The sequence below is a fragment of the Streptosporangium vulgare genome (genome assembly GCF_042428775.1).
In the GTDB taxonomy this organism is placed as follows: Bacteria; Actinomycetota; Actinomycetes; order Streptosporangiales; family Streptosporangiaceae; genus Streptosporangium; species Streptosporangium vulgare.
On the sequence record NZ_JBHMBS010000023.1, the window covers coordinates 1 to 56719 of the forward strand.

Below are 56719 nucleotides of genomic sequence, written 5' to 3' on the forward strand. Positions count from 1 at the left end.
CCAACCACGGCTGCACAGCAGCAGACAAACGGCCACTGAAGACCACCGACCCACCACCGGCGACCTCCGTCACCGCACTCAACAACGGATGATCGATCGCCCCCAACCCAGCCGCACTCATCTCCCCGACCCCGGCACGCACCGGAATCCAGAACCGCTCCCGCTGGAAGGCATACGTCGGCAGATCCACCCGCGCCCCCTGGGCGAGGACCGCCGCCCAGTCAACGGCCACACCGTGGGTGTGAAGTCGGCCCAGCGCCTCAACCAGCGCCCGGACCTCATCACGGTCCTTACGCGCGACCGCGACGAACACACCATCCTCGACACTCTGCTGAGCCAGCGCGGTCAACGTGGTGTCCGGACCAACCTCCACGAACACGTTCGCCTGGCAGGCGGTGACGCCGTCGGCGAAACGCACCGCTTCACGGACGTGCCGCACCCAATACCCCGGGTCGGTCAGCAGACCCGGCTCCGCCAGACGACCCGTCACATTAGAGACGACAGGGATACTCGGCTCGGCGAAGGTCAGAGCGGAGACGATCTGCTCGAACTCCGCCAGCATCGGCTCCATCAGCGGAGAGTGGAAAGCGTGCGAGACCCGCAGCCGTCGAGTGCGGGCGCTCACCAGGCCCGCGATCTCCTCCACCGCGACCTCGCTGCCGGAGATCACCACGGCTTCCGGGCCGTTCACGGCGGCGATGCCGACGTCCTGGCGGCCCTCCAGCAGCGGAAGGATCTCCGCCTCGGGAGCGGCGATGGCCAGCATCGCCCCACCCTCCGGCAACGCCTGCATCAACCGGGCACGGGCGGTGACGAGGGCACACGCGTCGGGCAGCGACAGCACACCCGCCACGTGAGCAGCCGCGATCTCTCCCACCGAGTGCCCCACCAGCACATCCGGAGCCACACCCAGCGAGGTGAGCAGCCGATACAGGGCGACCTCGAACGCGAACAGCGCCGGCTGGGTCGTCCCCGTCTCGGCCAGTACCTCCTCCGGACCGGAGAACATCGCCTCACGCACCGACCCGGGCAACAGCGCGCAGACCTCGTCCAAAGCGTCGGCGAACACCGGGAAGGCAGAGGCCAGCTCACGCCCCATGCCCACCCGCTGACTACCCTGACCGGCGAACAACATCGCCAACCTGCCACCACCGGCCGCTTCCAACGCCGCCGCCGTACCATCGGCCAGAGCCCGCAGGCCCGCCACCAACTCCGCCCGATCCGCACCCACCACCGCCGCGCGCTGCTCCAGCAACGCCCGGCCCGTCGCCAACGACCAGCCGACATCGGCCGGCTCCAGCTCAGGCCGCTCCTCCACCCAGGACGCGAGCCGGGAAGCCTGACCCCGCAACGCCTCGGGAGACTTGGCCGACAACAGCCACGGCATCACCGGCAGCCCGGCAGCGTCGGCCTCGACCTCGGGCTCGGCCTCAGCCGGGCCCTGCTCGACGATCACATGCGCGTTCGTGCCGCTGACGCCGAAGGACGACACCGCAGCCCGGCGCGGACGGTCCTCCACATCCCACGCACGCGCCTCGGTCAACAGCTCCACCGCGCCCGCGGACCAGTCCACATGCGGCGACGGCGAATCCACGTGCAGCGTCTGCGGCAGCGTTCCGTGCCGCATCGCCATCACCATCTTGATGACACCACCGACACCGGCGGCGGCCTGGGTGTGACCGATGTTCGACTTCAACGATCCCAGCCACAGCGGCCGGTCCTCAGACCGGTCCTGGCCGTAGGTGGCGATCAGCGCCTGCGCCTCGATCGGGTCACCCAGCCGGGTACCCGTACCGTGCGCCTCGACCACGTCCACATCCGCGGCCGACAGACCGGCGTTCGCCAGCGCCTGGCGGATCACCCGCTGCTGCGACGGACCGTTCGGGGCGGTCAGCCCGTTGCTCGCACCGTCCTGGTTGACCGCGCTGCCCCGCACCACCGCGAGCACCCGGTGACCGTTGCGCCGCGCGTCCGACAGCCGCTCGACGAGCAGCATGCCGACACCCTCGGCCCAGCCGGTGCCGTCCGCCGACGCGGAGAACGCCTTGCACCGCCCGTCCACCGACAGACCACGCTGCCGCGAGAACTCCACGAACGTCGCCGGGGTCGCCATCACGGTCGCACCGCCGGCCAGCGCCAGATCGCACTCACCCGAACGCAGCGCCTGCACGGCCAGGTGCAGCGCCACCAGCGACGACGAGCACGCCGTGTCCACCGTGACCGCCGGACCCTCGAACCCGAACGTGTACGACACCCGGCCCGAGGCGATGCTGCCCGAGTTGCCGGTGCCCATCAGGCCTTCCAGCTCGCCCGGCACGTCCGAGAGCTGGGGCGCGTAGTCGTGGTACATCACACCCGCGAAGACACCCGTACGGCTGCCACGCAACCCCACCGGGTCCAGACCCGCCCGCTCGACCGCCTCCCACGACGCCTCCAGCAGCAACCGCTGCTGCGGATCCATCGCCAGCGCCTCACGCGGCGAGATCCCGAAGAAGCCCGCGTCGAACTCGCCGGCGTCGTGCAGGAACCCGCCGGAGCGCGAGTACGAGGTGCCCCGGTTGTCGGGGTCGGTGTCGTAGAGCCGCTCCAGGTCCCAGCCGCGGTCGGTCGGGAACTCCCCGATCGCGTCGGCACCGGCGGCCACCAGGTCCCACAGGCCCTCGGGCGAGGACACCCCACCGGGGAACCGGCAGGCCATCCCCACGATCGCGATCGGCTCGCGCGCCGCGTCGGTGAGAGAACGATTCTGCGCGCGCAGCCGTTCGGTCTCCTTCAGCGAGGAACGCAGGGCCTCGATGAGTTTGGTGTCGTTCGCAGTCATGCTCGCCTCGTACTCTTCGCGCTATCGAAAGTGGGACTACGCGCTCGGGATGCTTTCGGTGATCGTCCGCATCACCGCTGGGGCGTGGGAGTTCAGGTAGAAGTGACCGCCTCGGAAGACCTGCATGTCGAAGGCCCCGCTGGTGTGTTCCTTCCAGCGGGCCGCCTCGTCCAGCGAGACATGGGGGTCGTTGTCACCGACCAGCACGGTGACGGGCGCGTCGATCTTGATTCCGGGCTGGCATCGGTAGGTCATGATCGCCTTGTAGTCGCCGCGCAGCGAGGGCAGGATCATGCTCACCACCTCGGGGTCGTTCAGCATGCGCAGGTCGGTGCCGCCGAGCCGCCGCACCTCGGCCAGGAGCGCCTGGTCGCCCTCCTTGTGCACCGTCTCGTGGCGTGTGCAGGAGGGCGCGCGCCGGCCCGACGCGAACAGGACGAGCGGTGAGATGCCGTGCGTCAGCAGCCTTCTGGACACCTCGAACGCGACCACGGCGCCCATGCTGTGACCGAAGAAGGCCATCGGCCGGTCGGCCAGCGGGACGATCTCCTCGACCAGCCGGTCCGCGAGCGTCGCGATGTCGTCGATGCACGGCTCGTGGCGGCGTTCCTGCCTGCCCGGATACTGGACGGCCAGCACGTCCAGCCGTGAGGAGAGCTGTCTGGCGACGGGGTGGAAATACGAGGCCGAGCCCCCCGCGTGCGGGAAACAGATCAGGCGGGGGGCGGACGGCGGCGCGGCCTGGAACGAACGCAGCCACGTTCCGGTTTCGGTGATCACTTGCACTCCTTCTCCTGGTTCACCGGGAGGACCATGAATTCGGCGCCTCGAAGACCCCCGGCTCGTCCCAGGGAGGGAGATGAACGGAGGCGTCGCCGTCCTGAGGCCGGGTCGCGGAGGTGCGCGACAGGGCCGCCATCACCGCGGCCACCTCTTCCTGGTCGGGCTCACCGCGTACGAACCGGAACATGACTTCGTCGTCGCCGGCCATCACATCGGCAGGTTTCCGTGCTTGCGGTACGGGACCTTCGCGTTCTTCGCGCGAAGCATGGCGAGCGACCGGGCGAGGACCGCCCTGGTCTCGGCCGGGTCGATCACGTCGTCCACCAGGCCGCGCTCAGCGGCGTAGTAGGCGTGCATGAGCTCCTGCCGGTACTCCTTGATCATCTCGGTGCGCATCAGCTCGGGGTCGTCGGCCGCGGCGATCTCCTTGCGGAACACGACGTTCGCCGCGCCCTCGGCGCCCATGACGGCGATCTCGTTCGTCGGCCAGGCGAAGGACAGGTCCGCGCCGATGGAGCGGGAGTCCATCACGATGTAGGCCCCGCCGTACGCCTTGCGCAGGATGACCTGGATGCGGGGAACGGTGGCGTTGCAGTACGCGTACAGCAGCTTCGCCCCGTGCCTGATGATGCCGGCGTGCTCCTGGTCCTTGCCCGGCAGGAAGCCGGGCACGTCGACCAGGGTGACCAGCGGGATGCTGAACGCATCGCAGAACTGGACGAATCGCGCCGCCTTCTCCGAGGCGTCGATGTCCAGCGCGCCGGCCAGCGAGGAGGGCTGGTTGGCCACGATCCCCACCACGTGGCCGTCGATCCTGGCCAGGGCGCAGATGACGTTGGTCGCCCACAGGGTGTGCACCTCGAAGAAGTCACCGAGATCCACGATCTCCCTGATGACCTCGCGGATGTCGTACGACCTGCTGAGCTCGACGGGCACGATGTCGAGAAGGGCGTCGCAGCGCCGGTCGGCCGGGTCGGACGTCGGCAGGTCGGGCGGCGCCTCGCGGTTGTTGGCCGGCAGGAGGGAGAGCAGGTAGCGGACCTCCTCAAGGCAGTCCGCCTCGTTGTCGTAGACGAATCCGGCGGCTCCCGAGAGCGTTCCGTGCACCTGGGCGCCCCCGAGCCCGTCGTGGCTGATCCGCTCGCCGGTCACGGCCTCGACCACGCTCGGGCCGGTGATGTACATCTGCGAGATGCCGTCGACCATGAAGGTGAAGTCGGTCAGCGCCGGCGAGTAGGTGGCGCCGCCGGCGCACGGGCCGAGCATCACGCTGATCTGCGGGATGACCCCGGAGGCCCGCACGTTGCGCTGGAAGATCCCGCCGTAGCCGGCCAGGGCGGTCACGCCCTCCTGGATCCTGGCGCCGGCCCCGTCGCTGAGGCTGACGAGCGGCGCGCCCGTCGCCGTCGCGAGGTCCATCAGTTTGTGGATCTTCTGGGCGTGCGCCTCGCCGAGCGAGCCGCCGAAGATCCGGAAGTCGTGGGCGTAGGCGAAGACGGTGCGGCCGTGTACGGTGCCCCACCCGGTCACGACGCCGTCGGTGTACGGCCGCCGGTTCTCCATGCCGAAGCCGCTGGCGCGGTGCCTGCGCAGCTGCTCGATCTCGGTGAAGCTGCCGGGGTCGAAGAGAAGTTCCAGCCGTTCGTCGACGGTGAGCTTGCCCTTGGCCCGCTGCTGCTCCGTGGCCGACTGGACATCACCGCCGCGTGCCTGGTCCTTGAGCATTCCGAGTTCGGCGACCCTCTCCCGCAGCGAGAGAGGTGTTTCCAGGCCGCGTTCTGTGGTAAGAGTCACGTTGCGTATATCCTCTCGGCCAATAAGCAGGGATATTCGACAATGCGCCATTCATTGCGTGAACGGATGCCCCGCCTCATTCACGCCTCATTCCAGCGGATGAGACGGCGACGCAGCTACCGAGACTCGCCCCTAAAGATCGAACCGGTATTCCCCTACGAAATCCCCTAGGACGGCCGGCGAGGTAAGGGTCCGACGCCGGGCGGCACGAGCCCCGTCGGCGAGTGGATTCCAGCCGGCGACGCGGTACGGCCGAGGGCGATGCGGTGCGACCGGGTCAGCCGCCGTCCGGAGGCCCGCAGGCCGGAACCCCGGGCCGGGCGCCGCGGGCGTGACGCGCGTTCACCTCGGTGTTTCGCGCGGCCCCGTTCGCGACCGCGCGTGCTTCGAGGAGGTCTCCACCGGCCGCCCGCGCGAGGGGAAATGGGCGGCCACCGCGCGGCTAGTGGATTCTAGGGGTTACTCGGCCTCCCCGATCTCGCGAACAATGGTGTCGCTTGGCCGTATATGAGCGTGTGCTCCATGCGAGCTCTCAGCACGTTAGGAGAAACCGTTGGACTTTGGCCTTTTCTATTTCGCTGACGAGGCAAGGGCAGGAACCGATCAGTACCGGCTGTTGCTGGAAGGGGCCCGATTCGCCGACACCCACGGTTTCTCCGCGGTGTGGACGCCGGAACGGCACTTCCACGAGTTCGGTGGCCGCTACCCCAACCCCGCCGTCGTCGGCGCGGCCATCGCGGCCGTGACGGAGCACGTCGCGATCCGCGCCGGGAGCGTCGTGGCCCCGCTGCACCACCCGGCGCGCATCGCCGAGGAATGGGCGGTCGTGGACAACCTGTCCGGCGGCCGCGCCGGCATCGCCTTCGCGACCGGCTGGCACCTGAACGACTTCGCGCTCCGGCCGGAGAACTACGGCGACCGCAGGCAGGTCACCACCGAAACGGTCGACACCGTGCGGCGCCTGTGGCGGCAGGAGTCGGTGGAGCTGAGCGACGGCGCCGGCGAGCCGATCAAGGTCCGGACCCATCCGGCCCCGATCCAGCCGGAACTGCCGACCTGGCTCACCAGCTCGGGCAACCCCGGGACGTTCCGCCAGGCGGGCGAGCTCGGCGTCGGCATCCTCACGCACCTGCTCGGCCAGAGCCTGGACGAGCTGGCGCACAAGGTCGCCGACTACCGCGAGCACTTCGCCAGGAACCACGGCGGCACCGGCCATGTCGTGCTGATGCTGCACACCTTCCTCGGCGAGGACCGGGCCCGCGTGCGCGAGGTGGTCCACCAGCCGTTCACCGACTACCTGCGCAGCTCGATCGGGCTGGTCATGAAGGCGGCCGAGGAGCTGATCCCCGGCCTGGACCCGGACTCGATGGACCCCGAGGACATCGAGTTCCTCCTGGAGGTCTCCTTCGACCGCTACTTCGACACCGGCGGCCTCTTCGGCACGGTCGACGACGGCATGGCCATGCTGCGCTCCCTGGAGGGGATCGGCGTCGACGAGATCGGCTGTCTCGTCGACTTCGTCCCCGACACCGACACCGTGCTCGGCGGCCTCGACCATCTCGACCGGCTCAAGCGGGCGTGGGAAGCGCGGTGAGTGATGATCGATAGCCTGAGAATGCGACGTGTGCTCGGCCGGTATCCGACCGGGGTGGTGGTGATCGCCGCGATGTCGGACGGCGAGCCGTCCGGTTTCACGGTCAACTCCTTCACCTCGGTCTCCCTCGACCCGCCGATCGTGGCCTTCTGCGCCGCGCACACCTCGACCACGTGGCCGCGGATCAGGGCCGCGGGCGCCTTCACCATCAGCCTGCTGAGCGCCGGGCAGGAGGCGGTGTGCCGGTCGTTCGCGACCAGGGGCGCCGACCGCTTCTCCGGCATCGGCTGGTCCGCGAAGGAGGGCGGCCACCTCGCGATCGACGGCGCGCTGGCCTGGATCGACTGCGTCCTGGAGACGAGCCACCTCGTGGGGGACCACGAGCTGATCCTCGCCAGGGTGATCTCACTGGCCGCGAACGACGACGACGGGGAACCGCTGGTCTTCCACCAGGGACAGCTGCACCGGGTGTGCGCCGACGCCCTGGCGACGCCCTGCCGGACCCTCCAGACGATCTCGTGATCCCTGCCCCGTACCCCGTACAAAGCCCAGGCCCATACCCGGACCTGGGCTTTTACCGTTCCTCCCGCCCACGGCCCGCGGGCGGCCGCTGAGGGGCGGTGCCCGCCGACGGGAGATCGACTCCGGAGCCGAAGCGGGGAGACGACGCGTTTCCGAGCCGCCCTCGACGTACGATCGGTCAATGACCGAAATGACCGAAACCACGCCCGGCTGGCTCTCTCCCGAAGAACTGGAGTCGGCCCGCGCGCGGATGCCGATTCTCTACATCGACGCCGTACCGGTACGGGTCGACGAGACGGGAGTGGTCACGCGTATCGGCCTGCTGCTGCGCATCGGAGCGGACGGAGCGGTCAGCCGCGCCCTCGTCTCCGGCCGCGTGCTTCACCACGAGCGCGTCCGTGACGCGCTCATGCGCCACCTGGAGAAGGACCTCGGCCCGACGGCGCTGCCCCGTGTCCCCGCCTCCCCACAGCCGTTCACCATCGCCGAGTACTTCCCGACCCAGGGCGTCACCCCCTACCACGACCCCCGGCAGCACGCGGTGTCCCTGGCCTACGTCGTCCCGGTCGCGGGTGACTGCCGCCCCCGGCAGGACGCCCTCGACCTCGTCTGGTTCACCCCCGAGGAGGCCTCCTCCCCGCTGGTGCAGCAGGAGATGCTCGGCGGGCAGGGCGTCCTGCTGAAGCAGGCCCTCGCACACGTCGGCTGCCTTTCCTGACCCCTCGTCCCCGGCGTCCGGGTGTACGGCCTTCCTCGCCACGCTGCCCGTCCCAGTCCCGGACCCGATGTCGAGGAACCGTCGCACACCCTGACGCGCGATTCGGCCATGCCCTCACCGCCCGCCCCTCGTTCTCGGCGAGAGATGCGAGGAACCCACAAGATCCCAGATCTTTGTCGGCGGATATCATCTTTCCTGATCTTCGTATCGGGCATGTGGCAGAATCTGATGAATGCGGTTCCATGCTGACCTGCACATCCACTCGAAATACGCTCGGGCCTGCAGCAGAGACAGCGATCTGGAACACCTGACATGGTGGGCGCGGCGCAAGGGCATCGCGCTGATGGGCACCGGTGACTTCACGCATCCGGCGTGGTTCGAGCACCTGCGTGAGAACCTCGTGCCGGCGGAGCCGGGGCTGTTCCGGCTGCGCGAGGAGATCGACCTGGACGCCCTCGGGCCGCCGCCCGCCGGCGCGCTCCCCGGCCAGGCCGGCCAGGTGCGGTTCATGCTGTCCACGGAGGTCTCCACGATCTACCGGCGCGGCGAGCGCACCCGCAAGATCCACCACCTGGTCTACATGCCGGGCTTCGAGGAGGCCGCGGCGTTCAACGCCAGGCTCGACCGGATCGGCAACCTGGGCGCCGACGGGCGGCCCGTCCTCGGCATGGACTCCCGCGCCCTGCTGGAGATCACCCTGAGCAGCGGCGACGGCGCCTACCTGGTGCCCGCCCACGTCTGGACGCCATGGTTCGGCGTCTTCGGCTCGAAGTCCGGGTTCGACACGATCGAGGAGTGCTACGGCGAGCTCTCCGGACACATCTTCGCGCTGGAGACCGGCCTGTCCAGCGACCCGGCGATGAACTGGCGGGTCTCCGCCCTCGACCGCTACCGGCTGGTCAGTCATTCCGACGCCCACTCACCACCCATGGTCGGCCGCGAGACGACGGTGTTCGAGACCGACCTCGACTACTTCGCCGTCCTGCGAGCGCTCCAGACCGGGACCGGGTACGCGGGAACGACCGAGTTCTTCCCCGAGGAGGGCAGGTACCACGTCGACGGGCACCGCAAGTGCGACATCCGGATGGACCCCGAGGAGACGCGCGGGCGCGACGGGATCTGCCCCGTGTGCGGGAAACCGCTCACGGTGGGCGTGCTGAACCGGGTCCAGGAACTGGCCGACCGGCCCGAGGGCTTCCGGCCGGAGGGCGTCGCGGGCTTCCGCAACCTCGTACCGCTGCCGGAGATCGTGGGCGAGATCCTCGACGTGGGATCGAAGAGCAAGAAGGTCCTCAAGGAGGTCGACGAGCTCACCTCCGCCCTGGGCCCCGAGCTGAGGATCCTGGAGGACGTGCCGGTCGACGACATCGCGGCCCACTCGCCGCCGCTCGCGGAGGCCGTCGGGCGGCTGCGCCGCGGCGAGGTGATCCGGGAACCCGGGTACGACGGCACCTACGGCGTGATCCGGCTCTTCGAACCGGGCGAGCTGGAGCGGGCGCGCGAGGACATCGCCCCGACGCTCTTCTAGGCCCTCACAGGGTTTCCGTACGGCTTCCGTACGGCTTCCGCGGAGCTTCCGTAAAGCCCCATACGGCTCCCGCACGGTTTTCCGGCGCCCCGTTCACCGAAGCGCGCTCATCCTGGCGAGGGTGGCGGCGAAGAAGGACCGCGGAGCCTGCGCGGCCACCACGAACGCGTCCGCCGCGGTGTCCACGTCGGTGAGGCGGGGCATCAGGGCGACGCTCAGCCCGGCCTCCCCCAGCCTCCGCAGCTGGACCTCACCGGCGGTCGGCTCCGACATCAGGACGCCGAGCAGGAGAGCGGGGTCGGGAGCGCGCAGCCCGAGCAGCCAGAACCCGCCGTCCGCCGCCGGGCCGAACACCGCGTCGTAGGCGCCGAGCAGGGAGAGGGCGTAGACCAGCATGTCCGGGGTGACCTGCGGGGTGTCCATCCCGATGAGCACGACCGGTCCCGGCAGGAGCCGGTGGGCGTCGTCGAAGGCCGCGGCGAGCCGCTCGTCCGGCCCGTCCCCGCGCTGCGGCAGCACCGTGAACCCGTGCGGGAGCCAGGGCCCCGGGGCGCCGTCGAGCACGAGCACACGCCGGGCGACCGGGACCCGGGCGACCGCGCGCAGCGTGTCCTCAAGGGCGGCGGCGGCCAGTGCGGCGGCCTCGCCCGCGGTGAAGGGCGGGATCAACCGGGTCTTGACCTTCCCGGAGACCGGCTCCCCGGCGATCACCACGACCTGCCCTCTGGGCAGCCCGCCCTGGGACGGTACGCGCCGCGACGACTCACCCCGGGCTCCCTGGCTCCGGGTCCGGTTCTGGGACGCCTCGCCGTGGAGGATTTCGTTCCGGGAGAGTTCGTCCCGGGTGTGCGGAAACGGGCCGGTGCCGTACCGTCCGTTTCCCGCGCCGTTCATGCGTCCGCTCGATCGGCCGTCACCCGGCGCGTCAGGGCGGCCTTCTCGTCCGGGCGAGGCGACGCCGCGTCGATCTCCATCGTTCGACGCTACGGCCGGCGGACGGACTCACCCCTGAGGGACGGTGACGCGCTGCCAAGAAATGACCAGTTCAGGGCCATCGTCAGAGATTGACCGGGAATCCGGATGGCCAGGCACTCCCGGCTCCCGTCTCACCGGCCGGAACCGCGAGCACCAGGCCAGAGCCGCCTGACGCCCGACGCCTGACGCCTGACGCCCGACCAGAGCTGTGGAGCGCCCGGCCGAAGCCGTCAACATCCGGCCAGAGCCGTCGTCGCCCGGCCGGAGATCCACGTCGGCAAGCCGGCGAGTCGGCGAGGGCGCGTCCATCGGTCGCGCCCCACGTACGACCGATGGACGCGTCCTCGCGTACGGCAGTACGGCACCCACACGGCCTACGTGAACGTCACATGCTCTCCGTGAACGTCCGGGAGTTGCTCTCACTGCTGAGGTAGCTCTGGTAGCCCGGCCCCCACGTCCAGGTCTCCGTGCGATCCCCCTTCTTGACGGTCACCCTCCCGAAGAGGAAGCAGTCCGCCGCCACGGCGGGCTGGGGCGGGATGAGAGCGGCGGACGCGACCGGCGCGGTGAGCGTCACCATGGAGGCGGTGAGGACGGTGGTGGCGATACAGCGGGCAACGGACATGGGTTCTCCCATGACGTGCGGATGATTCGACGGAGATATCGCCTTTTTTCCGGAAAGACGAACCACCCCGACCATCAAAACTCACACCGAGCCACATTCGGCACGACCGCCCCTTTTATCCATGTATGTCCTCGCCGACACCCAGGAGCGAGGAGCCCACCTGTCTCACCCGGCGTCCCTCCTGATCCCGGCGAACAGCCGCTCGGCGGCAGGCACTCGTCAACCGAGCTCCGTCAGCCGAGCTCCGTCAGCCGAGCTCCGTCAGCCCGGTCCCGTCAGCCCGGTCCCGTCTCGCGGTCGCCGATCGAGCGCAGGACGGCGTCGGGGACGACGAGGTCGGCGCGGGAGCGGGTGGTGGCGATGAGGTCGGCGTTGCGCTGGTCGGTTCCCAGCGCCCAGGCCACGGCGGCGTCGGGGGTCTTGCCGAAGCGCTCGTGCCGGGAGACGAGGCGGCGCACGCGCTCGTCCGGGTCGAGGTCGCAGTACCAGACCTCGTGCAGCCCGGCTCGCACGCGCGCCCAGTCGCCCTGGTCGAGCAGCAGGTAGTTCCCCTCGGTGACGACGAGCCTGGCGGCCCGGGGGACCGGGATGCTGCCCGCGATCGGCTGCTCCAGGTCGCGCTCGAACGCGGGCGCGTAGACCACATCGTCCTCGTCCTCGCGCAGGCGGCGCAGGAGGGCCGCGTACCCGGCGGCGTCGAAGGTGTCCGGGGCGCCCTTGCGGCCGCGGCGTCCGAGCCGGTCGAGCTCGACGTCCGCGAGGTGGAAGCCGTCCATCGGCACGTACGCCACCCACTCCCGCTCCGGCAGCCCCTCGGGAGGCGCCGAGCGCAGCAGGCGGACCAGGTGCTCGGCGAGGGTGGTCTTGCCCGCCCCCGGGCCTCCGGTGACGCCGAGCAGCGCGCGGTGCCCCTCTCGTACGAGGGAGCGCGCCCGGACCACCAGGTCGTCGAGGGATGTCATCGGGACCGGCCCGCGAGAAGCGGGCCGCCCAGGACCGGGACAGCCGAGGTGGTCGCCATCTGAACGAAGGTAGCCGAGCCATCCGCCGACATCCAGCGCGGCCTGCACACATCGACGGCGTGGTGCAACATTTCCGGGTTCTTCGGCGTCTAGGCCATGACGATGGAGAAAGGACGGCATGTGGACGACGAACCCGGTTTCGACGACTTCGTGGCCGAACGGGGTGAGGCGCTTCTCCGCTACGCGTACGTCCTGACCGGCAACCCGCACGACGCCGCCGATCTCACGCAGGAGGCGTTGACCCGGTTGCGCGACGCCTGGCCGAGGGTGCGGCACAAGGCCGACGCGCACGGTTACGCCCGGACGACGATGGCGCGGCTGCACATCAGCATCTGGCGGCGGCGCAGGCGCGAGCATCTCACCGGGGAGCCGCCCGAGCGGCCCTGGGAGGCGGTCTTCCCCTCCGAGGAGGACCAGGGACTCTGGCGGGAGCTGGCCGCGCTGCCCCGCAGACAGCGCGCCGTGCTGGTGCTCCGCTACTACGAGCAGCTGGCCGACGCCGAGATCGCCGAGGTGCTCCGCATCTCCCCGGGGACCGTGCGCAGCCAGGCCTCCCGTGGCCTGGACAAGCTGCGGTCCTCCCTCTCCACCTCACCGGCGGCCTACGGGAGCACGCGATGACCGACATCGAAGACAAGCTGATCCGCGTCCTCGCCGGAGCGGCGGACCAGGTGCCCGAGCGGGCGCGGATCGACCTGTCCGTGGCGGTCGGGTCGCGCCACCGCCCCCGCCGGGCGCCCGCCGCGCTGCTCGCGGCGATGGCCGTGGTCGTGGTGGCCGGTGGAGCGGGTACGGCGGTGCGGACCCTGGGCTCGTCGGCCGTGCGGCAGCCCGCGGTGAACGCCACGGGCACGCAGGGACCGACACCACAGCCGGACCCGGTGCCGGAGGAGAAGCCGCCGCCCATCGAGAAGGTATGGCCGCGGGCCCTGCACAAGATCTCCGCCAAGCTGCCCGACGGCCGCGCCTACCACCCGCAGTCGCTTCTCGACGATCGGACGCTGCTCGTCATGACGGGAGCGAGCGACGGGAGGAAGCAGTTCCTTTGGAGCTACGACCTGAAGACCGGCGAGCCGCGGCGGATCACCGAGATCCCGACCCGGAACTCGACGCTCTACGCCGAGGGCGTCACCGCGGGCGGCGGGGACATCGTCTGGTGGGCGTCGTACAAGGATCCGGGCAGGCAGCGGGTCGCCCGGATCTGGACCGTGCCCGTCGGCGGCGGCACCCCTCGGAAGGTGGCCGACGTCCCGCTGGAGAACGTCATGAAGAAGGGCCACATCAGAGCGCTGGAGGTGGTGGGCCGGGACGTGGTCTTCTCCCGCGAGAGCGGCGGAGTGTACCGGGTGCCGCTGCGCGGCGGCGAGCCGCGGGCGGTGCCGGGGACCGCGGGACAGCATCTCCTGCGATGGCCCTGGGTGGGCCACCACACCAATCGGGGCACCTCGGCCAAGCGGAACGACGCGGCCACGCTGACCGTCTTCGCCAAGCTGTTCGACGCCGAGACGGGAAAGTGGCGTGACGCCGTGGTCAAGCCCTACGAGACCTTCGTCAGGTGCGGCGTCGACCGGTGTTACGGCCAGAGCCTGCCCAAGGGATCCAACCCTCGCAAATTCGTCCGCGACCGCGACGGTTCCCGGGACCGGACGCTGCCTTTTGATGTTCAGATAGACGATCCCGGCCTGGAGCGGTTCTACAAGAGGATGCCCAGGGGCGGCGGCGTCTTCCTCTACGACCTGGTCACCGGCACATCCGCCGATCTGGGCGTACGAAGGGACGAGAGGGGGAACACGTCCATCCCCGACGGCGGCTTCGACCGGCTGATGACCTATCGGGTCGGGGAGAAAATGTACGTCGTGGACCTGGCCGCGATCAGGTGAGGGAACGGGCCGGGACTCACGCCCGGCCCCCTCGGGAGGCCCGGCCCCCGGCATCAGCCGGAGTCGGCGTTGAAGGACAGTTCGGAGGTCACCCGGTAGCGGTCGCCCCGGTAGATCGAGCGGGTGAACTCGACGATCCGGCCGCCGACGTCGCGGGTGGTGCGCTCGAAGAGCAGGGCCGGGGCGTGCTGGGGGACGTGGAGGAGCTCGGCCTCGGTCTCGTCGGTGACGGTGGGCTCTATCGTCTGCACGGCGCCGCGGACGTCGACGTCGAAACGTTCCCGCAGCAGCCGGTAGAACGAGCCCGACTCCATGTCGGCCGGGACCAGGCCCTCGACCAGGGCGTACGGCAGGTGGATGCGCTCGATCGCCATGGGCTCGTCGTCGACGACGCGCAGCCGCACGACCCTCAGGACGGGGTCGGCGGGAGAGAGCTGGAGCCGGGTGGCGAGCCGGGCGCCCGCGGGGGTGGAGCCGAACTCCAGGATCCGGCTGAGCCAGTTGCCCTCGGCGGGCGGGGCGTAGAACGAGTTGCCGGTGGTCGAGGCCAGCGCCTGGGTGACCCGGTGCGGCCCGGTGAACGTGCCGCGACCGTGCTCTCGGACGAGCAGCCCCGACATGACCAGATCGTCGATCGCCGCGCGCACCGTGGGCCGGGAGACCCCGAGCTCCTTGCAGAGATCCCGCTCGGAGGGGATCGCCTCGCCCGGCTTCATGTCGGCGATGAAGTCGAGCAGGACATCGCGCACCCGGTCGCGCTTGAGCCCGGACCTCATGTTTAGAGTCACCACCCCAGCTTACCAAGAGCTTACCTATTTGTTACCTCTTGTCCTCGAAAAAACAGGCCTTGACGACAGTAGTGGTAAGAGCCACCCTATGCGGAGCAGGCCAATTACTTACCAATATCTGACCTCTGGGAGTACCGATGGGGTACCGCCTCCGCGCCACCGCGGCAGCGTTGACACTCGCCGCAGGCCTCACCGCATGCGGCTCCTCCGAGCCGTCCCCCTCCGCGGACTCGCCCGGCTCGGCCGGCACCGGGCAGGGCACCACCGACCTGACCGTGTGGGTCATGCGCGACAGCTTCTCCGACGCCCTGCTCGACCGCTTCCGCGCCGACTACCGGGCGGCCCACCCCGGCGTCGCCCTCGACATCCAGATCCAGGAGTGGGACGGCATCGGCCAGCGGGTCACCAGCGCCCTGGCCAGCAACGACGCCCCGGACGTCATCGAGGTCGGAAACACCCAGGTCGCCGAGTACGCCGCCAGCGGCGGGGTGAAGGACCTCACCGACAAGGTCACCGACCTGGGCGGCGGCGACTGGCTGCCCGGCCTGGCCGAGCCGGGCAAGATCGACGGACGCCAGTACGGCATCCCGTGGTACGCCGCGAACCGGGTGGTCATCTACAACAAGGACCTGTTCGCCAAGGCCTCGATCACCTCGCCGCCCAAGACCAGGGACGAGTGGCTGGAGGTCACGGCGAAGCTCAACAAGGGCGGCGACCAGGGCATCTACCTGCCCGGCCAGAACTGGTACACCCTCGCGGGGTTCATCTGGGACGAGGGCGGCGACCTCGCCGTCAACGAGGGCGGCACCTGGAAGGGCGGCCTCGGCACCCCCCAGGCGCTGGCCGGGGTCGAGTTCTACCGGAAGCTCCAGGCGCTGGGCAAGGGCCCCAAGGACTCCGACGAGGCCAGGCCGCCGCAGGCCGACGTCTTCGCCAAGGGCGACGTCGCCCAGCTCATCTCCGCCCCGGGCGGCGCGGTGGCGATCGAGAAGGCCAATCCCGACCTCAAGGGCAAGCTCGGGTTCTTCCCCATCCCCGGCAAGACCGCCGACAAGCCGGGCGCGGTGTTCACCGGCGGCTCCGACCTGGTCATCCCCGAGGCCTCGAAGAACCCCGAGGCGGCGTACGAGGTGGTGAAGGCGCTCGCGGGTGAGAGGTTCCAGACCGACATGGCCAAGGAGATGAGCTACGTGCCCAACCGCGTCTCCCTCGCCGGCGTGCTGAGCGACAACGAGGCGACGGCCGCGATGGCCGCGGGCGCCGCCAACGGGCACGCCACCCCCAACTCCCCCAACTGGGCGGCGGTCGAGGCCAAGAACCTGATCAAGGAGTATCTGACCAAGGTGCTCACCGGAGGCACCCCCGCCACCGAGGCCGCCACCGTGGACCGGGGCATCGCCGAGATCCTCAACACCAAGTCCTGACACCCGCCCCCCGGACCGGCCGCGAGAAACCTCGGCCTGAGAAACGGACCGGCCGCGAAAGACCTCGGGCCGGATCCCCACTCACGCGCTCACCCGCTCACTCACCCGCCCCCAGGCCCGTACCCGCTCGCCCGTTCCGAGGAGTGCCATGCCCGCTGCCCCCCAGGCCCCGACCGGGCGCCCGACACGACGGCGCGCCCGCGACCGGGACGCCTCCGCGCCCGAACACCCCGAACAGTCCGGGCACCTCGGGCACTCAGAACACCCTTGGCAGCCGGGACCGTCCTCGGCGCGATCCGGGGCGCGGCCGTCACGGATCGCCGGTCTCTGGCCCTACCTGCTGATCGCGCCCACCCTCGCGGGCACCGCCTACCTGCTGCTCTACCCGCTGATCCGCAGCGTCGTCATCTCCTTCCAGCACTTCAGGACCGGTGAGCTCATCCGGGGCGGCGCGGAGTTCGTCGGCCTGGGCAACTACGCGGAGGTGCTCGGCGGGGCGGAGTTCTGGGCCGTGGTGCGCAGGACCCTGGTCTGGACGGCCGTCAACGTCGTCCTGATCATGGTCGTCTCCACCGCGGTGGCCCTGATGATCGCCCGTCTGGGCCGGGGGATGCGCCTGGCCGTGATGGGCGGCCTGGTGCTCGCCTGGGCCACCCCCGTCCTCGCCGCCACCACGATCTTCCAGTGGCTGTTCCAGTCACGGCTGGGGGTGGTCAACTGGCTGCTGGTCACGCTGGGGTTCGAGTCCTTCAGGGACTACACCTGGTTCGCCGACGGCACGTCCACCTTCGCCATCCTGGTCGCCCTGGTCGTCTGGCAGTCCGTGCCGTTCGCCGCCCTCACCCTCTACGCGGGCCTGACCACCATCCCCTCCGAGCTGTACGAGGCCGCGCGGATCGACGGCGCGAGCGGCCGGCAGGTCTTCACGGCCGTCACCTTCCCCATCCTGCGACCGCTCTTCGGCCTGATCACCTCGCTGGAGGTGATCTGGGTGTTCAAGTGCTTCGCCCAGATCTGGGCGATCAGCAAGGGCGGCCCGGGAGAGGCCACCACCACGCTGCCCGTCTACGCGTTCCAGGTCGCGCAGTCGCTCCACAAGTACGACCTCGGCTCGGCGATCTCCACCCTCACCGTGCTGATCCTGATCGCCCTGCTGATCACCCACCTCCGGCGGATGCTCAAGCACGAAGGGGAGGAACTGTGACGACCACCTTGACGTCGGGCCGACCGGCACCCGGCCGCACGCCACCCGGCCGCCCGACGTCCGGCCACCTGACACTCACCCGCCTGCCACTCGCCCGCCTGCTGCGCCGCGCGCCGCTGAACCTGGCGGCCCTGGCCGTACTCGCCGTCTCGGTCTTCCCCGTCTACTGGATGGTGCTGACCGCGTTCAAGCCCACCCGGGACATCCAGTCGCAGACCCCGACCTTCTGGCCCGCCAACCCCACCCTGGACCACTTCGCGACCGCGGTGGGCGCGGACGGTTTCTGGACGTTCTGGCGCAACAGCCTCACCGTCACCGCGAGCGCGGTGCTCCTCGCCCTCGTGGTCGCGCTGCTCGCCGCGTTCGCGGTGGCCCGGATGCGCTGGCGCGGGCGCAAGGCGTTCGTCCTGATGGTCTTCGTCGCCCAGATGGCCCCCTGGGAGGCGCTGCTGGTGTCGATGTTCATCATCGCCCGCGACACCGGCATGCTCGACAGGCTCTCGATGCTCACCCTGATCTACTTCATGACGACGCTGCCGTTCACCATCGTGACCCTGCGCGGGTTCCTCGCCGCGATCCCTCCGGAACTGGAGGAGGCCGCGCTGATGGACGGGTGCGACCGGGCGACCGCCTTCCGCCGGGTGGTCCTGCCGCTGCTCGCCCCCGGCCTGATGTCCACCTGCCTGTTCGGCTTCATCACCGCCTGGAACGAGTTCGCCTTCGCCAACGCGCTGATCATCAAGAACCAGGACGACCGGACCCTGCCCGTCTGGCTCTCCTCCTTCAGCAACGTCTTCGGTACCGACTGGGGAGCCACCATGGCCGCCTCGACCCTCTTCATGCTGCCGGTGCTGCTGATCTTCCTCGTCCTGCAGCGCAGGGTCACCTCGGGAATGATCGCCGGCGCCGTCAAGGGCTGAGCGGACCTCCGGACCCGCCGACCCCCGGCCTCCCCGGACCCCTCCACCGCCACTCCCTGCCACTCCCCGCCGCTCCACCGCCACGCCCTCTTGTCGCCATGCCCTCCCGCCGTCCACAGGCGTGCCCTCCAGGGAGGGCCCACCGTCCACAGACGCGCCCCGGGAGGGCCCGCCGTCCACGGCGTTCCCGTCCGGGACACCACGAAGGGAAGACCAACGTGATCATTCCGAGGCCACGGGAAGTGGCCGTCGACGGAGGCTCCGTCGCGTTCCGGCGGGACCTCCTGCGGCTGATGCCCGACGACCCGTCCCTCGACGAGGAGGGCTACCGCCTCGACGTCTCCCCCTCCGGTGTCGAGCTCACCGCCGGCGGCCCGGCCGGCCGCTTCTACGGTTCGCGGACCCTCTCCCAGCTGGGGCCGCTGATCCCGTACGGGACGATCGAGGACCGGCCGAGGTTCGCCTGGCGCGGGGTGATGCTGGACGTCGCGCGGCACTTCATGCCCAAGGCGTTCGTCCTGCGCCTCGTCGACCTGCTCGCCGAGCACAAGCTCAACGTGCTGCACCTGCACCTCACCGACGACCAGGGATGGCGCCTGGAGATCGAGCGCTACCCCCTGCTCACCGAGGTCGGCGCGCGGCGCGGCGGCTTCTACACGCGGGACGACGTGCGGGAGATCGTCGCGTACGCGGCGGAGCGCTTCGTCACCGTGGTGCCCGAGATCGAGATGCCCGGCCACGTCCAGGCCGCCGTCGCCGCCTACCCGCACCTGGGCAACGACCCGTCCCGCGAGCTGGAGGTCTGGTCGGAGTGGGGGATCAGCGAGCACGTCCTCAACCTTGAGGAGTCCACCGTCCGCTTCTGCCAGGACGTGCTCGACGAGGTCGTGGAGCTCTTCCCGAGCCCGTACGTGCACGTCGGAGGGGACGAGTGCCCCACCACCGAGTGGGAGCGCGGTCCCCGGGCGCGGCGGCGGCTGGCGGAGCTGGGGCTGGCGGGCCCCCAGGAGGCGTGCGCCTGGTTCATCGGCCGGATGGCCGCGCACCTGGAGAAGCACTCGCGCAAGCTGGTCTGCTGGGACGAGCCCGAGCGCGAGCCCACTCCCGGCACGACCGTGATGGTCTGGCGCGACGAGCAGGCCGAGCGCGGCGGCAACGACATCATCCTGGCACCGCACACGCGGACCTACTTCGACTACCGTCCCTCGGCCGCGCCCTTCGACGACCAGCCGGCCGATCCCGACCGGCCGACCGTCCAGGAGAGCGTCCTCACCCTCGCCGACACCTACGCGTTCGCCCCCGACCCGGCCGCGCGGGGCGTGCAGTGCCAGCTGTGGACCGAGTACATGCCCACGCCGGAACGGGTCGAGTTCATGGCCCTGCCCAGGATGTGCGCCTTCGCCGAGGTCGCCTGGGGCTCGCCCGGCGACTACCCCGACTTCCTGCGGCGGCTCGGCCCGCACCTCGCCCGGCTCAGCGCCCAGGGCGTCCGCGGCGGCCCGCTCATTCCCTGAAGCTCCCCGGAAGCGGTCCGCTCATCCCCCGAAACTCCCCGCAAGCACCCGCCGAAGCTCCCCGGAGGCACCCCGGCTCACCCGCCGAAGCTCCCCGGAAGCGACCCGGCTCACCCCCCGACCTCCCCGTTCCTCAGATCACCCCAAGAACCCGCAAGCCCCGGGAAGCACCCACGAAAGGAAAGAAAGTGCGCAGAAAGCTGTTACTCGGCGGGCTCGTGTCCGCCATGCTGCTCGCGCTGGTGGGCGTCGCGGCCAACCCGGCCAGCGCCCAGCAGTCCCTCAGGCTCCAGTACAAGACGAGCGCCACCGGAGCGACCGCCGACCAGGTCGAGCCGTGGTTCAACCTGGTCAACGGCGGCACCTCGGCCGTGCCGCTGAGCGGCGTGAAGATCCGCTACTATTTCAAGGCGGACGCCGGATCACCGCAGTACCGTTTCGCCTGCTCGTGGGCGGTGGTCTCCTGCTCCACGGTCACCGGCACCTTCGGAACGCTCTCCCCCGGCACGGCCACCGCCGACCGCTACCTGGAGGTGGGCTTCACCTCGGGGAACCTCGCGGTCGGGGCGCAGACCGGTGACCTGCAGCTGCGCTTCCACCGTTCCGACTGGCAGCGGCTCACCCAGAGCGACGACTACTCCTTCGGCCCGGCCCGCACGACGTACGGCGACTGGACCAAGGTGACCGTCCACCAGAACGGCGCCCTGGTCTGGGGCACCTCGCCCTCGGGCGGTGACGGCGACCCGACCCCGACGCCCACCCCGACGATCACGCCCCCTCCCGGGGGCAGCGGGGTGGTGTTCGACGACTTCGCGTACAGCAACGCCGACGACCCGAACATCTCCGCGCACAACTGGACCGTGCGCACCAACACCGGCGGCCCCGGCGTGCCCGGCGCCGGCTGGCCCAAGCAGAACGTGACCTTCCCGACGGTCTCCGGCACCAACAAGGCACTGCAGCTCAAGGCCGTCACCGACGGCACCGCCTCGGGCACCCAGCAGTCGGAGGTGCTGCACCAGCGTAAGTTCCTGGAGGGCACCTACGCGGCCAGGGTGAAGTTCTCCGACACCCCGGTCAGCGGTCCCGACGGGGACCACATCGTGCAGACCTTCTTCACGATCACTCCCCTCGCCGCCGACATGGACCCCGACTACAGCGAGCAGGACTTCGAGTATCTGCCCAACGGCGGCTGGGGCGAGCCCGCCAACATCATGTACGCCACGTCGTGGGAGACCTACCGCAACGAGCCCTGGCAGGCGGTGAACGTGCACACCGAGGTCAGGCAGAGCTACGCGGGCTGGCACGACCTGGTCCTGCAGGTCTCCGGTGGCCAGATCAGGTACTACATCGACGGTGCCCTCTTCGCCGAGCACGGCGGCGACTACTACCCGGAGACGGTGCAGTCGGTGAACTTCAACCTGTGGTTCATCAGCGGCGGCCTGGTCGGCAGCTCGACCTCGCGTAACTACGTCCAGCAGATCGACTGGTTCTACCACTCCAAGAACGAGGTCGTCGCCCCGGCCACCGTCCTGAGCCGCGTCAACAACTACCGCTCCGCCTCGACCACCTGGGTCGACACCGTCCCCAACCCCTGACCGCCCTCCGAGGTGTGAGTACGGCCCGCGGTCTCCCCAGACGCGGGCCGTACGTCTTCCTCGGCGTCCGGCGCCCGTTCCTCGGCGTCCGGCGCCCGGAGGGTGCGGACCTGAGGGGAGAGCAGCGCCGCGAGCGTGGCGACCACGACGAGGCCGGAACAGCCGAGAAGCGCGGCACCGGGGCCGACGGCGGCGGCGACGGGACCGGCGGCGAGGATGCCGAGGGGCGCCAGGGCGAGGGACCCGAACCAGTCGTAGGAGCTGACGCGGGAGAGCGCGTCGGCGGGCACCTCGCGCTGCATGGTGGTGGTCCACAGCACGCCGAACACGTCCCCCGCCACCCCGGCGGCGAACATCGCGACCACGATCGTCCACAGCGGCGCCCCGCCGACGAGGATGAGCAGCAACTGCGGCACGGCCTGGCAGGCCAGCACCAGCGACAGCTGCGCCGGGGTGCTCCCGGGAATCGCGATCACGCCGAACGCCAGGGCCACCCGGGCGAAACCGTCTCCCAGCACGGAGATCGTCCGAGCCGAGGCGAGCAGGACGAAGCGCCTCTCCCTCAGCAGGGCCCGGGTGGGAGAGGACGTCGCCATGTCACGTCAGCGTAGACGCGAAAACGCCGCCCGTGGCATACCAGGTTGACCGCCCGATCGGAGGTATGGACCGGCGCGACCGCACGCCGACCCGCATGGGGTCACGCGGCGCATGGGGTACGCGACCCGCATGGGCGCACGCGACCCGCATGGGCGCACGCGATGCGCGTGGACGCACAAGGCTCACATGGACGTACAAAAGTCCCGCGTGGGCGTACGCGACGCGAGAGGAGGCCCGGTCAGGACGTTGCCGAAGAGGGTCCGGTCAGGACGGCTGCGAGGCGGCGGCGCGGAGGGCCGAGAGGGCGAACTCGATGGCCTGGCGGCCGGCGTCCAGCATCTCCTCCGGTGAGGCGCCGTTGCTCATGCTGACGAAGGCGGCGAGCTTGGCCCCGCCGACCACCGCGCCGACGAGCGCCGACGCCTCGATGAGGTTCAGCTCCTGCGGGCACGCCCGGTGCAGGGCCTCGGCGAGCTCCCGCTGCCCCTCGAAGAGGAGCAGCAGGCCCCGTGCCTGCAGCGAGGGGACCGTCATGACGAGGTAGTTGGCCGGGCCTATCTCGCTCTGGAGTTGCTCGTCGAGGGCGAGCGCGGCGAAGCCGGAGGCGATGGCGCGGGTCAGCAGGTCGATCGCCCGGTCTCCCGGACGGGCCTCCGCGATCACCTTCAGCACGCGCTCGACGCCGTCGCGCGAGTTGTGGAAGATCACGTCCTCCTTGCTCGCGAAGTAGCTGAAGAAGGTGCGCGTCGAGACGTCGGCGGCCGTGGCGATCTCCGAGACGGTGGTCTGCTCGTAGCCCTTCTCCATGAAGAGCTCCAGCGCGGCGGCGATGAGCGCGTGCCGGGTGCGGAGCTTCTTGCGCTCACGCAACCCCAGGACCTCACTCATGCGGGCAGCTTAATGCATCTAGTCATACTTTGCACGTATTGTAATTTTGCATTCGATGTAGTTTTCTGGATGGGACGAAGCGCATCGCCGCAGAGGAGTGCGAGATGACACAGTCCCACCCGGCCCATCCGGAAGCGGTCACCTTCCCCTTCGGACGCCCCAGTCCCTTCGAGCCGCCCGAGCGCCTGGCCTCGTTGCGCGAGGAGCGGCCCGTGACCCCGATGGCCTACCCGGACGGCACGACGGGCTGGCTGGTGACCGGCTACTCCGCCGTACGGGCGATCCTGGCCGACCCCCGGTTCAGCTCCCGGCGCGAGCTGCTGAACGTCCCGGTGCCCTTCCCGCTGATGCAGGAGATGCGCCGCCCGGCCGACCCCGGCATGTTCATCCGGATGGACCCGCCCGACCACACCCGCTACCGCAAGCCGCTCACCGCGCAGTTCACGGTGCGGCGGATGAAGCAGCTGGAGCCCAGGATCCAGGAGATCACCGAGGAGCGGCTCGCCGCGATGGAGAAGGCCGGGCCTCCCCAGGATCTGGTGCGGGAGTTCGCGCTGCCCATCCCCTCGCTGGTGATCTGCGAGCTGCTCGGCGTCCCGTACGCCGACCGCGACGAGTTCCAGCGGTTCACCGCGGTGCTGCTCAACCTTGAGTCCTCCGTCGAGGACATCCGCGCGACGATCGTCGGCTTCGGGGCGTTCTTCGCCCGGCTCATCGAGGCCAAGCGGGCCGACCCGGCCGACGACCTGCTCAGCGGCCTGATCACGAGCGGCGAGCTGACCGACGAGGAGCTGAGCAACGTCGGGTTCCTGCTGCTCGCCGCCGGGCACGAGACGACGGCGAACATGCTCGGCCTCGGCACGTTCGCCCTGCTCCAGCATCCCGACCAGCTCGCCGCGCTGCGCGCCGACCCCTCGCTGATCGACAACACGGTCGAGGAGCTGCTGCGCTACCTCGGGATCATCCACGTCGGCCCGCTCCGCGCGGCCCTGGAGGACGTCGAGGTGGAGGGACAGCTCATCAAAGCCGGAGACCCGCTCACCCTCTCGATCGTGGCCGCCAACCGCGACCCCGCGCGCTTCTCCGACCCCGACCACCTGGACATCACCAACCCCGCGACCGGGCACCTGGCGTTCGGGCACGGGCTGCACCAGTGCCTCGGCCAGCAGCTCGCCCGCGTGGAGATGCGCACCGCGTTCCCCATGCTGTTCGACCGCTTCCCCGGCCTGCGCCTCGCCGTACCGGCGGAGGAGGTCCCGATGCGCGACACGATGTCCATCTACGGTGTACGGGAGCTGCCGGTCAGATGGTAGGAGGGGATATGAAGATCACCACAGACCTGGGGCGGTGCATCGGAGCGGGCATGTGCGTGCTCACCGCGCCGGAGGTTTTCGACCAGAGCGAGGACGAGGGCACCGTCGTGCTCCTCGACGAGACGCCCCCGCCCGAGCTGCACGCCGCCGCCCGACGGGCTCGGCAGCTGTGTCCCTCGGGCGCCATCTCGGTGAGCGAGCAGGACGGCGGATCCTGATCACTCGGCTACGTGATCAGGCGACCGGCGGGACGTAGGGGAGGGCCCGGCAGGAAGCCGGCCGGGCCCATCTCGCTCTGGAGTCGCTCGTCGAGAGCGAGCATGGCGAAGCCGGCTTGGCGGCGATGCGGGCCTGCTGGGGTCCCGACCCCGTCGAGCACCACGGCCGGTACTACGACATCCCGGCGTCCATGGTGGGGCCGAAGCCGTTCGGGGAGACCATCCCGTTGTTCGTCGGCGCGCTGACCCGGCACACCATAGAACGGGCGGCACGCATCAATGACGGCTTCGTCACCGTCGCCCTGGACTGGGACGAGACCCTGACCAGGATCCGGTGGTATCGGGACGCGGGCGGCACCGGCACGGTCGTGGTGAACACGATCCAGGCCCTCCCCGGCACCCCGATCACGCCCGCCACGTTCACGGACGCCGTGCTGACCGACCTCGACCGCGCCGCGAAGGCCGGTGCCGACGAGATGCACCTCACCCTCAACCTCAAACCCGTCGCCCCGGACGACCAGGTCGAGTTCCTGGAGGCGCTCGCGGACAAGCTCGGCCTGCCTTCCTGACGGCTTGTCCCGTTCACCTGTCTTCACCGGAGGATGGTTCCCGGTGGAGACGGTGCCCTGGCCACCCCTCACACAAGCACCTCAGAACGACAGACGATCGCCCGGGTCAGCCCGCCGGAGAACACCCATGGAATGAGCGAACGCCCAAAAATTCGGCAAATCTGCCATGCTATCTGCGACCAGCCTGTCACAGACCATGCGGCAGGAACGAGCCTCCGGTGCGCGAAGCAGGATGAAAACGTTCGGTTCCTGGACCCGCAAATGCCAGACCTTCAACTTCTCCGGCGTCGGCGATACTCGGTTTTCACGGGCTTGAGACGGGCACGCTTGGCCGTGATCGCCTGGCGGTCCAGGATCCGGCCGCTCTCTCGTTCAGCGATGAACCTCTGTCGACGAGTTCGCAACGCGGCTTGCGCCTTCGGCCACCAGTCAGCGTCATGGCGTATCTCTACCAGCCCACCGGAGGCGATCAGACGAGCGGTCTCCTCCTCGGATAGCTCCTCGCCCACCCAGCCAGGGATCCTGCGGGATACGGCTGGTGTGCGGCGACGCTTCAAGTGTCCTCCCGAGGTACGGCTGTCATCTCCGGGCACGAAACAATGATCTTCATCTTAAGTGCGAAATCCGGCCGTCCTCATTTCACCGCGCCACGCCCACCGCCTGGGAAACTCGTACACCACCTCCGTGGACGCAACCGGACACGGCTCGGGGCGGTGCCCTCGGCGCGGGCCCGGTGATCCCACGCAGAGCCGGAAACGAGAGCCGGGGGCCATACCGTCGCGGCCCTCGCGATGCCCCACTCCGGCGTGTATCACGGCGATGCGTCCAAGATTTACTTTCTTCAGCACAGCAATAGTTACTCTTAGGTCGTAACTATCGCTGCATAATGTGTGTAGCCTTTGCTGTGTGAGGCGAGACCAAGCACTTAGGACCGTAGGGAGACAGGCGGCTGATCAGTGGGGCCTGGTGACGGCGGCTCAGGCCAAAAGCGCGGGTCTCAGTGCCGTGGATCTACTACGGCTGGTTGAGGCCGACTTCCTGGAGAACGTTGGCCGTGGCGTCTACCTCGTCACGGGTGCTGTGCGGCCTGAGCATCTGGACATCAAAGTCGCCTGGCTACGGCTTGAGCCCAAGCTACCGGCGTGGCAACGCCACGACCTTGAGACGCATGGCGGAGTGATCTCTCACGGCTCAGCCTGCGAGCTCCACCAACTCGGGGATCTTCCAACGTCTCTGGTGGAGATTTCCGTACCTCGCCGCCGTACCACCCGCGAGCATGGAGTACGCATGCATCTCGCCAAGCTCGAAGCGGCCGATGTCGTGCTGATTGACGGCCTTCCGGTCACCACGGCCGAGCGAACCGTGGTTGACCTGCTGGCCGCACGCGTGGACGGCGCGCATGTCGGTGGAGTGATCACCGATGCCGACCGGTACGGTTTGACGAACCGGGATTCTCTCGGTCGGCGTGTCGCACGTTTCGCGGCAGCCTACGGCCTGCCTCGCTCGGCCTCGGGGCGGCAACTGCTGGAATATCTGGCGGAGCAGGCGGACACGGGACTTCCCGTCAAGGAAAGCACACGTCTCAGACAAGAAGATGTCGTCGAGGGCTTCGTCTCCGCACTCGCGCTACTTTCCGCTCTTGACGAAAACCAGGTGAAACAGCTTTTCGCCGACCACCCCGGCATCCTCGCCGGCCTAAGAGCCCAAAGCGCCTCATCACTCGCCGGACATCTGGCGAAGAGCGAAGCCACCCCATTGCCGACGATTAACCGTCAAGCCTCTCAAGAAGCCCGATCTGCCGCCCGCCCTCGCGCCACAAAAGCAAATCAGGGTGGCGCAGACCTCGCCGCCCGGCCATCAACCGCAGAAAGCAGCGACAAGACGTCTTCCGGAGAAGCCAAGTGACTCAGCTCTATACCACCCCCAGAGCAGTTGAGATGGCCATGAAGAAGCTCTTGGGATCTTTTGCCAAGCAGCATGAACTTAACCCGTCCCTGGTGTTTCGCAGCTTCTACTTCAGCCGTCTGGTCACGCGAGTCTTTCGTCATGACCCTGATGGATGGCTCCTCAAGGGAGGGCAGGCCCTCCTGCTGCGTTACCCGGCTCAAGCTCGCCTGAGCCGGGACATCGACCTGCAACGTTCCACGGCACAGAGTGTCCGGGAGGCACTGAGCGCGTTGCTCGATGCCGCCGCGCTTGATCTGGGCGACTTTTTCACCTTCAGCCCTACCAGCACGGTTGAACATTCCGATGAAGTCGGCGGCGCCAAACAAACCTTCACCGTCACCCTGGGCACTCGCGTACTCGACACGATCAAGGTTGACCTTGTCACCGGACGATATCCCACTGAAAATCCTGAAAGGGTGAACCTCGCATCGAGTTCCCTTATGTCTTGGCCGGATGATTGGCCGTTCGTTCGGCTCTATCCACTCGCTGATCATGTGGCAGACAAGATCTGCGCCATGTATGAGCGTCATCAAGGTGCCCCGTCCACCCGTTTTCGCGACCTCGCCGACCTTCTGCTGATCAGTCAGAAAGAAAGTCTGAGTGGAGCTGCGGTGCAAATCGCGCTCGGCAGCGAAGTTCGTCGTCGCACCGGACTGGGAACGGACTTGAGGTTGCCGGACCGGTTCGTCTTCCCCGGCCCTTCCTGGGCCAAGGGATATCCCATCGCCGCGACCGAGGTGGCTGGGCTCCGGGGGTGTCTTTCCCTGGCCGATGCCCAGGTGGCGGCGGAGGCGTTCATCACTCCCATACTCACCGGCGCGTCGTCGGGGTGCTGGAATCCTCACACGTCGGCATGGTCGAACGTCGGCTGAACGGTCGCTTGGCGGTCCTGCGGCACAGGACGGGACCTGCTGCCGGTCGAGGTCCCGCACTCGGCACATGGCCGACTCCGCCGTTCCGATCGCCCTGTACCGGGACAACGCCGGCGACCGGCCCGAAGATCCTGTCACCCCTACGAGGAGTCCTGCGGAACCGGCTCAGGTACGCGGACCCGGGACGCGGCGGAAGGTGAAGGGCTCGCTCTCGCGGCCCGGGATGACGAACCAGCACTCGCCGGTGCCGTCGCTGTCGAGCAGCCGGAAGAACGTGTCGACGACCGACGAGACGTCCAGGATCGGGAAGCCGAGTTGCTCCAGCACGGCCTTGCCCTCGCCGAGGATCGCGGTGTCGGCGAACGACGGGCACAGCGCCTGCACCCTGATCCCCCGCGGCCGGAGGTCCTCGCCGAGCGAGCGGACGAGGCCGACGACGGCGTGCTTGTTGGCGGCGTAGACGGGGTCGGACGGGATGCCGACGATGCCCGCCATGCTCGCGGTCGCCACGATCGTGCCGCCGCCCGCCGCGCGCAGGGCCGGGATCGCGGCGTGTACGCCGAAGACGACGCCGTCGAGGTTCACGCCCATCGCCAGGCGGTAGCGCCGGACGTCGAAGTCCTCGCCCAGCCCGAAGCCCGAGGCGATGCCCGCGTTGAGGAAGGCGAGGTCGAGCCTGCCGTACCGCTCGACCGCGGTCGCCACCGCCGCCTCGTTGTCCTCCAGCCGCGACACGTCGCAGTGGACGTACGTCGCGCCCAGCTCGTCGGCGAGCTTCCCGCCCGCGACGTCGTCGATGTCGGCGAGGACGAGGCGGGCCCCGCCCGCGGCCAGCCGCCGGGCCACGCCCGCGCCGATGCCGTTGCCGCCGCCGGTGACGAGGGCGACCTTGCCCTCCAGATCGTCACCGCGGACCACGTTGAACGTCTCCGCCGAGATCTCCGGGCCCTTCGCGCCCAGCCCGCTGAGCAGCCCGCCACCGCCGCCCTCTCCGGTGAACCCGGCGGACCTTGTGGCTCCTGTGGACCCGGTGGACTCGCCTGTCTTCTCCGTGCTCACAGTGGCAACCCTCCGGTGGCGGCGTTGGTCGAGCCCGTGCTCCGGTACGCCGCGATCGTACGCTCGGCGATTCGCATCTGGTGAATCTCGTCGGCCCCGTCCGCGAAGCGGGCCCAGCGGGCGTGCTGGAGCATCTTGGCCAGCGGGGTGTCGGTCGAGTAGCCGAGCGCGCCGTGCACCTGGATCGCCCGGTCGACGATCCGGTTGAGGCTGTTGGCCACGAAGTGCTTCGACATCGAGACCTCGGTCCGGAAGTCCTCGCCCCTGTCGATCTTCGAGGCGGCGTGCAGGACCATCAGCTTGCACTGGTACAGCTCCATGGCCGAGTCGGCGATCAGCCACTGGATGCCCTGCTTCTCGGCGAGCAGCGATCCGTGGCTGTAGCGGTTGAGCGCGCGGTCGACCATCATGTCGAGCGCCGTCTCGGCCTGGGAGATCCAGCGCATGCAGTGCGCCAGCCGCGCCGGGCCCAGGCGGTACTGACCGAGCCGGTGGCCGTTGCCGCGCCCGCCGAGGATCTGGCTGTCGTGCACCCGCAGATCGGTGATGACGATCTCGCTGTGGCCGGTGGAGCCGTGCATCGTCTCGACCTCGCGGACGTCGTTCCACCCCTCCTGCGGGAGGTCGACGAGGAAGGCCGTGTTGCCGCCGCGCGAGCCCTCGGGCACATCGAGCTCGGTCTTGGCGATGAGGATGGCGAAGCTCGAACGGCGGGCGTTGGAGATGAACCACTTGTGGCCGTTGATGACCCACTCCTCACCGTCCTTGACGGCGTGGGTGCGGATGAGCGTGGGGTCGGAACCGGCCACCTCCGGCTCGGTCATCGCGAAGCACGACATCTTGTGACCCTTGAGCAGTGGTCTGAGGTATTTCTCCTTCTGCTCGTCGGTCCCCCAGTGCAGCAGCGTATGCATGTTGCCCTCGTCGGGCGCCGAGCAGTTGAGGACCCACGGCCCGAGCCGGGTCTTCGCCGCCTCTGACTGCACCATGGCCAGCTCGACGTGGCCGAGGCCCATGCCGCCCCACTCCTCGGGCATGTGCGGCAGCCACAGCCCCTCGGCCCGCGCCTTTTCGCGCAACTCGAAGATGACGCGGATGTACTCGTCGCGCGAGGTCGCCTTCGCTGTGTCGTCGAGGTCGTCGAGGTCGTCGAAGCCGCTGACGGCCGGGATGATGGTCTCCTGGACGAAGGCCCGCACACGGCGGCGGATCTCCTCGTGCTCGGGGGCGAGGGTGAAGTCGATGGCCATGGGGTCCTCCCCTTAGCGGCGGCCGACAGGTCCGGAGGGCCGCCGGGCGGGTGTGCCGCGGCCTTGATGCGACTGCTTCATGATTTGATACACATGCATTATTACCCTAGCGACCGGTGCGTTCACCGGCAAGACACCGGCAAGGCAGGAGCACGGCATGCCCCCTAACCCGGAAGCGACCGGCAGGCGCCTGGTCGCGGCGGCCGAGCGGCTGTTCGCCGAGCGCGGGATCGACGGCGTGTCGCTCCGCGAGATCAACGGCGCCGCCGGGCAGCGCAACTCGACGGCGCTGCAGTACCACTTCGGCGACCGCGCGGGCCTGCTGGGCGCGGTGCTCGCCAAGCACCATCCCGAGATCGAGGCGCGCCGCCACCAGCTGCTCGACGAGTACGAGTCCCGGGGCGACCTCCCGGAGGCCGAGGCCCGCCGCACCCTCGCCGCTGCGCTCGTACGCCCGATGGCCGCCAAGCTGGCCGACCCCGACGGCGGCCGGCACTACCTGCGGATCATGGAGCAGCTCGTCCAGCGCACGCCCCTCCCCGCCACACGAAGCACGGACCCGGGCCAGAGCATCGACCGGTGGCGCGAGCTCGTGGCCCCGCTGCTGTCCGAGGTCGCCCTGCGCCGGCTGCACCAGCGCTTCATGGCGATCCGGGTCACGTACGTGGAGCTGGCCCGCCGCGCCGCCGGGCCCGAGGGAAAGGACGACAGGCTCTTCACCAGCCACCTGATCGACGTCGTGTCGGCCGTACTGGCCACCGAGGTCTCCGAGGAGACCGCGCGGCTCCTGGGAGAGCGCGACAGGAGGCGCGACGAGCGTGACAGGGAACGTGACGGGGAAGTCGTGAGGGACCCGGTCTCCGGCACCGCCGAACGCGGCGGGGAGGAAGGGGGTCCCGGGCCTCAGGCGCCCGCGTGAGCCGCCTGGAAGGCGCCTCCCGCCGAGTAGGTGACCAGCGTGGTCAGCACCTCCTTGACCGAGTCGCGCCTGCGCACGTCGCAGAGGATGATCGGGGCCACCCCGTCCAGGCCCAGCGCCCGCCGCACCTTGATCGGGTCGTGCCGCCGCGCGCCGTCGAAGCAGTTGACCGCCACGACGAACGGGAGCCCGCGCTGCTCGAAGTAGTCCACGGCGGGGAAGCAGTCCTGCAGGCGGCGGGTGTCGGCGAGCACGACCGCGCCGAGGGCGCCGACGGACAGCTCGTCCCACATGAACCAGAACCTGTCCTGGCCCGGGGTGCCGAACAGGTAGAGCCAGAGCCCGTCGCGGATGGTGATCCGGCCGAAGTCCAGCGCGACGGTCGTGGTGATCTTGGACTCCACACCGGCGGTGTCGTCCACGTAGATACCGCGCTCGCTCAGCAGTTCCTCGGTGTGCAGGGGCCTGATCTCGCTGATCGTGCCGACCATGGTCGTCTTGCCGACCCCGAAACCACCGGCGACGAGGATCTTGATGGCCATGGCCGGGCTGTCGGCCGGGGTCGTCCCCGGCTCAGAGGCCGCGTATTCCATGCAGCACTTCCCTGTAGATGCGTTCGTCGATCGTCTTCCCCATCGGCCGGGGCCTGTCGATGGTGAGCAGGCCCTCGCGTCGGAGCTCGCTGAGGATTACGCGGGTGATGTTGAGCGGCAGCTTGAGGTGCGCCGCGACGTCCGCCACGGGGGTGGGCCGGCGGCACGTGGACAGCACCTCGAGATGCTCGGGCATCAGCCCGACCGGCTCGAAGGGCATGTCCACGGTCGTGACGATGGCCACCAGGTCGAAGCTCTCCCCGACCGGGCGGGCCCGGCCACCGGTCACCCCGAAGAGCCTGACGAGGGGCCCGGGATCCTCTCCCGTCACGTCCTCGCACCGTTCCAGGCTGGCGCCGGAGCAGCTCCCCTCGGCTGCGCGGACAGGTGCTCGCCGACGCGCTTGACCAGCAGCGCCATCTCGTAGGTCACCATGCCCAGTTCGGCGTCGCCCGCGGCCAGCACGGCCAGCCTGGCCCCCTGCCCCGCCGCGGTGACGAACAGGAAGCCGCCCTCCATCTCGATGATGGTCTGCCGCACGCCGCCGAGGCCGAAGTGCCGCCCCGCGCCCAGCGCGAGACTGTGGCTTCCCGCCGAGATGGCGGACAGATGCTCGGCGTCCTCCCGGGTCAGCTCCCGGGAACCGCCCATCGCCAGGCCGTCGGCGGACAGCACGATGGCGTGCCGGATACCGGTGACCCGCTGGGTCAGGTCGTCGAGCAACCAGCTCAGTTCAGATCTGGGGTCGGGCATCGGAGTGGCCGTCCTTTCGCTTCCACACGTCCAGTTCCTGCTCGGCCTGGCTGCGGCCCTGCTGCCAGCCTCGTTGCATGGACGACATGAGGTTTGAGAGCTCCTCGGGAGTTCGCGCGGTGATGTCGCGCTTCTCGGGAGAACGTGTCTGGCGGAGCTGGGGGGCCAGATTGGCCTGCCGTACCCGCATCGGCAGCCCGTCCAGGTCGTCGTCGGTGTCGGGTACGTACACGGCCCGCCGCACCGGCGTCGGGGAGGCGTTCGGAGTCCCGTTCGGAGTCCCGTTCGGGGACCCGTTCGAGGAGGCGGCCGGGGAACCGTTCGGGGAAGCGGGAGCCTCGCGCCGCTCCTGGGTGGGGAACCAGCTGTGCGTGGTCTCGGGAGCGGTGGCCGTCACCTCCTCCTGCGTACCGGAGAGGACCTTGGGCCACTCCTCCGGTGACGCGCTCAGCGCCCGGACGGGCCCGCCCGCGTGCGCGCCGCCCTGGCGCGCCCGGTGCGGCACGCCCTCCGCGGCCAGCGACGCGCAGGTGGCGAGCAGGTTCTGCGGCAGCAACACGATCGCGGTGGTGCCGTCGTACGGCGAGGGGCGCAGCACGACCTTGATGCCGTGCCGGGCGGCGAGCCTGGCCACGACGAACAGGCCGAGCCGGTCGCTGTCGGCCAGGTCGAACTCCGGCGGATCGGCGAGCTTGGCGTTGAGCTCGTCGAGGTTAGCCTGGCTCAGTCCCAGACCCCGGTCCTCGACCTCCAGCGCGAAGCCGTTGGCCGCGACCATGCTCCGTACGTGCACCACGGTGTTCGGCGGCGAGAAGATGGTGGCGTTCTCCACCAGCTCGGCGACGAGGTGGATCACGTCGGTGACCGCGGCGCCGATCAGCAACGGCGCCTGCGGCATGGGAAGCACGGTGACGCGGGTGTAGTCCTCGACCTCCAGCACGGCGCTGCGCACCACGTCGAAGATCGGCACCGGGTCGCGCCACCTGCGGGCCGGGGCCGCGTCGGACAGGATGATCAGGTTCTCCGCGTGCCGCCGCATGCGGGTGGTCAGGTGGTCGAGCTTGAAGAGCCCCTCCAGGGTCTCCGGCTCCTCGACGCGGCGCTCCATCGTGTCGAGGAGCGTGAGCTGGCGGTGCAGCAGCGCCTGGTTGCGCCAGGCGAGGTTCAGGAAGACCATGCCGACGCCCTTGCGGAGCGTGGCCTGGCCGACCGCGGCCTCCACCGCGGTACGCCGCACGCTGGAGAAGGCGTTCACGACGCGGTCGACCTCGGCGGTGTTCGCCCGGGCCAGCTCGGGGGCCTCCGTCGCCGGGTCCACGTCCTCGCCCCTGCGCAGCCGCTCGACCAGCCGGGGCAGCCGCTCCTCGGCCAGTTCCACGGCCGAGGCCTGGAGCCGCTTCAGCTCGGCGATCAGGGAGCGGCCGAACCGGTAGGAGACCACGATCGAGATGACGATCGCGAGCAGGCCCAGCCCCAGGGTGAGCCCGATCCGCAGGTACGCGGCGCTCTTGAGGGTGTCGCCCCTGCCCGTGGAGCGGGCCAGTTCCTGCACGCTCTGCTTGTTGACGGCACCGAGAACGGCCTCGGCGTCACGCTTCCACTCGGCGGCGTCCAGCGGAGGCTTACCGATGAGGTTCCACGAGAAGATCCTGTCCTCGTGGGCATTGAACCGCAGGTAGGCGGGGTTCTGCAGGAACGTCTCGTAGTCCGCCCGCAGGTCGGGACTCATGTCCCGCTCCGCGTAGACCAGGTAGTTCCTCCGGCTGGTCATCGCCGAGACGAAGGCGGCGTGCTCGGCGGGCGTCATCTCGCCGCGCTTCATCGCGGCGGTGAGCACCGCGTGTTCCCGGCCCGCGAACTCGCTGGTGGTGCTGTAGGCGCCCATGCCACGGACGTTGCGGAAGGACGTGAGGTCGGCGATCGCGCTGGAGTCACCGAACTGCCGGTTGGCGACGCTGATGAACTCGTTGTAGCCGTCGGTGACCTGGATGGGGGTGATCGCACCGCTGTCGGCGAAGGTGCGGACCTGGATGAGCGCGTCCATGGCCGCCTCCAGCGACCGCACGTCCTTCGGGGCGTTGTCGGGCTCGTAGGCGGCGGCGGAGGCGATCGCCTGGCGCACCAGGTCCAGCTTGCTGTTCGTGACCCGTCGCTGCTCGGAGAGCGCCCTGCTCTGGGCGGTGGCGCCCGCCGCGTCGGCGGAGAGCTGGCGTTCCCGCTGGATCTCGACGATCAGCTGCCGGATCGGCGCCCCGATCACCTGCCAGCGGGTCTGGGTCTGGGCGATGCCGGCGACCTGCGCGACGGTCGAGTAGGCGACGAACGCCCACAGAATGATCAACGAGAGCACAGGGAGGATGAGGATCCGGAGGATCTTCGAGCGAATCGGAGGGGGGGAACTCATTCGACTTGTCCAATCCGCGGTTCCTGCGCGTAGCCGACAGCCGCGGGCGTGAAGTGCCCCGCGGTCGCACGCCGCGACTGGTGCGTGTGTGATTCGACACACTATGCCCATGGGACATATCGCGCTTCAAGCCACCGGAGCGAATATTGAGTATCAATGTTCATGGTGAGCAGGGCGACCTCACCCCCGTGAAAACCGGGGTTTCCGGCAATCACCCAGCTCATACCGGGTGCCGTCCGCGGGCGAGCCCTCCTTCGCCGTCACCACGGATTGACATCATTCCGTCACCATCCGGCGCCGTCCGGCGGCCGCCCGTCCGGTGACGGGCGGCTGAGCCGGGGGTGGGTGGCCGGGCCGGGGGGGTGGCCCGGCCGGGGGCGGCGGTGGGGGCGCGCTCGGCGGCGGGCCGAGGTCAGCGGCGGGCCGCCTCGAGGACCCGCCGCGAGTCGCTCTCGAAGAAGCCCCGCGCGGACAGGGTGAGCAGGCCGCCGATCACCATGGGCACGATGAGCACGTACATGGCGGAGATGAGCGAGCCGGTGCCGTCGGAGGCGATGCCGACGACCAGCGGCCCGAACGCCGCGCCCGCGGTGATGAGGACCTGGAGGACGGCGAAGCCGAGGCCCCGGGAGGACGCGCTGATCACGTCGGCGAGCGAGGCGGTCATGTTGGGGATGGCCATCGACGTCAGCACGCTGGAGGCCGTGACCACGACACAGAAGGCGGCCAGGGAGTCCATCGTGAGCGCGACGGCCAGGACGAGCGACCCGGCCGTGATGCCCCCGCCGCCCGCCAGGAGCCTGCCGCCCTTGCGGGTGCCGTGCCAGCGCCGGCCGAGCCACGAACCGATCAGGGTTCCCGAGACCACGCCGACGATGGTCATGAGACCGCCCAGCGAACCCGCGGCGGCGGGGCCGATGCCGAAGTTGCGCACCAGCAGCGACGGCAGCCAGTAGAAGATCCCGGCGAGGCCCAGGCTGAGCAGCATGAGGCCGATGGAGACCGCGAGCAGGGTGCGGATGGTGAGGACCTCGCGGAGCTGGCGGGCGAACGGCGGCTTGGGAGCGGGAGCCCCGGCGGCGGCGAGGCCGGGATCGACGCCGAGAACGGGATCGGCGTCGGCGCCGGAAGCGGAACCGGCGTTGGCGGCGTTGGCGACCAGCCGGTCGAGGTGACCCCTGACGGGCTCGTTCAGCCGCCACACGAGGAGCGCGGTGAGCGCGCCCGGCACGACCATGATCAGGAACGCGCTGCGCCAGCCGAACGCCTCCGCGAGCACGCCGCCGAGCAGTGTGCCGATGCCTCCCAGATAGGTGGTCACGCGGGTCCAGCCGTAGGCCTGGGCGCGGGTGGCCGGGGGGTAGTAGTCGGCCAGGAGGCTGCCCGCGGCCGGATTGTCGATGCTCTCGGCGGCGGCGAGGAAGACGCGCATCGCGTAGAACATCGCGAACCCGGTGGCCAGTCCCGAGCCGAGCGTGGCCAGGGCCCAGCAGAAGACGACGACGGCGATGATCCGGGTACGGCTGCGGCGGTCGGCGAAGTACCCGGCGGGCAGCGCGACGAGCGCGGCCGCCAGGGCGGAGGCGGTGGGTATGGAACCGGCGACGGTGTCACTGAAGCCCCACTCGGCCTGGATGAGCGGCAGCACTCCGGACAGCAGGTTGAACTCGATGCGGTCGACCAGCCCGACGATGAAGAGCACGACCAGGGGTGCCCAGCCGTAGGGGGCGCGGGACCCGGCGTCGACCTCCCCGTTGCGGGGCGCTCCGAGTTTCAGGCGTGGGGTGGTGGGCGTGTCGACCATGCGCCGGCCTTCCTGTAGCCAAAATCTAGAATCCGCTTCTAGAGCTTTGTTATGGAGGGTGGCACAGATCACAGCGCCGGTAAATGGCCGAAACCCGAGACACGAGGATTCGGCGTGTCGCGGAGCCCGGTTCTCCTACGGGCCGTCGCGGAGGAGGGACAGGAAGGACACGGAAGGATCGCCCACCGGACCCCGCGAGACATCCGGCCCCCGCGAGACATCCCGGGCCAAGCCCCTGCGCCTGCCCTGGGAGCTCGTCGCATCGCCGGGCCGGGAACCCTCCCCCGCGCCCCGGAAGCCCTCACGCCCGGCCTCGGACTCGGGCTCGAACTCGGACTCGGACTCGGGCTCACGTACGGTCTCGGGGTCACGCACGGTCCCGGACTCACGTGCGGCATCAGGCTTACGTACGGCCTCGGACTCACGCGCGATCTCGGACTCGCGGACGGCTTCCGAGCGGGCGCGGCGGGCGGCCAGGTCGATCATGGTGCCCTCGCCGGTGGCGGTGAGGGCGGCCGCGAAGAGGATCAGCTGATTGAGGATCTTGAGGAAGACGAGCATCCCGACGGCACCGGCGACGACCTGGTAGGCGGGATTGCCCGCGGCCATCTCCAGATAGACCTGTCCCAGGGACTTGAGAACCTCCAGCCCCGCGGTGACGAGCAGAGCGGGCCAGATGACCCGGCGCAACGACAGCCGCAGGCGCGGCGGGCCGCAGAGCAGGGCGACCGCCAGCAGGGCGTTGACGGCCAGTCCGATCACGAACGCGGCGGCCGACAGCAGCCACCGCGACAGCGTGTCGTCGACGCCCACCGTGTGCAGGAACAACCAGTTCAGCACCGCTTCCGCGACGAAGGCCACCGCGAGCGAGACCGACAGCAGCAGCCCCAGAGCGGCCATCACCCCCAGGTCGATGATCTGGCGCATCACGAAGCGGCCCGGGTACTCCTCGATCCGCCAGATGGCCCTGATCGCCGAGCGCAGGGCGTCCATCCAGAACAGGCCGGTGAGCGGCAGGCCGACGAAGGCGATCGCCCCGGCCGTGGTCCTGGCGCTCTGCAGCGCCCGCACGTCCAGACGCGGGAAGTTCTCCGAGAGATAGCCCTCGACGGCGTGCACCACCTGCGGGTCGTCGAGGACCTGCCCGATTACGGCGAAGCCGAGCAGCCCAAGCGCGAACACGGCGAAGAACGAGTAGTAGGTGAGCGCCGCCGAAAGCCGTCCGGCGTCCACCTCGTCGTAGCGCACTCCCGCACGCACCAGATGGTCCAGCCAGCCGTGGCGACGGCGGGCACGCGTCCACGCCCTGGAGATGCGCGCGGTGAGACCCGTGACCGTCATACCAGGGCCTTTACCCCCGCCCCTCCCACCTACCACAACCGGGGCGCCTCAGCCGCGCGCCCCGCTCCCGGTGGTCACGCGCCGCACGTGACCACCGGCCGTCACACCGTCCCCGGAACACCCTGCCGCGACAGGCCCCACGGGACGCCCGGCCGTCACGGTCGCCCGTCCCGCGTGACACTCAGTCGTCGCGGCCCCTGCGGCCGAGGATCGAGTGGATCTCGAAGGAGGGGGCGCTGAACCCCGGGGCCGACATGACCTCCCGGACCTCCCGGAGCTGCCCGAGGGTCATCCCCGCCTCCAGCAGGCGGCCCTCCAGATGGTGGCTGTTGCTGATGAGCAGGCCGAGCCCGGCGGAACCCCGCTTCCACACCTCGGTCCAGCGCGTCCGGTCGATGTCCGTCAGACCCGCCGCCGCCATGTCCCGCGCGGCGGTGCCGCCCCAGGTCGGATCGCTGCCCGCCGCGCCCAGCACCCGGGCCATCGCCTTGACGTAGGCCGCGTACACCTCTTCCCCGGGCCCGCCGGAGGGGGGCGGCGCCACCCAGCGGGTGATGTCGATCTCGTCGAGCTGCAGCCAGCCACCGGGCCGCAGCGCGGCCCGCAGGCGTCGCAGGACCTCACGGCGCCGCGGCAGGTGGCTGAGCACGAGCCTGGCGTGGATCAGGTCGAACGCGCCCTCCGGCAGCGGGTCGGTGACGATGTCGTGGCGGGCCACGGTCAGCCCCGGCCTGGACGGGATCAGGCCCGGCTTGATGTCGGTCGCCAGCACGCGCCCGCCCGGCGTCACCCGCTCGGCCAGCCATAGGGCCACGCTGCCCCCGCCGGCCCCGACCTCCAGGCAGTCCCAGCCGGGGCCGACGCCGGTGAGGGCGAGGCGCTCGAAGGTCAGCGGGTCGAGCAGCCGAGCGAGATAGTGATGCTGGTCGGACGAGTGGTCTCCGTCGTTGTCGAACACGTAGTCGGAGGCGGTCGCTGAGTTCTGCCCGGTCATCTGGACCCTTCCAAAGGCGGTTACCTCGCCGCATGGTAGGTAGGGCGCCACGGAAAGTGACAGACCTCCGGCCGGACCTGGCCATCTTCTCTGGAGAACGTATCCTCCGGGCTACAGTATGTCCGGATAAAGAACTTATGTGCGATAGGTGAACAATGCTGTATCACGAGATCGAAGGACCCGCCGACGGCCGGCCGCTCGTGCTGGCCGGCTCCCTGGGCACCACGCTGGAGATGTGGGATCCGCAGATGGAGGCGCTGACCGGGCACTTCAGGGTCGTCCGCTTCGACCACCGCGGCCACGGACGGTCCCCGGCGACCGGGAAATGCTCGATCGCCGACCTCGCCGGAGACGTGCTGGACCTCCTCGACCTGCTGGGACTGCCGAGGGTCTCCTTCGCGGGGCTCTCGCTCGGCGGCATGGTCGGCATGTGGCTGGCCGCGCACGCGCCCGAGCGGATCGACCGGCTCGCGCTGCTGTGCACGTCGGCGAAGCTGGGCACCCCCGAGTCCTGGGCCGAGCGGGCGGGCGCGGTCCGCGAGGCGGGCACCGCGTCGATCGCCGAGACGGCCATGGCCCGGTGGTTCACCCCCTCCTTCACCGGGCGGGAACCGTACGTGACGATGCTCGGCGGCATCTCCGCCGAGGGGTACGCCGCCTGCTGCGAGGCCGTCGGGGCCATGGACCTCCGCCCCGAGCTGCCCCTGATCTCGGCGCCCACGCTCGTGCTCGCCGGGGCCGACGACCCCGCCACACCGCCCGAGCACGCGGAGCGGATCGCCGAGGGGATCGCCGGTTCCCGGCTGGTCGTCCTGCCCGGAGCGGCCCACCTGGCGAACGTCGAGCGGCCGGAGGCGGTCTCCGAGCACCTGGCCTGGCACTTCCTGCGGGAGTGATCCGGAGTGATCCGGCGAAATACGGTGAGGTACCCCGGTGACGCCAGACACGAGGGGGCACCATGGCGACCGTTGCCGAGCAGTTCATCGAGGTTCTCCGCCAGGCCGGGGTGGAACGGATCTACGGGGTGGTGGGCGACAGCCTGAACCCGGTGGTCGACGCCGTCAGGAAGGCCGGCGGCATCGAGTGGATCCACGTGCGCAACGAGGAGGCCGGGGCGTTCGCCGCCGCGGCCGAGGCGCAGGTCACCGGGCGCCTGGCGGTCTGCGCGGGCAGCTGCGGGCCCGGCAACACCCACCTGGTCCAGGGGCTCTACGACGCCCACCGCAGCGGCGCCCCGGTGCTCGCGCTGGCCTCGCACATCCCCTCCTCGCAGATCGGCACGGGCTTCTTCCAGGAGACCCACCCCGAGCGCCTGTTCGTGGAGTGCAGCCACTTCTGCGACATGATCAGCACGCCCGAGCAGATGCCCCGGGTGCTCCGTGTCGCCGTCCAGCAGGCGATCGGCCTGGGCGGCGTCTCGGTCGTGGTACTTCCCGGCGACGTGGCGCACCTGTCCGCCGCCGGCCCCACCGGCGATCACGACTTCCTGACCAGGACCGGCACGGTCGTCCCGCACCCCGACCAGGTGGCCGAGCTGGCGGCGGCGCTGAACCGCGCCGAGAAGGTGATGCTGTTCTGCGGCGCCGGGACGCGCCACGCCCGCGACGAGGTCATGGCACTGGCCGGACGCGTCCTGGCACCGGTCGGGCACGCGCTGCGCGGCAAGGAGTGGATCCAGTACGACAACCCGTACGACGTGGGGATGAGCGGGCTGCTCGGGTACGGCGCCTGCTACGAGGCGATGCACGATGCCGACCTGGTGGTGCTGGCCGGGACCGACTTCCCCTACGACGACTTCCTGCCGGGCGCGCGTACGGTCCAGATCGACCACGACGCGGCGCGGCTGGGCCGCAGGACCCCGCTGGAGCTGGCCGTGCACGGCGACGTCGGCGCGACGATCCGCGCGGTACTGCCCCACGTCGCGCAGAAGACGGACCGCCGCCGGCTCGACAAGATGCTGGGCAAGCACCTGAAGGCGCTGGAGAACGTCGTGGAGGCGTACACCCACGACATCGAGCACCACCTGCCGATCCACCCCGAGTACGTCGCGAACCTGATCGACGAGCTCGCCGCCGACGACGCGGTGTTCACCGTGGACACCGGGATGTGCACCGTCTGGGCGGCCCGCTACCTCAGCCCCAACGGGCGCCGCCGGGTGATCGGCTCGTTCTGGCACGGGAGCATGGCCAACGCCCTCCCGCACGCCATCGGCGCCCAGTTCACCGACCGGCACCGGCAGGTCGTCTCGCTCTCCGGGGACGGCGGGCTCGCCATGCTCCTCGGGGAGCTTCTCACCGTCCGGCTGCACGACCTGCCGGTGAAGACGGTGGTGTTCAACAACTCCTCGCTCGGCATGGTGAAGCTGGAGATGATGGTGGACGGGATGCCCGACTTCGGCACCGACCACGCTCCCGTCGACTACGCGGCGATCGCCGCCGCGGCCGGGATCGGGTCGTTGCGGGTCGAGGACCCCTCGGACGTACGGGAGGCCCTGGCCACGGCCTTCGCGACCCCCGGGCCCTTCCTCCTGGACGTGGTCACCGACCCGGACGTGCTGGCCGTGCCACCGAACATCAGCCGGGCGCAGGTGAAGGGGTTCGCCCTGGCCGCGGGCAAGATCGTGCTCAACGGCGGGGTCGGGCGCATGATCGACATGGCGAAGGCGAACCTGCGGAACATCCCGCGCCCCTGAACCGCCGAACCGGCCGGTCCCGGGCCGACCGGCCGACCGGCTGACCGGGCAACCGGGGACCGGCCGACCGGGCCGGCTCCGCCACCGGACTCGACGCGCCTTCGCCGAACGGCGACGACCCGGCGCACGGGCGGACAATCGCTCTAGACCCCTTTTCACTCGCCCTTTCCCCATTCGGTGGACTGGTTCTCGGCGTGGCATCACATGATGGTCAATCGCGACTGTAAGCATCTTCACTGTCACGCTGAGTGGCTCGATGCACCAACAAAAGCCGTATTTCGGTCAGCGGATTGGTTGCGGCCACGGACCACGTCTCGAAGGGAATGGTGTCCCCATGCTCACCCCCGACCTTCAAACGAGTGCCGCGATCACGCGTGACCGATGGAAGGGGCGCCGGCCGAAAAAAGGACCGGCGATGCTGACCCTGGCCGGATCGCTCTCCGTGACCCTTGTCGTCGCCGCCTCCTCGCCCGCCACCGCGTCGGCGCTCGGCGACCCGCCCCCTGACCCGAAATCGTCCGTCACGTCGACCAGCACCTCCACCAGCACCGCCACCCCCGACGACACCGACACCGAGACCGACACCGGCCCCAACAGCGAGACCAACACCGGCACCGGCACCGACTTCGGCACCGACGACGATGACGACGGCCATCACCACTCGCTTCTGGAGCAGGCGCGCAAGAAATGCAAGCCGAGGTCCTTCTTCCGATTCCACTCCTTCAGGCCGAGGAATTTCTTCGTTCCCCGTACCCGATTCATCGACGGCCCCGGCGGCACGATGACGGTTTCGGTCACCCGGCAGCACCGCGTGTACGCCGAGATGGAAATCGAGAGGGAGAGAATCGGCGAGATCGACAGGGACGAATTGATCCGCCAGTTGCGGAACATGGTGAACCCGCTGCTCGCCGAGGAATACATCGTCGAGACCGGACATCAATACACGCAGGAGATCACCAAAGGCAAGTACGGCAACATGTGGTACCGCGTCTTCGGCTACCGGGTGGGCTTCTCCGCGTGGCGGCAGATCTACAGCTGCCGGGTGCGCAAGGTCGCCGCCGGGGTCGCCAGCGTCCCCGCGCGGGTGGAGGGCTGGAGATACTGGGAGACCGACCACCCGATGTACAAGGGACGCCGCCTGAGCAGGCGCTGAGCCCCCGGTTCCCTCGTTTCACGGGTTCCCGCCTCGCGAAACGTCACGGGACGTCGCGGGACGGCTCCCCGGAGGGCGAGTCCCGTCAGGTGACGGTGAGACGGTCGCCGTGACGGCCGTCGCGCCAGTGTTCCTTCTCCAGCACCTCGGCCAGGATCACGGCCGCGTCGTAGGCGTCCGCGAAGCGGATGTAGAGCGGTGCGAACCCGAACCTGAGGACGTCGGGAGCCCGGAAGTCACCGTGGACGCCACGGTCGATCAGGGCGCGCATGACCGGGTAGCCGTCGGGGTGGCCGAAGCTGACCTGGCTGCCCCTGCGCTCCGGGTCGCGGGGCGAGAGCAGTTCCAGCCCGTACGGCGCGCAGAGCTCCTCGACGAGCTCGATGAAGATCGAGCTCAGCGCCACGCTCTTGGCCCGTACGGCGGCCAGGTCGACGCGCTCCCAGATGTCGAGCGAGGCGTTGAGCGAGGCGAAGGACATCACGTGCGGGGTGCTCACGGTGAAGCGCCGGATGCCGTCGGCGGGGCGGAAGCCGGGCTCGAACGCGAACGGCGCCGCGTGGCCGTGCCAGCCGGTCAGCATGGGCCGCGCCTCGGCCTGGTGGCGCGGGTGGACGTAGACGAAGGCCGGGGATCCGGGGCCGCCGTTCAGGTACTTGTAGGTGCAGCCGACCGCGAAGTCGGCCGCCGAGACGTCCACCTGGTAGGCGCCGGCGCTGTGGCACAGGTCCCAGATCATCAGCGCGCCCGCCTCCTGGACCAGCGCGGTGACCGGCGCCGTGTCGTGACGGGCCCCGGTCCGGTAGTCCACCTCCGACAGCAGCACGCACGCCACCTCGTCGGAGAGGGCGCCGGCGAGGCCGTCGACGCCGGTGACGTCGCGGATCTCGTAGCCGCCCAGCGCCTCGGCCAGCCCTTCGACCACGTAGCGGTCGGTGGGGAAGTTGGCCAGGTCCGAGACGACGACCCGGCGCCCGGGGCGCAGCCTCAGCGCGGCGGACACGGCCTTGACGATGGAGATCGAGGTGGTGTCGCCCACCGCCACCTGGCCGGGGCCCGCGCCGATCAGCGGGGCGAGCCGGTCGCCCGTGGTCAGCGGGAGGTCGAACCAGCCGGAGGTGTTCCAGGCGCCGACCAGGCGGCCTCCCCACTCCTGCTCCACGGTCCGCGTCACCGCCGCGGCCGCGGTCCTCGGCGGGGCGCCGAGGGAGTTGCCGACCAGGTAGATCGTCCCGTCGGGCAGGACGAACTCGTCCCTGACGTCCTTGAGGGGGTCTGCGGCGTCGAGCGCGACACACTCCGCACGGCTGATGGCCAAGAGTCGTCTCCCGGTTAGGTGCCTGGCAACCCTCCCATAATGCCTTCAATGCCAGATTTCATGGCATTCCGCCCTGATCAGCGGCCGAGGAACCGGGTGGCGTTGCCACCGAGCAGCTTGGCACGGGCGGCGTCGGAGAGGAACCCCGCCCGGCGGATCAAAGAGCCCACCGGCGACTCGCCCAGCGGGTAGGGGAAGTCGGAGCCGAGCATGACCCCGTTCTCTCCCATCGTGTCGACCAGCAGCCGCAGCGCCCGCTCGTCGAACACGACCGAGTCCACGCTGAACCGGTCGAGATAGTGCGAAGGAGGAAACTCCGAGACCCCGACCAGGTCGTTGCGGCGGTGCCAGGCGTTCTCGAACCGGCCGAGCCAGAAGGCGAACGAGCCGCCGCCGTGCGCGAAGCACAGGCGCAGCGTCTCCGGCACCCGGTCCAGGACGCCGCCCAGGATCAGGGCGAGCACCGACAGGTGCGTCTCGGCGGGCATGCCGACCAGCCACTGCGCCATCCAGCGCTCCAGCCGGGGGCCGCCCGCCATGTCCCAGGGATGGACGAAGACGGGCGCGCCCACCGAGGCGCAGTGCTGGAGGAACTGGACGACTCCCCCGTCGTCGAGGTCGCGGTCGCCGACGTGGTTGCCGATCTCGACGCCCGCGTGCCCGGCGGCCAGGCACCGGTCCAGCTCGGCGCAGGCCAGGTCGGGGTCCTGGAGCGGCACCTGGCAGAACGGCACCAGCCGCTCGGAGGCGCAGATCTCCAGCGCCAGGTCGTTGAACACCCTCGCGACCCGTACGGCCTCGGCCGCCGGGCGCTCGTAGGAGAAGAAGACCGGCGTCGGCGAGACGACCTGGACGTCCACCCCGTCGGCGTCCATCCGTTCCAGGCGGACCGAGGGGTTCCAGCAGTCGTCGGCGATCCGGCGGAACTCCCGGTCCCCGAGCAGGATCATCGCCTCCCGCTCGGAGTCGATCCTGAGCCGGGGCGCCCCCGGCCAGCCGAGATCGGGCCAGCCCCTGGGGACGTGGTGCGTGTGGACGTCGATGATCAACGGCTATCCCCTGCCGGGGTGGAGGGTGCCGCAGTTCTCGCAGGTGCGCGCCTTCTCGTCGTCGTAGAACGCCTGGAAGATCGGCGGCAGGTCGGTCACGATGTCGCGGACCTGGAGCTCCACCTCGTGGACCACGCCGCTGCACTCCGGGCAGTACCAGAGGAACCGCTCCAGCACGCCCTCCGGCCTGATCCGCTCCACCACCAGGCCGACCGACCCCTCCTCGGGGCGCTGCGGCGAGTGCGGCGTGTTCGCCGGGAGCAGCCACATCTGGCCCTCGCGCACGTGCACGGTCTCCGGCCCCTCGGGGGTCATCACGTTGACGTGCATGTTGCCGCGGATCTGGTAGAAGAGCTCCTCGTACGGGTCGATGTGGAAGTCGGTCCGCGCGTTCGGGCCACCGACGACCATCACGATGAAGTCGCCGGCGCCCTCGAAGACCATCTTGTTGCCCACCGGAGGTTTGAGCAGGTGGGCGTGCTCGTCGATCCACTTGGTGAAGTCGATGGGCGGGATCACGGGCGCTCCTCCGGTCGGTGTGCCACGGCCTGAATCTCGATGAGCAGGTGCGGGTGGGGCAGTTGGTGGACGGCCACGGTGGTGCGCGCCGGGCCGGACTCGTCGAAGTACTCCGCGTAGACCGCGTTGTATCCGCCGAAGTCATTGATGTTGACCAGGTAGGTGGTGATCTGCACGAGATCGCTCAGGTCGGCTCCCGCCGCCTTGAGGATGTCGCCGATGTTCTCTATCACGGCCCTGGTCTGCTCGGCGATGTCGAGCGTGACCGTGCCGAACTCGTCGGCCTCGGCTCCGGCGATCGTGTTGTCGGGCCTGCGCGAGCTGGTCCCGGACACGTACAGGAGGTCTCCCGCCCGTTTGACGTGCGGGAACCTGCCTCGCGGCCTGGCCTTCCCCGCGACGACGAGCCCGTCGCTCATGATCCCTCCCGAGAAGCCCTCGAAACCCCCGGAGCGCCCGGAACGGGTTCCGGAACGGAGGCGGTGAACGAGACCGAGCCCAGGTGCTGGATCTCGGCCCGCACCCGCGCGCCGGGCGCGAGCGGCTCGGCGGGCGTCGCGGCACCCGCGAGGAGGACCCAGCCCGGCTCCAGGACCGTCCCCGCCTGGAGGGCCAGACGGGCGGCCTCCGCGAGGGCCCGGCGCGGGTCGCCCAGGATCGCGCCGGTCGACCCGGCGTGGACCACGCGCCCGTCGATCTCCAGGACGACGCCCAGGTTCCAGAGCGACGGGTCGTACGGCTGCCAGGGGCCGACGGCGTACCCGGCGGCCGAGGTGTTGTCGGCGATCACGTCGGGCAGCGAGAACCTGAAGTCCTCGTAGCGCGAGTCGATCACCTCGATACCGGTCGCGACGGCCGCGACGGCACCCGGCGCGAGCGCGTCGCCCGGCGACGCGATGCGCCGCCCGACGAGGTAGACGACCTCCGGCTCCACCCTCGGATGGATATATCTCGACATATCCGCGTATGAGCCCTCGAGGATGGCCGACGACTCCGGCACCCGGCCGAAGATGATGTCGTGCACGCCCATCTGGCGGCGCTTGCCCTCGCTGGTGAAGCCCAGCTTCACCCCGGCGAGCCGGTCCCCCCGCTCCAGGCGGAGCCGGATCAGCTCCTCCTGGACCCGGTAGGCGTCGGCCACCCCGTAGTCCTGCTCGGGCCTCGGCACCGCGCGGGCGGTGCGGGTGGCCTCGTCCAGGACGGCGGCGAGCTTGTGGACGTCGGTCACGACCGCCCCCCCGTCCGTGCCAGGCCCGCCCGCTCCCCCGGCCCCGCCAGGTCCAGTGCGATGTCCACGATCATGTCCTCCTGGCCGCCCACCATCCGGCGGCGGCCGGCCTCGGTCAGGATGGTCCGGGTGTCGACCCCGTACCGCGCGGAGGCCGCCTCGGCGTGCCGCAGGAAGCTGGAGTAGACCCCCGCGTAGCCGAGCGTCAGCGTCTCCCTGTCCACCCGGACCGGCCGGTCCTGCAGCGGCCTGACCAGGTCGTCGGCCGCGTCCATCAGGGCGTGCAGGTCGCAGCCGTGCTCCCAGCCCATCAGGTCGGCCACCGCGGCGAACACCTCGATCGGGCAGTTGCCCGCGCCCGCGCCCATCCCGGCGAGGGAGGCGTCCACCCGGTAGGTGCCGTTCTCCACCGCGACGACCGAGTTGGCCACGCCCAGGCCCAGGTTGTGGTGGGCGTGGATGCCGATCTCCGTGCGCTCGTCGAGCACCGCGCGGTAGGCCAGGACCCGCTCCCTCACCCCGTCCATGGTCAACCGGCCGCCGGAGTCGGTCACGTAGACGCAGTGGGCGCCGTACGACTCCATGAGCGCGGCCTGCCGGGCCAGCTCCTCGGCGGGGGCCATGTGGGACATCATCAGGAACCCGGCCACGTCCATCCCGAGCTCGCGCGCGGTGGAGATGTGCTGGGCGGAGATGTCGGCCTCGGTGCAGTGGGTGGCGACCCTGACCGAGGTGACGCCGAGGGCGTGGGCGCGCCTGAGGTCCTGGATGGTCCCGATGCCGGGCAGCAGCAGGGTCGTCAGTTTCGCCCGCCGCACGACCCCGGCGACCGCCTCGATCCACTCGTCGTCGGTGTGCGCGCCCGCGCCGTAGTTGAAACTGCCCCCGGAGAGGCCGTCGCCGTGCGCGATCTCGATGGCCGCCACCCCGGCGGCGTCGAGCGCCGCGGCGATCTCGGCGGCCTGGGCGACGGTGTAGCGGTGCCGGACGGCGTGCATGCCGTCCCGCAGTGTCACGTCCTGCATGTAGAGCTTCACGCGCCCACCTCCATGTCCGTACGGGCGGCGCGGCCCGTACGGTCCTCGTCCCGCGTACGGCCCTCGTGCTCCGTGCGGCTCGCGTCCACGGCCCGCTCCGGCACCTCGGCCAGGCGCTCGGCCGTGCGCAGCGCCGCGGAGGTCATGATGTCGAGGTTGCCCGCGTAGGCGGGCAGGTAGTGGGCGGCGCCCTCCACCTCCAGGAAGACGGTCACCTTGACGCCGCCGTCGCGGGTGCCGTCGGGCAGCGGCTCCCCGGCCGGGATCGTCTCGAACTGCACGTCCTGCTTGAGCCGGTAGCCGGGCACGTAGTCGTTGACCCTCGCCACCATCTCCAGCACGGCGCCCGCCACCTCCGTCATGGTCGTCTCGTCGCACTCGTCCACCAGGCAGTAGACCGTGTCGCGCATGATCAGCGGCGGCTCGGCCGGGTTGAGGACGATGATCGCCTTGCCCCTCGCCGCCCCGCCGACCCGCTCGATCGCCCGGGAGGTCGTCTCGGTGAACTCGTCGATGTTGGCCCGGGTGCCGGGCCCCGCCGACCGGGAGGAGATCGAGGCGACGATCTCCGCGTACCGGACGGGCACCCGCGAGGCGACCGCCGCCACGATCGGGATGGTGGCCTGCCCGCCGCAGGTGACCATGTTGAGGTTCCGCTCGGTGAGGTGGTCCTCCAGGTTGACCGGGGGCACCACGTAGGGGCCGACGGCGGCGGGGGTGAGGTCGATGACGCGCTTGCCGTGCGCCTGGAGCACCCGGTCGTTGTGCCGGTGCGCGCCCGCGGAGGTCGCGTCGAGGACGACGTCCACCTCGGCGAACCCGGGCAGCGCGACCAGCCCCTCGACGCCCTCGTGGGTGGTGGCGACCCCGCGGCGACGGGCGCGGGCCAGGCCGTCGGAGTCGGGGTCGATGCCCGCCATCGCGACGACCTCCACCTTCTCCGACAGCAGGGCCTTGAACATCAGGTCGGTGCCGATGTTCCCTGAGCCGATAATGGCAATTTTCACGACATGCCCGCTTTCAAAAGTTTCACTGGTCCCCCGGGTCCCCCGGGTTCCCCGGGCTCCACGGGCCTCTCGCCGGCAGGGGTTTCGTGGGCCGTCACGAGAACACCGTCCTGACCGAGCCGAGGCCCTCGATGTGGGCCTCGAAAGCGTCGCCCGGCTCGACGTCGACCATCGGGCCGAGCGCGCCGGTGAGCACGACGTCCCCGGCGCGCAGCGGGAAGTCCGTGCGGCCCAGCGCGTCGGCCAGCCAGACCGCGGCGTTGAGCGGGTGCCCGAGACAGGCCGCGCCCGCGCCGGTGGAGACCTCCTGACCGCGCCGGTTCATGGTCATCCCGGCCAGGCGCAGCTCCAGGCCGCGCAGGCTCGCCGGGGTGTTGCCGAGGACGAACGCCCCGCTGGAGGCGTTGTCGGCGATCGTGTCGACGAGCGTGATGTCCCAGCCCGCGATGCGGCTGTCGACGATCTCGATCGCCGGAAGCACGAAGTCGACCGCCCGGATGACGTCGGCGACCGTGAACGGGCCGCCCTCCAGGTCGCTCCCGAGGACCAGCGCGACCTCCGCCTCGACCCGGGGCTGCAGGAACCGGCCGGTCGGCACCGGCAGGCCGTCGAGATAGGCCATGTCGGCGAAGAGCATCCCGAAGTCGGGCCGGTCCACGCCGAGCTGGCGCTGGACGGCGGTGGAGGTCAGCCCGATCTTCCTGCCGACCAGCCTGCGACCCTCGTCCAGCGCCCGCCTGGTGTTGATCTCCTGTACGGCGTAGCCGGTCTCTGCACTCCCGCTCGGCAGCGTCTCGCGCACCGGGGCGCACGGCTTGCCGCTCCTGGCCGCCTCCAGCAGCCGGTCGGCCGCCTCCGCGTGCGCGTCGGTGGCCTCGCTCCACTCAGTCATGTCCAGGCTCCAGCTTGATGGTGATCGTGGTCGGCTCGGAGTAGAAGTCCAGCGAGCGCGTGCCGCCCTCGCGGCCGATGCCGGAGAGCTTCACGCCGCCGAAGGGGGTGCGCAGGTCGCGCAGGTACCAGGTGTTGACCCACACCAGCCCGGCCTCCAGCGACCTGGCGACCCGGTGGGCCCTGCTCAGGTCGGAGGTCCAGACGGTCGCCGCGAGGCCGTACTCGCTGTCGTTGGCCAGCCCGACCGCCTCGGCCTCGGTGTCGAAGGGGGCGATGTGGCAGACCGGGCCGAAGATCTCCTCCCGGTTCACCCGGGAGCCGGGCGGCAGCCCGGTCAGCACGGTCGGCTCGACGTAGTAGCCGCCGTCGCGGTCGTCGCCGAAGCGCGGCACCCCGCCCCCGGCGCGGATCTCGGCGCCCTCGTGCTTGGCCAGCTCGTAGTAGGAGAGCACCTTGTCCCGGTGCTCGGCGGAGATCATCGGCATCATCGTGGCGTCCTCGTCGGAGGGACGGCCGAACCGCAGCTCCCCGGCACGCGCGGCCAGCCGCTCGGTGAACTCCTCGAAGACGGGCCGCTGCACGTAGAGCCGCTCGGTGCACAGGCAGACCTGGCCGCCGTTGGTGAAGACCGACCGCACGCTCCCCTCGACGGCCGCGTCCAGGTCGGCGTCGGCGAAGACCAGCCCGGCGTTCTTGCCTCCCAGCTCGAACGAGACGGGCTTGACCCGGTCCGCGACCGCCTTCATGATCGTCGATCCGGTACGGCTCTCGCCGGTGAAGGTGACCGCGTCCACACCGGGGTGCTCCACCAGGAACTGGCCGGTGGAACCGCCGCCGAAGCCGTTCACGACGTTGAGGACCCCCGGGGGCAGACCGATCGACGCGGCGATCTCCGCGAGCACCGCGACCGAGCCGGGCGTGTGCTCCGAGGGCTTGACCACCACGGTGTTGCCCGCGACGAGCGCGGGACCGAGCTTCCAGGTCGCCAGCAGGAACGGCAGGTTCCACGGCACGATCACCGCGACCACGCCGAGGGGCTTGCGGACGGTGTAGCTCAGCACGTCCGTCAGATGGAACGCGTTCTCCGGGTGCTGGGCCGCGATCTCGGCGAACGACCGGAAGTTCGCGGCGCCGCGCGGGATGTCCAGGGTACGGGTCTGGGTGATCGACTTCCCGGTGTCGGCGATCTCCGCCGCGACCAGGTCCTCGAACCGCTCCTCGATCGCGTCGGCGAGGCGGCGCGTCCAGGCGGCGCGCTCCGCCACCGGCAGCGCCGCCCACCCGGGCAGGGCCGCGCGAGCGGCGGCCACCGCCCTGTCGACGACGTCCCGGTCCGCCTCACGGACCTCGCGCACCGGCAGGCCGGTCACCGGGTCGTGGGTGGTGAACGTCGCCCCTTCGGCGACCGGCACCCCACCGATGAAGTGGTTCACCTGGTCAAACAAGACTGCTCCTCGGGGATGTGCTCCTTAAGGTCACTATGTACGGGTATAGAGCCGTGGGTGACCTATAGGCAAGAATGTGTTCCGTGAAACGGAACCCCGACCGGCTGTCCGTGCTGGAGAAATCCTGGCTCGTACTCGACGCGTTCCGTCCCACGGGAGGACCGCTGCGCCTGACCGACGTCGCCGAGCGCTGCCACCTGCCCAAGACCACCGCCTTTCGGCTGCTCGCCGAACTGACCTCGATCGGCGCGGTCACCCGCCGCCCGGACGGCTACTATCTCGGCCGCCGCCTCTTCGAACTCGGAAGCATCGTGCCCCTGGAGCGCGACCTGAGACACGCGGCGCTGCCCTTCATGCACGACCTTTACGAGGCGACCCACGAGACCGTCCACCTGGGCGTGCGCGACGGGCTCGACGTCGTCTACGTCGAGAAGATCCGCGGCCAGGAGACCTTCGCGCTGCCCTCGCGCGTCGGCGGGCGCCTCCCGCTGACCTGCACCGGGATCGGCAAGGCCCTGCTCGCCTACTCGGGGCCCGACCTGATCGACGAGGTTCTCGGCCGCCCGCTGCGCCGGTTGACCCCGCACTCGATCGTCGACCCCCGACGCCTGGAGGAGGCCATCGGCCAGATCCAGGCGGCGGGGCTGGCCTACGAGCGAGAGGAGGTTCAGCTGGGCGGCGCGTGCATCGCGGCCCCGGTGTTCGGCGACGGCGTGGCCGTGGCCGCGCTGTCCGTCTCGGTGCCGCTCGCCCGCTTCCAGCCCACCCGGCTCGCCCCGGCCGTCAAGGCCGCCGCGCTCGGCATCTCCCGCGCCCTGGCCAGGACCATCTGACGGGCAGGACGTACGCCCGCCCGCACATCTGTCCGCGTTCGACGGGTATGCGATTCACTGCTCGTCCATCGCACCGCCCGTCCGCAGCCTTACACCAGTAGCCGTCATACGCCAGTAGTCGCCGTAAGCCAGCGGTCACCGTAAGCCAGCAGGAGGAACACGTGGAAGCTCGCACCGAGACGGTCACCGTCGCCGACGGCTCGTTCGACCTGCATCTGTGGCTGCCCCCGGCCGGCCGCGGGCCGGTGATCCTGCTGATCCAGGAGATCTACGGGGTGGGACCGTACATCAGGAAGGTGGCCGAGGACCTGGCCGCGCTCGGATACGTCGTCGGCGCCCCCGACCTGTTCTGGCGGATCCGGCCCAACTGGGTGTCCGGCCACGACGAAGCCGGAACGAACCTGTCGATCGAGATGGTCTCCACGTTCGACGTCCCCCACGGGGTGGCCGACTCGGCCGTGGCCCTGACGCACCTGCGGGGGCTGCCCGAGGCGGAGGGCGGGGCCGGGGTGGTCGGGTTCTGCCTGGGCGGCTCGATCGGCTACCTGCTCGCGGCCACGGTCGAGGTGGACGCGGTCCTGTCGTTCTACGGCTCCGCCGTCCCCGACGCGGCGGGCATGCTGGAGAAGATCACCTGCCCGCTGCTGCTCGTGTTCGGCGGTTCCGACCCCTACATCCCGCGAGAGCGGGTCTCCGTGGTGGAGAAGGCCGCGGCCGGGCGGCCGAACGTCGAGGTGTACGTCGCCGAGGAGGCCGGGCACGCCTTCCACAACCACGAGGCCGCACAGTTCTACAACCAGGAGGCCGCGAGGGCCGCCTGGGACCGGGCCGTGCACTTCCTCGGACGCAACCTCGCCCCGGCCTCCCTCCCCTGAGACGCCTCCCCCTGAGACCCCTGAGATGCCTGAGATGCCTCCCCCTGAGACGCCTCCCTCGCCCCCGCGCCCCCGGCCCTCGCCCCCCCGGAGGACGCGCCGACCGGTCTCTCCCCGACACCCGCCTCCCCTACGCTCGGACGCCTTCCCGGCGCCGCCGAGGGTGAGAACGACCCTTGCTCGAAGGTCACCTTCTCGTAACCTTGGAGGCCGCCCGGCGGGCCTCCGCGCACCGCATCGTTGATCATTGCCTCATGCACCAGGCGTGGCAGCAGTGGGGGAACATCGTTCTGGCGGCCCTCCTCGCGGTCCCCGCGGTGGTCGTGGCCGTCCGCCTTCTGACCCTCCACCGCACCCGCGCCGGTCACCCCTTCGCCGCGCGCACCGCCCTGGCGGACGTGGTCGCGGCGGCCGGGACCGCGCCCTGGATCTGGATGATCCTCACCCCCGGGGTGGGGGTCTCGGGCGTCAGTCTCGTCCCGTTCGCGGACCTGTGGGCGACCCTGCACGGGCCGGGACAGGCGGCGTTCGTGCAGGTGGGAGGGAATCTCCTGGTCTTCGCCGCGCTCGGGGCCATGCTTCCCGTCCGTTCGGCGCGGTTCGCGTCACTCGCCCGGATCGCGGCCGTGGCGGCCGGGGCGTCGCTCACCGTGGAGGTCCTCCAGTACGCCCTGCGCCTGGGACGGGTGAGCTCCGTCGACGACGTGATCGTCAACGCGACGGGGGCCGTGCTGGCCGCGATCGTCACGCGCCGGTGGTGGGCCGTCCGAATACCGGCTGGGACCGTTCCACGGTAACGGACCGGAGAAACTCTTTAAGATCGCCACACGGGCACGATCCTCCCAAAAGAAGCACGATACCAACCTCCGTATCTGTGCGATCGTGGACAAGGCGGGGCAAGTTCTCTGGAGACGCCAAACCCGGTTGGTGACAGAGGGTGATCGAACGTGCAGCAGTCCCCGGTACCTCCCGAGCCCCCGATCTATCGGCGCATCGCCGACGGGCTTCGCGAAGCGATCCTGTCCGGTGATCTCCGAGACGGGGATCGGCTTCCGGGCGAGAACGCCCTGATGGCGAGGCACGGCATAGCCCGTGCCACCGCCAGACAGGCACTGTCCGTACTAATCAACGAAGGACTGGCCGTCCCCAAACGCGGCTCGGGGGTGTACGTCAGGCAGTTCCGCCCCATCAGGCGGCACGGCTCCCGGCGGCTCTCCCGTGGCCAGTGGGGACGCGGCGAGGCCATCTGGGACTCCGACACCAGGGGGCGCCCCTACACCGTGGACGAGGTGTACATCGACCGGGAGACCGCCGAGGACGCCGTCGCCCGGGTGCTGGGCGGCCCCGACGTGTGGGTCCGCAGGCGGCGCTACTCGGTGGACGAGCGGCCGGTGCAGCTGTCGGTCTCCCACTTCCCCGCCGCCCTGGTGGAGGGAACCGCGATCACGAGCGAGGACACGGGCCCGGGAGGCGTCTACGCGCGCCTCGGCGAGCTCGGCCACGCCCCGGCGCACTTCACCGAGGAGATCAGGGCCCGCATGCCCCATCCCCATGAGACCGTCCAGCTCGACCTGCCCGCGGGCACCCCGGTCATCGTGATCGCCCGGGTCGCCCGCACCGCCGACGGCGTCGCCGTCGAGGTCAACGAGATGATCCTCGATGCCGCCTCTTACGTACTTCAGTACGACTTCGACTCATAGATCAAGGCCATCCGTCAACCGATAGGTTGACCTGTCCCCCGCGATCATTGATTTCTCTAGAGAAGTGCCTCACCGTCAGAGGTGGAACGTCGCAAAGGCGGGCCTGGGCGCGGGGAAGGTGCACAGATGTCTTTCGACCGACATCTCGCTGAGATCGCCCGGGAGTTCCCCGACTGGACGATCTGGCGGAGCGACGCGGGCAGGTGGTGGGCCACCCGCCACCACCCGCTGACCTCCGCCCAGCGTGACGTCGGCTGCGCGATGACCATCGACGCGGACGATCCGGAAGGGCTGCGCGAGCAGCTACTCGACCAACGGGAACGTTCCGGCGACACGGAGCCGAGAGCGGACACCTGAAGACCGCCCGGTGCCGGGATGAGCGGATCCGATGCGGTCCCGGCGCCGGGCCCCCAATCGCGGAAGCCCCCGACCCGATCGGGGGCGGGGGCTTCCGCCTGCTCTCCTGACCACTCCGTCGATCCCCGGACCACCCCGTTGGTCCCCGGACCGCTCCGTTGGTCCCTCGACAACTCCCGGCACCGATCCCGGGACCACTCCGCTGATCTGTCGGCCGCTCCCGGCACCGATCTCCGGACCGCTCCGCTGATCTGCCGGCCACTCCCGGCACCGGTCCCGGACCATCCCGCCACCCGTGACGCGCGACGTCTCCACGGCCGCACGAACCCGCTTCACGGTCTCCGGGGGCGGGGTCCCCTACTTCCTCCTGGGGGCGGCGTACTTCTCCTCGCCCTTACCGGCCTTCCCCGTGACCGGGCCGAGGTCGGTGTCGGTGTCGAGGTCGGCGGTGTCGTCGTACACCTCGACACGTGCCTCGTCGGAAAGGGCGTCGTCCCGGCCGCGCCGCTCGCCCGCGCCGCCGGCCGGGGCCTCGTCGTCCACGATCACGCGTACGGACTCCAGGTCGGACGAGCCGTCGAAACCGGTGTCCCGCGCGTCCTCGGGCCCGGCCTGCGGGGCCTGCCCGGCCTGCCTGGCCTGTCCCGACGGCGCCTCCGCGCCGTCGGACGCGACGGCGTCCGCCGCACCGGGTGCGTCCTGGACGTCGTCGGGAGCCTCGGGAGAGGTGGGAGCGGAAGCGGGGACGGGATCGGGACCGGCGGCCGGGGCGGCCAGCGCGGGCTGGACGCGGGCCGGGGGCAGCACGGAGCCTTCGTCGACCAGGGGTCCGGCCGCGCTCTCGCGGTGGAGCAGGTCTCCCAGGACGGTGCCCATCTCGTGCAGGCGGCGCATGACCTCGTGATGGGTGTCGGTGAGGTAGACGACCCGGCGACCGGTGGTCTCGTCCAGGGCGGCGGCGCGCTGCTGGGCCGCCGACAGGGTGGAGTGCGCGTCGGTGTTGGCGGCGAGGACGGTCGCCTCCGCCTGGGCACTGGCGGCGCTCAGCGTGGACTCCGCCTCGGCGCGGGCCTCCTGGACCGTCCGCTCGGCCTCGCTCCTCGCCGAGGTGACCATCCGGTCGGCCTCGGTGCGGGCACCGCGCAACGTCTCCTCGGACTCGGCACGGGCCGCGTTGAGCGTCTCCTCGGCGTCGTTGCCGGCCTGGGCGAGCATCTGCTCGGCGGCGGCGGTGGCCTCGGCGACCCGGCGCTCGGCCTCCTGCTGCGCGGCGTTCAAAATGCCCTCGGCCCGATCCTGCGCGGAGGTGACCAGCCGCTCGGCCTCCGCGGCCGCGTCGTCGCGGAGCTTGATCGCCTCCGCCTCGGCGACCTGCTTCTTGGAG

General features: G+C 70.3%; 54 protein-coding genes (1 of these 54 cut by a window edge). 25 read left to right on the forward strand and 29 right to left on the reverse strand.

Annotation, left to right across the window (positions count from 1 at the left end; all coding sequences use genetic code 11):
- From ACFFRH_RS33470 to ACFFRH_RS33485, 4 genes are all read right to left on the reverse strand, one after another.
- Positions 1 to 2821 (reverse strand): type I polyketide synthase (locus ACFFRH_RS33470; protein ID WP_386161421.1); only part of this gene is annotated, 2821 nt, incomplete at its 3' end.
- A 36-nt stretch (positions 2822 to 2857) separates the two neighbouring features.
- Complete coding sequence (locus tag ACFFRH_RS33475) at positions 2858 to 3601, reverse strand: thioesterase II family protein (protein ID WP_344745734.1); 744 nt, start codon at positions 3599 to 3601, stop codon at positions 2858 to 2860.
- Between the two features lie 19 nt (positions 3602 to 3620).
- On the reverse strand, positions 3621 to 3812 hold the full coding sequence (locus ACFFRH_RS33480) for an acyl-CoA carboxylase subunit epsilon (RefSeq protein WP_344745735.1): 192 nt from the start codon (positions 3810 to 3812) through the stop codon (positions 3621 to 3623).
- The gene (locus ACFFRH_RS33485) at positions 3812 to 5329 is read right to left on the reverse strand and encodes an acyl-CoA carboxylase subunit beta (RefSeq protein ID WP_344745741.1); all 1518 of its coding nucleotides are present in this window, start codon (positions 5327 to 5329) and stop codon (positions 3812 to 3814) included. The genes ACFFRH_RS33480 and ACFFRH_RS33485 overlap by 1 nt, the downstream gene beginning before the upstream one ends.
- 622 nt (positions 5330 to 5951) lie before the next feature.
- Here ACFFRH_RS33485 and ACFFRH_RS33490 point away from each other — a divergent pair.
- The 4 genes from ACFFRH_RS33490 (at position 5952) to ACFFRH_RS33505 (ending at position 9760) form a co-directional block, all read left to right on the forward strand.
- On the forward strand, positions 5952 to 6992 hold the full coding sequence (locus tag ACFFRH_RS33490) for a MupA/Atu3671 family FMN-dependent luciferase-like monooxygenase (protein ID WP_344745736.1): 1041 nt from the start codon (positions 5952 to 5954) through the stop codon (positions 6990 to 6992).
- 21 nt (positions 6993 to 7013) lie between these two features.
- The gene (locus ACFFRH_RS33495) at positions 7014 to 7514 is read left to right on the forward strand and encodes a flavin reductase family protein (protein WP_344745737.1); all 501 of its coding nucleotides are present in this window, start codon (positions 7014 to 7016) and stop codon (positions 7512 to 7514) included.
- 181 nt (positions 7515 to 7695) lie between these two features.
- Positions 7696 to 8232: an NUDIX hydrolase family protein gene (locus ACFFRH_RS33500; protein ID WP_344745738.1), complete on the forward strand. Its 537-nt coding sequence runs from the start codon at positions 7696 to 7698 to the stop codon at positions 8230 to 8232.
- Between the two features lie 232 nt (positions 8233 to 8464).
- Entirely contained in the window at positions 8465 to 9760 is a 1296-nt protein-coding gene (locus ACFFRH_RS33505; RefSeq protein WP_344745739.1) for an endonuclease Q family protein, read from the forward strand.
- 93 nt (positions 9761 to 9853) lie between these two features.
- Here the strand turns inward: ACFFRH_RS33505 and ACFFRH_RS33510 are convergent, their stop codons facing one another.
- The 3 genes from ACFFRH_RS33510 to ACFFRH_RS33520 form a co-directional block, all read right to left on the reverse strand.
- A complete protein-coding gene (locus tag ACFFRH_RS33510) occupies positions 9854 to 10654 on the reverse strand; it encodes a TIGR04282 family arsenosugar biosynthesis glycosyltransferase (RefSeq protein ID WP_386161424.1) in 801 nt (266 codons plus the stop codon).
- A gap of 466 nt (positions 10655 to 11120) precedes the next feature.
- Positions 11121 to 11360: a hypothetical protein gene (locus ACFFRH_RS33515; RefSeq protein WP_386161426.1), complete on the reverse strand. Its 240-nt coding sequence runs from the start codon at positions 11358 to 11360 to the stop codon at positions 11121 to 11123.
- Between the two features lie 275 nt (positions 11361 to 11635).
- Positions 11636 to 12322 carry a nucleoside/nucleotide kinase family protein gene (locus ACFFRH_RS33520; protein ID WP_386161428.1) on the reverse strand — a complete coding sequence of 229 codons (687 nt, stop codon included), beginning with the start codon at positions 12320 to 12322 and terminating at the stop codon, positions 11636 to 11638.
- Positions 12323 to 12502: 180 nt separating this feature from the next.
- Here ACFFRH_RS33520 and ACFFRH_RS33525 point away from each other — a divergent pair, with 180 nt between their 5' ends.
- Positions 12503 to 13003, forward strand: a complete 501-nt coding sequence (locus ACFFRH_RS33525) for a SigE family RNA polymerase sigma factor (RefSeq protein WP_386161430.1) — start codon at positions 12503 to 12505, stop codon at positions 13001 to 13003.
- The gene (locus ACFFRH_RS33530; protein WP_386161432.1) at positions 13000 to 14262 is read left to right on the forward strand and encodes a TolB family protein; all 1263 of its coding nucleotides are present in this window, start codon (positions 13000 to 13002) and stop codon (positions 14260 to 14262) included. Before ACFFRH_RS33525 ends, ACFFRH_RS33530 begins: the two co-directional genes overlap by 4 nt.
- Positions 14263 to 14315: 53 nt before the next feature.
- Here ACFFRH_RS33530 and ACFFRH_RS33535 read toward each other — a convergent pair whose 3' ends face one another.
- Positions 14316 to 15050 carry a GntR family transcriptional regulator gene (locus ACFFRH_RS33535; protein ID WP_386161433.1) on the reverse strand — a complete coding sequence of 245 codons (735 nt, stop codon included), beginning with the start codon at positions 15048 to 15050 and terminating at the stop codon, positions 14316 to 14318.
- Positions 15051 to 15187: 137 nt separating this feature from the next.
- Here ACFFRH_RS33535 and ACFFRH_RS33540 point away from each other — a divergent pair, with 137 nt between their 5' ends.
- The 5 genes from ACFFRH_RS33540 to ACFFRH_RS33560 all read left to right on the forward strand — a co-directional run bounded on the left by ACFFRH_RS33540 (position 15188) and on the right by ACFFRH_RS33560 (position 21707).
- Positions 15188 to 16474: an extracellular solute-binding protein gene (locus ACFFRH_RS33540; protein ID WP_386161434.1), complete on the forward strand. Its 1287-nt coding sequence runs from the start codon at positions 15188 to 15190 to the stop codon at positions 16472 to 16474.
- A gap of 148 nt (positions 16475 to 16622) precedes the next feature.
- On the forward strand, positions 16623 to 17678 hold the full coding sequence (locus ACFFRH_RS33545) for a carbohydrate ABC transporter permease (RefSeq protein ID WP_386161436.1): 1056 nt from the start codon (positions 16623 to 16625) through the stop codon (positions 17676 to 17678).
- Positions 17675 to 18598, forward strand: coding sequence for a carbohydrate ABC transporter permease (locus ACFFRH_RS33550; protein ID WP_386161438.1), 924 nt, complete (start codon positions 17675 to 17677; stop codon positions 18596 to 18598). The genes ACFFRH_RS33545 and ACFFRH_RS33550 overlap by 4 nt, the downstream gene beginning before the upstream one ends.
- Positions 18599 to 18816: 218 nt before the next feature.
- Positions 18817 to 20112 carry a beta-N-acetylhexosaminidase gene (locus ACFFRH_RS33555; protein WP_386161440.1) on the forward strand — a complete coding sequence of 432 codons (1296 nt, stop codon included), beginning with the start codon at positions 18817 to 18819 and terminating at the stop codon, positions 20110 to 20112.
- 188 nt (positions 20113 to 20300) lie between these two features.
- Positions 20301 to 21707: a cellulose binding domain-containing protein gene (locus ACFFRH_RS33560; protein ID WP_386161442.1), complete on the forward strand. Its 1407-nt coding sequence runs from the start codon at positions 20301 to 20303 to the stop codon at positions 21705 to 21707.
- On the opposite strand, the gene ACFFRH_RS33565 is transcribed toward ACFFRH_RS33560, so the two are convergent.
- Both ACFFRH_RS33565 and ACFFRH_RS33570 read right to left on the reverse strand, forming a co-directional pair.
- Positions 21659 to 22303 carry an MFS transporter gene (locus ACFFRH_RS33565; RefSeq protein WP_386161444.1) on the reverse strand — a complete coding sequence of 215 codons (645 nt, stop codon included), beginning with the start codon at positions 22301 to 22303 and terminating at the stop codon, positions 21659 to 21661. The genes ACFFRH_RS33560 and ACFFRH_RS33565 overlap by 49 nt on opposite strands.
- 265 nt (positions 22304 to 22568) lie before the next feature.
- Entirely contained in the window at positions 22569 to 23192 is a 624-nt protein-coding gene (locus ACFFRH_RS33570) for a TetR/AcrR family transcriptional regulator (protein ID WP_386161445.1), read from the reverse strand.
- A gap of 104 nt (positions 23193 to 23296) precedes the next feature.
- On the opposite strand from ACFFRH_RS33570, the gene ACFFRH_RS33575 reads away from it, so the two are divergent.
- The 5 genes from ACFFRH_RS33575 (at position 23297) to ACFFRH_RS33600 (ending at position 28111) form a co-directional block, all read left to right on the forward strand.
- Positions 23297 to 24505: a cytochrome P450 gene (locus tag ACFFRH_RS33575; RefSeq protein ID WP_386161446.1), complete on the forward strand. Its 1209-nt coding sequence runs from the start codon at positions 23297 to 23299 to the stop codon at positions 24503 to 24505.
- Between the two features lie 8 nt (positions 24506 to 24513).
- Positions 24514 to 24723: a ferredoxin gene (locus ACFFRH_RS33580; RefSeq protein WP_344747505.1), complete on the forward strand. Its 210-nt coding sequence runs from the start codon at positions 24514 to 24516 to the stop codon at positions 24721 to 24723.
- Positions 24724 to 24848: 125 nt separating this feature from the next.
- Positions 24849 to 25292, forward strand: coding sequence for an LLM class flavin-dependent oxidoreductase (locus tag ACFFRH_RS33585; RefSeq protein WP_344747507.1), 444 nt, complete (start codon positions 24849 to 24851; stop codon positions 25290 to 25292).
- A gap of 906 nt (positions 25293 to 26198) precedes the next feature.
- The gene (locus ACFFRH_RS44830; protein ID WP_512701138.1) at positions 26199 to 27197 is read left to right on the forward strand and encodes a type IV toxin-antitoxin system AbiEi family antitoxin domain-containing protein; all 999 of its coding nucleotides are present in this window, start codon (positions 26199 to 26201) and stop codon (positions 27195 to 27197) included.
- 38 nt (positions 27198 to 27235) lie between these two features.
- Positions 27236 to 28111 (forward strand): nucleotidyl transferase AbiEii/AbiGii toxin family protein, encoded by an 876-nt coding sequence (locus ACFFRH_RS33600; RefSeq protein WP_386161447.1) that lies wholly within the window; start codon positions 27236 to 27238, stop codon positions 28109 to 28111.
- 165 nt (positions 28112 to 28276) lie between these two features.
- Here ACFFRH_RS33600 and ACFFRH_RS33605 read toward each other — a convergent pair whose 3' ends face one another.
- Both ACFFRH_RS33605 and ACFFRH_RS33610 read right to left on the reverse strand, forming a co-directional pair.
- Entirely contained in the window at positions 28277 to 29170 is an 894-nt protein-coding gene (locus ACFFRH_RS33605; RefSeq protein WP_386161449.1) for an SDR family oxidoreductase, read from the reverse strand.
- Entirely contained in the window at positions 29167 to 30420 is a 1254-nt protein-coding gene (locus ACFFRH_RS33610; RefSeq protein ID WP_386161451.1) for an acyl-CoA dehydrogenase family protein, read from the reverse strand. The genes ACFFRH_RS33605 and ACFFRH_RS33610 overlap by 4 nt, the downstream gene beginning before the upstream one ends.
- 157 nt (positions 30421 to 30577) lie before the next feature.
- Here ACFFRH_RS33610 and ACFFRH_RS33615 point away from each other — a divergent pair, with 157 nt between their 5' ends.
- Entirely contained in the window at positions 30578 to 31339 is a 762-nt protein-coding gene (locus ACFFRH_RS33615; RefSeq protein WP_344744061.1) for a TetR/AcrR family transcriptional regulator, read from the forward strand.
- Here the strand turns inward: ACFFRH_RS33615 and ACFFRH_RS33620 are convergent.
- The 7 genes from ACFFRH_RS33620 to ACFFRH_RS33650 form a co-directional block, all read right to left on the reverse strand.
- Positions 31324 to 31932 (reverse strand): GTP-binding protein, encoded by a 609-nt coding sequence (locus ACFFRH_RS33620; protein WP_344744060.1) that lies wholly within the window; start codon positions 31930 to 31932, stop codon positions 31324 to 31326. The two genes, ACFFRH_RS33615 and ACFFRH_RS33620, sit on opposite strands and share 16 nt — an antisense overlap.
- The gene (locus ACFFRH_RS33625) at positions 31913 to 32263 is read right to left on the reverse strand and encodes a DUF742 domain-containing protein (protein ID WP_386161454.1); all 351 of its coding nucleotides are present in this window, start codon (positions 32261 to 32263) and stop codon (positions 31913 to 31915) included. Before ACFFRH_RS33625 ends, ACFFRH_RS33620 begins: the two co-directional genes overlap by 20 nt.
- Positions 32260 to 32685 (reverse strand): roadblock/LC7 domain-containing protein, encoded by a 426-nt coding sequence (locus ACFFRH_RS33630; protein WP_362695154.1) that lies wholly within the window; start codon positions 32683 to 32685, stop codon positions 32260 to 32262. Before ACFFRH_RS33630 ends, ACFFRH_RS33625 begins: the two co-directional genes overlap by 4 nt.
- On the reverse strand, positions 32666 to 35035 hold the full coding sequence (locus ACFFRH_RS33635; RefSeq protein ID WP_344744059.1) for a sensor histidine kinase: 2370 nt from the start codon (positions 35033 to 35035) through the stop codon (positions 32666 to 32668). The genes ACFFRH_RS33630 and ACFFRH_RS33635 overlap by 20 nt, the downstream gene beginning before the upstream one ends.
- Positions 35036 to 35501: 466 nt before the next feature.
- Positions 35502 to 36893, reverse strand: a complete 1392-nt coding sequence (locus ACFFRH_RS33640) for an MFS transporter (RefSeq protein WP_344744057.1) — start codon at positions 36891 to 36893, stop codon at positions 35502 to 35504.
- A 135-nt stretch (positions 36894 to 37028) separates the two neighbouring features.
- On the reverse strand, positions 37029 to 38234 hold the full coding sequence (locus ACFFRH_RS33645) for a YihY/virulence factor BrkB family protein (RefSeq protein WP_344744056.1): 1206 nt from the start codon (positions 38232 to 38234) through the stop codon (positions 37029 to 37031).
- Between the two features lie 181 nt (positions 38235 to 38415).
- On the reverse strand, positions 38416 to 39228 hold the full coding sequence (locus ACFFRH_RS33650; protein WP_344744055.1) for a class I SAM-dependent methyltransferase: 813 nt from the start codon (positions 39226 to 39228) through the stop codon (positions 38416 to 38418).
- Between the two features lie 155 nt (positions 39229 to 39383).
- Between ACFFRH_RS33650 and pcaD the strand changes: the two genes are divergently transcribed.
- The 3 genes from pcaD (at position 39384) to ACFFRH_RS33665 (ending at position 43073) form a co-directional block, all read left to right on the forward strand.
- Entirely contained in the window at positions 39384 to 40124 is a 741-nt protein-coding gene (gene pcaD, locus ACFFRH_RS33655; RefSeq protein WP_344744054.1) for a 3-oxoadipate enol-lactonase, read from the forward strand.
- 62 nt (positions 40125 to 40186) lie between these two features.
- Positions 40187 to 41920 (forward strand): pyruvate dehydrogenase, encoded by a 1734-nt coding sequence (locus ACFFRH_RS33660; protein ID WP_344744053.1) that lies wholly within the window; start codon positions 40187 to 40189, stop codon positions 41918 to 41920.
- A 415-nt stretch (positions 41921 to 42335) separates the two neighbouring features.
- Positions 42336 to 43073, forward strand: a complete 738-nt coding sequence (locus ACFFRH_RS33665; protein WP_344744052.1) for a hypothetical protein — start codon at positions 42336 to 42338, stop codon at positions 43071 to 43073.
- A gap of 85 nt (positions 43074 to 43158) precedes the next feature.
- Here the strand turns inward: ACFFRH_RS33665 and kynU are convergent, their stop codons facing one another.
- The 9 genes from kynU to ACFFRH_RS33710 all read right to left on the reverse strand — a co-directional run bounded on the left by kynU (position 43159) and on the right by ACFFRH_RS33710 (position 51570).
- Entirely contained in the window at positions 43159 to 44391 is a 1233-nt protein-coding gene (kynU, locus tag ACFFRH_RS33670; protein ID WP_344744051.1) for a kynureninase, read from the reverse strand.
- 77 nt (positions 44392 to 44468) lie between these two features.
- Complete coding sequence (locus ACFFRH_RS33675; protein WP_344744050.1) at positions 44469 to 45440, reverse strand: amidohydrolase family protein; 972 nt, start codon at positions 45438 to 45440, stop codon at positions 44469 to 44471.
- A gap of 3 nt (positions 45441 to 45443) precedes the next feature.
- Complete coding sequence (locus ACFFRH_RS33680; RefSeq protein ID WP_344744049.1) at positions 45444 to 45959, reverse strand: 3-hydroxyanthranilate 3,4-dioxygenase; 516 nt, start codon at positions 45957 to 45959, stop codon at positions 45444 to 45446.
- Positions 45956 to 46378 (reverse strand): RidA family protein, encoded by a 423-nt coding sequence (locus tag ACFFRH_RS33685; protein WP_344744048.1) that lies wholly within the window; start codon positions 46376 to 46378, stop codon positions 45956 to 45958. Before ACFFRH_RS33685 ends, ACFFRH_RS33680 begins: the two co-directional genes overlap by 4 nt.
- Positions 46375 to 47187, reverse strand: a complete 813-nt coding sequence (locus tag ACFFRH_RS33690; protein ID WP_344744046.1) for a 2-keto-4-pentenoate hydratase — start codon at positions 47185 to 47187, stop codon at positions 46375 to 46377. The genes ACFFRH_RS33685 and ACFFRH_RS33690 overlap by 4 nt, the downstream gene beginning before the upstream one ends.
- Positions 47184 to 48224 carry a 4-hydroxy-2-oxovalerate aldolase gene (dmpG, locus tag ACFFRH_RS33695; protein ID WP_425581716.1) on the reverse strand — a complete coding sequence of 347 codons (1041 nt, stop codon included), beginning with the start codon at positions 48222 to 48224 and terminating at the stop codon, positions 47184 to 47186. The genes ACFFRH_RS33690 and dmpG overlap by 4 nt, the downstream gene beginning before the upstream one ends.
- Positions 48221 to 49231, reverse strand: coding sequence for an acetaldehyde dehydrogenase (acetylating) (locus tag ACFFRH_RS33700; RefSeq protein ID WP_425581715.1), 1011 nt, complete (start codon positions 49229 to 49231; stop codon positions 48221 to 48223). The genes dmpG and ACFFRH_RS33700 overlap by 4 nt, the downstream gene beginning before the upstream one ends.
- A gap of 94 nt (positions 49232 to 49325) precedes the next feature.
- A complete protein-coding gene (locus tag ACFFRH_RS33705; protein ID WP_344744045.1) occupies positions 49326 to 50123 on the reverse strand; it encodes a 2-keto-4-pentenoate hydratase in 798 nt (265 codons plus the stop codon).
- Entirely contained in the window at positions 50116 to 51570 is a 1455-nt protein-coding gene (locus ACFFRH_RS33710; RefSeq protein WP_344744044.1) for a 2-hydroxymuconic semialdehyde dehydrogenase, read from the reverse strand. Before ACFFRH_RS33710 ends, ACFFRH_RS33705 begins: the two co-directional genes overlap by 8 nt.
- 74 nt (positions 51571 to 51644) lie before the next feature.
- On the opposite strand from ACFFRH_RS33710, the gene ACFFRH_RS33715 reads away from it, so the two are divergent.
- From ACFFRH_RS33715 to ACFFRH_RS33735, 5 genes are all read left to right on the forward strand, one after another.
- The gene (locus ACFFRH_RS33715) at positions 51645 to 52403 is read left to right on the forward strand and encodes an IclR family transcriptional regulator (protein WP_344744043.1); all 759 of its coding nucleotides are present in this window, start codon (positions 51645 to 51647) and stop codon (positions 52401 to 52403) included.
- Positions 52404 to 52564: 161 nt separating this feature from the next.
- Positions 52565 to 53278 (forward strand): dienelactone hydrolase family protein, encoded by a 714-nt coding sequence (locus ACFFRH_RS33720; protein WP_344744042.1) that lies wholly within the window; start codon positions 52565 to 52567, stop codon positions 53276 to 53278.
- A 254-nt stretch (positions 53279 to 53532) separates the two neighbouring features.
- Positions 53533 to 54075, forward strand: a complete 543-nt coding sequence (locus ACFFRH_RS33725) for a VanZ family protein (RefSeq protein WP_344744040.1) — start codon at positions 53533 to 53535, stop codon at positions 54073 to 54075.
- A gap of 150 nt (positions 54076 to 54225) precedes the next feature.
- Complete coding sequence (locus ACFFRH_RS33730) at positions 54226 to 54978, forward strand: GntR family transcriptional regulator (RefSeq protein ID WP_344744039.1); 753 nt, start codon at positions 54226 to 54228, stop codon at positions 54976 to 54978.
- 126 nt (positions 54979 to 55104) lie between these two features.
- Positions 55105 to 55335 (forward strand): hypothetical protein, encoded by a 231-nt coding sequence (locus ACFFRH_RS33735; RefSeq protein WP_344744038.1) that lies wholly within the window; start codon positions 55105 to 55107, stop codon positions 55333 to 55335.
- Between the two features lie 357 nt (positions 55336 to 55692).
- Here the strand turns inward: ACFFRH_RS33735 and ACFFRH_RS33740 are convergent, their stop codons facing one another.
- Positions 55693 to 56719: the 3' portion of a hypothetical protein gene (locus ACFFRH_RS33740; RefSeq protein WP_344744037.1), read on the reverse strand. 281 nt of this gene lie beyond the right edge of the window; 1027 of the gene's 1308 nt are visible here — the last part of the coding sequence; the start codon falls outside the window, past its right edge; it ends in the stop codon at positions 55693 to 55695.

Coding starts and splice junctions, on each gene's coding strand:
- ACFFRH_RS33480 (WP_344745735.1), bottom strand. CDS start 3,812: ATGGCCGGCGACGACGAAGTCATGTTCCGGTTCGTACGCGGTGAGCCC.
- ACFFRH_RS33485 (WP_344745741.1), bottom strand. CDS start 5,329: ATGCTCAAGGACCAGGCACGCGGCGGTGATGTCCAGTCGGCCACGGAG.
- ACFFRH_RS33495 (WP_344745737.1), top strand. CDS start 7,014: ATGCGACGTGTGCTCGGCCGGTATCCGACCGGGGTGGTGGTGATCGCC.
- ACFFRH_RS33500 (WP_344745738.1), top strand. CDS start 7,696: ATGACCGAAATGACCGAAACCACGCCCGGCTGGCTCTCTCCCGAAGAA.
- ACFFRH_RS33505 (WP_344745739.1), top strand. CDS start 8,465: ATGCGGTTCCATGCTGACCTGCACATCCACTCGAAATACGCTCGGGCC.
- ACFFRH_RS33510 (WP_386161424.1), bottom strand. CDS start 10,654: ATGAACGGCGCGGGAAACGGACGGTACGGCACCGGCCCGTTTCCGCAC.
- ACFFRH_RS33515 (WP_386161426.1), bottom strand. CDS start 11,360: ATGTCCGTTGCCCGCTGTATCGCCACCACCGTCCTCACCGCCTCCATG.
- ACFFRH_RS33520 (WP_386161428.1), bottom strand. CDS start 12,322: ATGACATCCCTCGACGACCTGGTGGTCCGGGCGCGCTCCCTCGTACGA.
- ACFFRH_RS33530 (WP_386161432.1), top strand. CDS start 13,000: ATGACCGACATCGAAGACAAGCTGATCCGCGTCCTCGCCGGAGCGGCG.
- ACFFRH_RS33540 (WP_386161434.1), top strand. CDS start 15,188: ATGGGGTACCGCCTCCGCGCCACCGCGGCAGCGTTGACACTCGCCGCA.
- ACFFRH_RS33545 (WP_386161436.1), top strand. CDS start 16,623: ATGCCCGCTGCCCCCCAGGCCCCGACCGGGCGCCCGACACGACGGCGC.
- ACFFRH_RS33565 (WP_386161444.1), bottom strand. CDS start 22,303: ATGGCGACGTCCTCTCCCACCCGGGCCCTGCTGAGGGAGAGGCGCTTC.
- ACFFRH_RS33570 (WP_386161445.1), bottom strand. CDS start 23,192: ATGAGTGAGGTCCTGGGGTTGCGTGAGCGCAAGAAGCTCCGCACCCGG.
- ACFFRH_RS33575 (WP_386161446.1), top strand. CDS start 23,297: ATGACACAGTCCCACCCGGCCCATCCGGAAGCGGTCACCTTCCCCTTC.
- ACFFRH_RS33580 (WP_344747505.1), top strand. CDS start 24,514: ATGAAGATCACCACAGACCTGGGGCGGTGCATCGGAGCGGGCATGTGC.
- ACFFRH_RS33585 (WP_344747507.1), top strand. CDS start 24,849: ATGCGGGCCTGCTGGGGTCCCGACCCCGTCGAGCACCACGGCCGGTAC.
- ACFFRH_RS33600 (WP_386161447.1), top strand. CDS start 27,236: ATGAAGAAGCTCTTGGGATCTTTTGCCAAGCAGCATGAACTTAACCCG.
- ACFFRH_RS33610 (WP_386161451.1), bottom strand. CDS start 30,420: ATGGCCATCGACTTCACCCTCGCCCCCGAGCACGAGGAGATCCGCCGC.
- ACFFRH_RS33615 (WP_344744061.1), top strand. CDS start 30,578: ATGCCCCCTAACCCGGAAGCGACCGGCAGGCGCCTGGTCGCGGCGGCC.
- ACFFRH_RS33620 (WP_344744060.1), bottom strand. CDS start 31,932: ATGGAATACGCGGCCTCTGAGCCGGGGACGACCCCGGCCGACAGCCCG.
- ACFFRH_RS33630 (WP_362695154.1), bottom strand. CDS start 32,685: ATGCCCGACCCCAGATCTGAACTGAGCTGGTTGCTCGACGACCTGACC.
- ACFFRH_RS33640 (WP_344744057.1), bottom strand. CDS start 36,893: ATGGTCGACACGCCCACCACCCCACGCCTGAAACTCGGAGCGCCCCGC.
- ACFFRH_RS33645 (WP_344744056.1), bottom strand. CDS start 38,234: ATGACGGTCACGGGTCTCACCGCGCGCATCTCCAGGGCGTGGACGCGT.
- ACFFRH_RS33650 (WP_344744055.1), bottom strand. CDS start 39,228: ATGACCGGGCAGAACTCAGCGACCGCCTCCGACTACGTGTTCGACAAC.
- pcaD (WP_344744054.1), top strand. CDS start 39,384: ATGCTGTATCACGAGATCGAAGGACCCGCCGACGGCCGGCCGCTCGTG.
- ACFFRH_RS33660 (WP_344744053.1), top strand. CDS start 40,187: ATGGCGACCGTTGCCGAGCAGTTCATCGAGGTTCTCCGCCAGGCCGGG.
- ACFFRH_RS33665 (WP_344744052.1), top strand. CDS start 42,336: ATGCTGACCCTGGCCGGATCGCTCTCCGTGACCCTTGTCGTCGCCGCC.
- ACFFRH_RS33685 (WP_344744048.1), bottom strand. CDS start 46,378: ATGAGCGACGGGCTCGTCGTCGCGGGGAAGGCCAGGCCGCGAGGCAGG.
- ACFFRH_RS33705 (WP_344744045.1), bottom strand. CDS start 50,123: ATGACTGAGTGGAGCGAGGCCACCGACGCGCACGCGGAGGCGGCCGAC.
- ACFFRH_RS33715 (WP_344744043.1), top strand. CDS start 51,645: ATGTGTTCCGTGAAACGGAACCCCGACCGGCTGTCCGTGCTGGAGAAA.
- ACFFRH_RS33725 (WP_344744040.1), top strand. CDS start 53,533: ATGCACCAGGCGTGGCAGCAGTGGGGGAACATCGTTCTGGCGGCCCTC.
- ACFFRH_RS33735 (WP_344744038.1), top strand. CDS start 55,105: ATGTCTTTCGACCGACATCTCGCTGAGATCGCCCGGGAGTTCCCCGAC.